The organism is Streptomyces sp. WP-1 (assembly GCF_030450125.1).
Classification (GTDB): Bacteria; Actinomycetota; Actinomycetes; order Streptomycetales; family Streptomycetaceae; genus Streptomyces; species Streptomyces incarnatus.
This window is the reverse complement of the sequence record NZ_CP123923.1, coordinates 6205172-6261005: the sequence shown is the minus strand read 5'-3', so window position 1 is coordinate 6261005 and position 55834 is coordinate 6205172. Positions and strand designations below refer to the sequence as shown.

Here is a 55834-nt window from a genome sequence, read left to right as displayed (position 1 = left end):
CTGGTCGAGCTGCACGCGGTGGACCCCGCCGAGGTGGGTCTCGGCGGCTTCGGCCGCCCGGAGGGCTATCTGGACCGGCAGCTGCGCCGCTGGGGCAAGCAGCTGGACGCCTCCCGCGACCGCGAGCTGCCCGGCATCGACGAACTCCACGCCGAACTGGGCCGCAAGCTGCCCGTCTCCCCCGCCGCCACCGTCGTGCACGGCGACTACCGGCTGGACAATGTGCTGATCGGGGCGGACGACCGGATCACGGCGGTCCTGGACTGGGAGATGTCCACGCTCGGCGACCCGCTGACCGACCTCGGCCTGCTGGTGATGTACAGCCGCCATCTGGACGTGCCGGGCTCGCCCGTCTCCACCACCGCCGAGGCGCCGGGGCATCCCGCGCCCGAGGAGCTGATCGAGCGGTACGCGGCGCGCTCCGGGCGGGACGTGACGGCCGTCTCCTGGTACGAGGCGTTCGCGTTCTTCAAGCTCGCCGTGATCCTCGAGGGCATCCACTACCGCTTCACGCTGGGCCAGACGGTCGGGCGCGGCTTCGACCGGATCGGCGAGCTGGTGCCCGTCTTCATCGACCACGGACTGACCACCCTTCAGGAAGGCTGACCGTCATGGACTTCGCGTTCGACGCGCGTACCGAGGAGATGCGGGCCAAGCTGCTCGCCTTCATGGACGAGTACGTCCACCCGGCCGAGCCGGTCGCCGAGGAGCAGCGGGCCGCGCTCGCCTCGCCCTGGGACACCCCGGCGGTGGTGGAGGAGCTGAAGGCGCAGGCGCGCCGGCAGGGGCTGTGGAACCTGTTCCTGCCCGACACGGAGTACGGCGCGGGCCTGACGAACCTCCAGTACGCGCCGCTCGCCGAGATCACCGGCCGCTCCCCGCACCTGGCGCCCATCGCGACCAACTGCGCGGCGCCCGACACCGGGAACATGGAGGTGCTGGCGCAGTTCGGCGACGAGGCGCAGAAGAAGCAGTGGCTGGAGCCGCTGCTCGCCGGTGAGATCCGGTCCGCGTTCGCGATGACCGAGCCGGAGGTGGCCTCATCGGACGCCACCAACATCACCACCCTGATCGAGCGGGACGGCGACGAGTACGTCATCACCGGCCGCAAGTGGTACATCTCCGGGGCGATGAACCCGGACTGCCGGATCTTCATCGTGATGGGCAAGACGGACCCGGACGGCGCGGACCTCCGCCGCCAGCAGTCCATGGTCCTGGTCCCGCGCGACACGCCCGGGGTGACCGTCACGCGGGCCATGCAGGTGTTCGGTTACGAGGACCACTCGCACGGCGGGCACGCCGAGGTGGTCTTCGACCGGGTGCGGGTGCCGGTGAGCAGTCTGATCGGCGAGGAGGGCGGCGGCTTCGCCATCGCGCAGGCCCGGCTCGGTCCCGGCCGCATCCACCACTGCATGCGGCTGATCGGCATGGCCGAGCGGGCGATCGAGCTGATGTGCCGGCGCGCGGTCTCCCGTACCGCGTTCGGCAAGCCGCTGGCCCAGCAGGGCGTGGTGCAGAACTGGATCGCCGACGCCCGGGTGACGGTCGAGCAGCTGCGGCTGCTGGTGCTGAAGACGGCCTGGCTGATGGACACCGTCGGCAACCGGGGCGCGCACACCGAGATCCAGGCCATCAAGATCGCCACGCCGCGCGCGGTGGTCGACATCCTGGACCGGGCGATCCAGCTGCACGGCGCGGGCGGGGTCAGCCAGGACTTCCCGCTGGCCGAGGTCTACGCCGCCGCCCGCACCCTGATGCTGGCCGACGGCCCGGACGAGGTGCACCAGCGGTCGCTGGCCCGGCGGGAGCTGAAGAAGTACCTGTAGGCGGACGCGCGTGAGGGGCGGCCCCTGAGGGAGAGCCGCCCCTTGCCGGCGTTCAGGGGCGCAGCGCGCGCAGCAGCAGGTCCGCGAGGTGGTCGGCCACCTGCTGGGGGCTCAGCGGTCCGTCCGGGCGGTACCAGGTGGACAGGTGGTGGACGGAGCCGAAGTGGTAGTCCACGACCAGGTCGGCCGGGGTGGCGGTGGAGAACACGCCGGACTTCTGGCCCTCCTCGACGAGCGCGCGGAACCTCTCGTGGTAGCGGCGCCGTTCGGCCCGTACCTGTTTGTGCTTCTCCGGGCTCAGCTGGTGCATGGAGCGGAAGAAGATCGAGGCGTCGTCCAGGTTCTCGATGGTCGACACCACGACGTCCGCCGCCGCCTCCCGCAGCCGCCGCTCCACGGGCGCGTCCATGTCGGCGAAGTGGTCGAGCCGCTCCTGCTGGACGCGGAGCATCCGCGCGTACACCTCGTGCAGCAGATCGTCCTTGGAGCCGAAGTAGTGGTACAGCGCCCCCTTGGTGACGCCCGCCGCCTCCACGATCTCCTGTACGGAGGTCCGGTCGTAGCCCTGCTCGGCGAAGAGCCGGGTGGCGGCGGCCAGAAGCCGCTGCGGAACAGGTGCTCCGTCGCCGTCCGTCGTCCTGGGCACTGCCGCCACCTGCCTTCCGTGATGTCGCTAGTTCCGGCCGCTGCCGTCGCCACGGGAACGAAGCTCCCGCCGGAGGATCTTCCCACTCGACGTCTTGGGCAACTCGGGCAGGATCTCCACCTGGCGCGGATATTTGTAGGCGGCCAGTCTCTCCTTGCAGTACACCGCGAGTTCATCCGGGTCCGCCTCGGCGCCCGGCCGCAGGCTGATGTACGCCTTGACGGTCTCCCCGCGATAGCCGTCGGGGATGCCGACGACGGCCGCCTCGCGCACCGCCGGGTGGGCGTACAGGACGTCCTCCACCTCGCGCGGCCACACCTTGAACCCGGAGGCGTTGATCATGTCCTTCTTGCGGTCCACGACGTAGAGCCAGCCCTGCGGGTCCATGAAGCCGATGTCGCCGGTGCGCAGCTCGCCCCCGGGGAAGGTCTCGGCGGTCGCCTCGGGGCGGCGCCAGTAGCCGGGGATCACCTGGGGGCCGCGCACCACGATCTCGCCCTGCTCGCCGAACGGCACGTCCGCGCCGTTCTCGTCCACGATCCGTACGAGCGTGTCGGGTCCCGGCAGGCCGACCGCGAGCGTCCCGGAGACCGGGTCGACCGGCGCCTGAAGGCCGGAGGGCACGGAGGCGCAGGGCGCGGTGCACTCGGTGAGCCCGTACCCGTTGCGGATGTACGCCCCGAACCGCGCCCGGAACCCCTCCACCAGCGCGGGCGGCAGCGGGGCGCCGCCGGAGGCGAGGTGCACGAAGGAGGAGAAGTGCTCCGGACCCGCCCCGGGGTGGGCGCCGAGCGCCATGAACGCGGTGGCGGGGCCGACCGTGAACACCGGGCGGTGCTCGGCGAACGCCTCCAGGACCACGCCCGGTTCGAAGCGGTAGGCGAGCACCAGGGTGCCGGCGCTGTTCAGACAGGCGCCGAACTGGCAGACCATGCCGGTGATGTGGAACAGCGGCGCGAGCGCGAAGTACACCGGGCCCTCGGGCAGCGGGAGCCCGGTGCGCTGGCGTTCCACGGTGTACATGATGTTGCCGTGGGTGTTGGTGGCGCCCTTGGGGGTGCCGCTGGTCCCGGAGGTGTAGCTGATCAGCGCGATGTCCCCGGGCCCCGGATCCCGCCCCTCGGGCGCCCGGCCGCCCTGCCGGGCCACGGCCACCAGGTCCTCGGCGTCGGGGGCCACGGGCAGCCGCTCGAAGGCCAGCACCCGCCGGTCGTCGCGGGTCTGGAAGTCCAGCTCGCACCCGGTGAGCACGATCCGCACCGGCGAGTCGGCGGCCGTCCGCCGCAGATACGACTCCCACGCCCGGTCGGAGCAGATCAGCGCGGCGGCCTCGGAGTCCCGCAGCACATGGCCGACCTCGGCCGACTTGTACATCGGGTTGACCGGCACCACGGTCGCGCCCGCCTTCCAGGCGCCGAGCACGGCGAGCACGAAGTGCGGGGAGTTCTGGAGGAGTACGGCCACCCGGTCGCCGCGCTCCAGTCCGCGCGCGGCGAGGTGCGCGGCGACCGAGTCGCTGAGCCGGTCCGCCTCGCGGTAGCTCAGCCGGGCGTCGAAGTAGGCGAGGAAGGTGCGCTCGGGCGCCTCGGCGACGGCGGCGCGCAGGGCGTGCACCAGCGAGTCGGCGGGTTCGACGGGGGCCCGCTGGGCCTCGTCGAGCAGGGCCAGCCAGGGCTTGGCCGCGTAGGGGGAGTCGCTCACGAGACCTCCTCCACCTTCTGCTGGAGGTGGTTCATGCCGGCCAGCCAGCGCTCGGGGTCCGCCGCGCGCACCTGGTAGCGGGCGCCGGTCTCCGGGTGCGGCAGGATCAGGAAGCGGTCCTCCTCGATGCCCTTGAACAGCGCGTCGGCCACGTCCTCCGGCTCGATCGCGGTCGGCACCAGCACCACCTCGCCCGCGGTACCGGTGGCCGCGAGCATGTCGGTGCGCACGCCCTCCGGGCAGATGGCGTGCACCTTCAGACCGCGGTGGCGGTACGTCAGGGACAGCCACTCGGCGAACGCGTATGCGCCGTGCTTGGTGACGCTGTAGGAGGGGGCGCCGACCATGGTGAGCAGCCCGGCGGCGGACACGGTGGTGACGAACCGGCCGCTGCCCCGCTCCAGCCAGTGCGGCAGCAGGGCGTGGGCCGCGCGGACGTGTGCCATCACATTGACGTCCCAGGACAGCGCCCAGGACCGCTCGTCGAGCGGCCCGGCGATGTCCCCGTCGGAGAAGCCGACCCCGGCGTTGGCGCAGTACACGTCGATGGTCCCGCCGAGCGCGTCCCGCGCCTTGTCGACGATCGCGGAGGCGTCCCCGGGCACGGCGGTCCCGCCGATCTCCTCGGCCACCGCCTTCGCCTTCGGGCCGTCCAGGTCGTTCACCACGACCCGTGCCCCGGCCCCGGCGAACCTCCGGGCCAGCGCGGCCCCGATCCCCCCACCGGCACCGGTGACGACGACTCCCGCATCCTGCATGGCTTCCACCATCGGTCTCCTTCGACACGACGCGACTCGGCTCAGCGCGGCCAGACTAACCGGTCGGTATGTGTGAAGGAAGGGCTGTCGTACCAACCTCTAGAGGCCCGCACCTGCCGCACCGACGGAGGTCCCATGCACCCGTCCCGTAGAAACCTCCTGGCCACGGCCGCCCTGACCGCCGTCCCGGCCGCGTCCCCCGTGGAGGCCATGCCCCCTCGGCACCGCGCGTCCCTCCGCACCGGCTTCGAACGGCTCGCGGCCGACGGCTACCAGCTGCTCCACGGCCAGAAGGTCGGCATCGTCACCAACCCCACCGGCATCACCCGCGACGCCCGGCACATCGTGGACGTCATGCACGCCGATCCCCAGGTCGAGCTGACGGCGGTCTTCGGCCCGGAGCACGGATTCCGGGGGACCGCGCAGGCCGGTGGCTCCGAGGGCCGCTACGACGATCCGGAGACGGGTCTGCCGGTCTACGACACGTACCTCAAGAGCGGCCGGCCGCTGGCCGACGTCTTCACCGCCTCCGGCGTCGACACGGTGGTCTTCGACATCCAGGACGTCGGGGCGCGCTTCTACACGTACATCTGGACGCTGTACGACTGCATGGAGGCCGCCCGGCTCGCGGGGAAGCGGTTCGTGGTGCTCGACCGCCCGAACCCGGTCACCGGCCGCGCCGCCCAAGGGCCGGTGCTGCACAGGGAGTTCGCCACGTTCGTCGGCCGGCAGCCGATCGCGCAGGCGCACGGGATGACCGTCGCGGAGCTGGCCCGGCTGTTCGACAGGGAGTTCCTCGGCGGGTCCGTCCCCCTGGAGACCGTGCTGATGACGGGCTGGCGGCGCGCGGACTTCTACGACGCCTCGGCCCTGCCCTGGGTGCCGCCGAGCCCCAACATGCCCACCCCGGACACGGCGTTGGTGTACTCCGGCACCTGCGTGTTCGAGGGCACGAACCTGTCCGAGGGGCGCGGCACCACCCGGCCGTTCGAACTCCTCGGCGCCGAGGGCATCGACGGCCGCTGGGCGGCGGCGGCGAACGCGCTGGGGCTGCCCGGGGTGCGGTTCCGGGAGGCGTACTTCGCGCCCACCTTCTCCAAGTTCGAGGGGAGGACGGCCGGCGGGGTGCAGATCCATGTGACGGACCGGGCGGCCTACGACCCCGTACGCACCGGGATCGCCCTGCTGGTGACCGCGCGCGAGGTCTGGGACGGCTTCGCGTGGCGCCCGGACGACTGGATCGACAAGCTCACCGGTTCGGACCGGGTGCGCACGATGATCGACGCGGGCGCGGACACCGACGAGGTGGTGGGCGCCTGGCAGCAGGAACTGGCCGCGTTCCGGCGGATCCGGAGGCGATACCTGCTGTACCCGTGACGTGCCGGGCTGGTTTCAACTCCGCTGTGTCGCGGGACAATTACACCGGGTAACGTGTCGTTCTCCGCGGGGCGAGGGAGCCTGGCATGGCGGATTCCGGGATGAGCGTGTCTCCCTATTGGGAGCTGACCTTCGACGCCGGCGGGGACGTCGACCCGCCCGAACGCGATCACCTGCTGGCCCAGGTCACCGGACAGGGCGTCCGTGACCTGGTCGTCTTCGCCCACGGCTGGAACGAGGACCGCTCGGCCGCGACCGCCCTGTACCGCCGCTTCTTCGCCCCGTTCCCGGGGCTCGCGCCCAAGGCGCACCTCGGGTACGTCGGGGTGGTGTGGCCGTCGATGCGGTTCAGCGACGAGCCGATCCCGGACTTCCCGAGGTCGGCGGTGGCCATGGCGGCGGAGACGGCGCCCGGGCCGGCGCTGGACGAGAACACCCGGCGCGGGCTGCTCATCGCCTTCCCGGACCGGGCGGGCACCGTCGACCGGCTGGCCCGGCTGCTCGACGAACGGCCTAACGGGGACGCGGGGTTGACGGAGTTCGGGCGGCTGGTGCGGCTGCTGCTGGACGGGGCGGGGAGCGCGGCGGCCGACACCGACGAGGAGGGCGAGCCGGCCGTCTTCACCGAGGAACCGGCCACCGCCTGCGCCGAGTTCGCCGACGCGCTGGCCGCCGTCGCGGCGCCGGGCGGCACCGAGCAGTTCCATCTGCCCAACCCCTGGGAGGGCGCGAAGGAGCTGCTGCGGCAGGCGGCGTACTACCAGATGAAGGGGCGGGCCGGGACCGTCGGCGAGCATGGACTCGGGCCGCTGCTGGGCCGGTTGGCGGTGAAGGCCCCGGGGGTGCGGGTGCATCTGGTGGGGCACAGCTTCGGTGCGCGCCTGGTGGCGTTCGCGCTGCGCGGGCTGCCCGGCCAGGCGCGCCCGGTGAAGTCCCTGACGCTGCTGGAAGGGGCCTTCTCGCACTACACGTTCGCGGAGCGGCTGCCCGACGATGCGCACAGGTCGGGCGCGCTGAAGGACCAGCAGCGGCGGATCGACGGCCCGCTGGTGTGCTGCCACTCGCACTTCGACGCGGCGCTCGGCACGTTCTACCCGCTGGTCTCGCGGCTCGCGGGGGACGACCGGTCCTGCCTGGGCGACGAGATCGCGGCCGTGCTGGGGCCCCGGTGGGGCGCGCTGGGCCATGACGGGGTGCAGGCGGTGCCGGGCACGGCCCGACTGGATCTGGCCGGCGCCCTGGCGGGCCGGCTGCCCGCGTCGGGGTGTGTGAACGTGGACGCGGCGGCGGTGGTCCGCCGGGGCGGTCCGCCGGCCGGGGCGCACAGCGACATCCTGCATCCCGAACTGGCCCGGGTGGTGCTGGCGGCGGGCCGGATCGCCTGACCCGCCGCCAGTCACCGCTCACCCGACGCCCAGGTCACCGGTGCGAGGTGTACTCCACGACCTGCTGGAAGGTCGGCCGGTTCTGCCAGCTGATGTTGCCGTGCTTGATGCCGCCCAGCGTGCGCTGGACGATCGAGTCGGCGCACCACTGGTCACCGGCGGAGCAGACGGAGTCGCCCGGGTAGACCTGGGCCGCGGTCATCCCGGCGGCCTGCTTGAGGGTGCTGATCAGGGTGTCCCGGCAGGCGCCCAGGTCCCCGTTGCCGCAGTACTTCGCGGCGAGCGGGCCCTGCACGTTCTGCCCGAGCACCGACCGGATGTCCTTGTCGACATAGCTCCACCAGCCGTACTGGAAGGAGCTTCCGGCGTGCGAGCCGGTCGGTCCGTGTCCGGCGGAGGGGGCCTCGTCGATGGCCAGGTTGCCGGTGAGCGCGTTGTACAGATCGCTGCCGAGGCCGGGCTGGAACTCGGCCTTGACCAGCAGCGGCCACCAGGCGTCCAGGATGCGGATGGCGTCGGCGTTCGCGTATGTCCTGGAGCCGGCCGAGGTCTCGGTGCGCTGGGCGCCCGCGCTCACCCACGTCCGGAGCTTGTTCACCGCGTCGGCGGCCGCGGAGTCGGTCACCGGCGAGGAGTCGATCACCTGGAGCAGCTCGGGCAGCACGTCCTCGGCGCGCAGGTCGGTGACGCCCGCGGACGCCATGGCCTGCACCAGCTCGGCGCGGGTCACCCCGCCGGCCGCGACCAGCTTCTTGACCCGGTCGTTCAGCAGGTTGGCGCGGTGCACGGAGCCGTCGCCCCAGGAGGCGGTGGTGTAGTCCTTGGCCTGCTTGTTGTTCCAGGAGACGTAGTAGTCCTGGTCGATGGAGTTGGGGTGGGCGGAGGGCGCGGTGTAGTCGGCCGTGTTGGTGTCCGCGTTCCAGTTCCTCCACTCGTAGGCGGGCTGTGCCCACACCGGGAACTCGGCGTCGACGCCGTCCGCGCGGACCGGGTTGTCACCGCTGTTGTAGTAGGCGGTGTGCTGGGAGTCGGCGTAGAACCAGTTGAAGGTGTAGTTGATGTGCTGCGCCGCGCTCTGGAAGTCCTGGGGGCCCTTGATGTAGCCGGGGTCGTTCAGCATCTGGAAGCCGATGATCGAGTCGACCTCGTGCAGGTACGAGGAGCGCAGGCTGGTGTAGGCGACCTTCTTGCCGCCGACGGTCGCCCGGTACTCCACCGGCCCGTACTTGGTGCGCCAGACCCGCATGGTGTACGACCCGGCGGCGGTGCCGTCGGCCAGCGTGGGCGACCAGGAGTTCTTCTGCTCGACCTTGTCCATGGCGGTGCAGGTGCCGTGGTACAGGTAGTGGTAGTCGTCCTGGCACAGCTCGACGGCGTAGGTGTCGACGATGTCCTGGCCGGAGGTGGTCGCGCTCCAGGAGTAGTCCTGGCCGCGGCCGAGTTCGACGTACATGCTCAGGCCCGCGAAGGAGGCGCCGCGGGCGCTGATGCCGGGGCCCTGGATCTCCTGGAGCATGAGCAGCTGCGGCGCGAAGTAGCCGGTCTGCGGTCCGAAGACGGCGATCGGGTGGCCGCTCGCGGTGTATTTGCCGCTCACCACCAGGGCGTTGGACATCCCCCGGTGGGCGGAGCCGAGGTCCGTCTTGGCGGCCGTGGTGGAGGCGTTCTTGGCGGCGGCGGTGGCCGCGCTGCCGGTGCGGTCGTAGACCAGCGGCTCCTGGGCCACCGAGCCGGCGTCGGGCAGCGCCTGCCCCTTGGCGGTGGCGGGCTCGGCGCCGTACGGGAAGCTCTGGCCGTCGTGGACGGTGAGGACGGCCTCGGGGTCGTTGCGCTCGCGGAAGGACTCCCAGACCTTGGTGCCCTGCTCGACGCCGTACTTGTCCTGCGCGGCCATCAGGGAGAGGGCGTTGTTCACCTCTCCCCCGCCGCCGGAGCCGAACAGGGAGCCGATGACGGAGGCCAGCGCCACCAGGTCGGTGATCTTGAAGTGGTCGATGGTGCCGGCGTTGGTGATCGCGTCCTTGTGGCCGGTCAGGTCGTACTCGCCGGGGAAGTATCGGCCGCTGTCGGAGGCGTCGATGTAGGAGTTGATGCCGTCCAGGTAGGCGTCGGCGTCGGCGAGGGCCTGCTGGCCGCGGGCGCCGTTGCCGGCCACGGCGCGGTCGATCTGCGCCTGGAGGTCGGCCTCGGTGTAGGGCGCGTTGCGGTAGAACTCCTGCTCCAGGCCCTGGTTGGCGGCGGCGCCGCCCGCGAAGGAGGTCAGCTGCCCCCGGCCGACGTGCCGGAAGACGTCCATCAGCCAGAGCCGGTCCTCGGCCGCGGCGTACCCGGCGCCGAACTCGGTGCCGTAGCGGGTGGTGCCGGTGATGTGGGGCACACCGGTCTTCTTGTCGCGCACGATCGTCACGTCGCCGCGCCCGTTCGGCTTCTCGGTCGAGGCGACCTGGTCGGACGGGACGCCGAACGAGGCGTCGTTGAAGAAGTTGTTGATGGTCGTGTCGCTCAGGCCCTTGTAGCCCGTGGCCAGGTTGGCGTAGGGGCCGAGCTGGTCCTCGGCGTGCGCGGGCTGGGTGCCGAAGGCCTGGTTGAGGAGGATCTGCGCGAGGGTGGCGTTGCCGTTCTCGCCGGGCGGCAGGATGTCCGAACACTGGCCGCCGCAGTAGTCGTTCGCGGCCGCCGCGGGGGCGGCGGAGGTGGCCGCGCCGGCGGCGCTCTGGGTAATGGGGGAGACAAGTCCGGCTATCAGAACGCATACCGAGGCCGTCTTCAGGAACCCGGGAAGTCTGCGGAACGTTCTCACTCTGTCAAGGGCGGTCCGTGGGGTGCGCCGTGGCATGGCAGCTCCTAGCGACTGGGGTGCGCGAACGTTACCGCCGGTATCCCCGAAGTTGAAGATGAACATGCGTCACGTTTTCGGAGTTTGCGGAAGGGCCGAGCAGAACAAGCGCGAGAAGAGATGGAGCCGAAGCACCGGTCGATACGTCTATCAGGCGACGTCCGTACGACGACGCCGAAGTGGCCGCGGAACAGGTGCAGGTGTGACGGAGGTGCAGGGCGATGGCCGGTTTCCGGAGTCTGGCGAGACAGGTACGCGATCCGGGCTGCGATCTGGCACTGCGGCGCTATTCGCTGCGCAAGTGCCTTGAGAAGTTCGCCCCTTACGGGCATCGGGCGACATGGGACCACTTGTGCGCGCGGGCCGGGTTCGGTCCCGAGGACCGCTCCCCCGACCCGGCGCGGCTCGTGGCCGCACTGGAGGAGCTGGAGGAGGCCCGCTCCGTCTGGCTCGGCTACGAGAACGACTTCACCGAGCGCCGCCGCCGCGAGAAGCACGACGGGCTGCGCCGACCGGGCAGCGTGGACGACTGGCACCGGCTGACCTGGGGCGGCTTCGGGGTCGCCTGGTGCGACGACCCGCGGGTGCACCCCTCCGACCCGCTGGCCGAGGTGCTGCGCAGGCTGATCGACGCGCTGGAGCGGGAGCCGGGGGCGAGCTGCCCGGTCTGCGGCGCCGACCGGCTCGTATGGAAGTACGGCCTGGACCACGAGCCGTCCTCGGGACCGGTGTGCGGCGACTGCGGGATACTCGTCCCGCGCCCGGTGCTCTCCCCGCGCGCGCTGGCGGGCGCCCGGCGGGAGCGGCTGCTGATGCCGGCCTGAGCGAGCCGGTGAGGAACACGGCCGGGGAATGTCCCGGGGGCCGCGCAGGGGATGCCGCGCCCCCATGTTCCGCCCGTTGTGCCCCGGCGATCTCGCTCCGCTGACTTCACCGGCGGGGACTGGCACCATCGAAGCATGGTGCAGGCATGTCTGAACGGAAGCCGTACCGCCGAGCACGGCGCGGCCGTCCCGATGTCACCGGGGGATCTGGCGCGCTCCGCCGCGGACGCCGTCGCGGCCGGGGCCACGGAGATCCATGTCCATCCCAAGTGCCCGTGCGGACACGACAGCCTCTCCCCGCGGGTCCTCACCCCGGTCCTGGAGGCGCTGCGCGCCGAGGTCGCGGTGCCGATCGGGGTGACCACCGGCGCCTGGGCCGAACCCGACCCCGCCGCCCGACTGGCCCGGGTGCGCTCCTGGACCCTGCTGCCCGACGTCGCCTCGGTGAACTGGCACGAACCGGGCGCGGAGGATCTGGCCGCCCTGCTGCTGGAGCGGGGCGTGGCCGTCGAGGCGGGCATCTGGTCCGGCACGGACGGCGCGGCCCGCTTCACCGGCTCCCCCCTCGGCCCCCGGGTGCTGCGCGTCCTCGCCGAGGTCACGGACCCGGATCCGGCCACGGCCGAGACCTCGGCCCACGCCCTCCTGGCCGCCCTGGGCGGGGCCCACGGCCGCCCCCTCCTCCTGCACGGCGAGGAGACCGGCACCTGGCCCGTCCTGCGCCTCGCCGCCCGCCTCGGCCTCGCGACCCGCATCGGCCTGGAGGACACCCTGCTGCTGCCGGACGGCGAACGGGCCCTGTCCAACGCCCGGTTGGTGACGGAGGCGCTGCGCCAGTACGGCTCGGCCCGGCGCTCGTCCTAGGCCGACGGGACAGTAGCAGCCGGGAATCGGGTCGCTCCACGGGTTTGGTGTCCGCGACAGTGGCGGGCGTCGAAGCCGGAAGGAACAGGGGGATCTCCATGTCCACGCTGCGGGTGACCGCCGAGGTGCTGACCGTCCATGAGCACCCGGACGCCGACGCGCTGGAGCTGGCGCAGGTGGGGCTGTACCGGGCCGTGGTGGCCAAGGGGGCGTTCCGCAGCGGGGAGGTGGCCCTGTACATCCCCGAACAGGCCGTGCTCCCGGACGAGTTGATCGAGGAGCTGGGGCTGACCGGGCGGCTCGCGGGGGCCGCGGCCGACCGGGTCAGGGCGGTGCGGCTGCGCGGCGAGCTGTCCCAGGGCATCGTGTGCCGTCCGAAGGCGCTCGACGGCGACGATCTCGCGGTCGCGGCCGTGGAGGGCACGGACTTCGCGGAGCGGCTCGGCATCACCAAATGGGTGCCGCCGATCCCGCCCACCATGAACGGCGAGGTGGAGCGGGCGCCCGAGCTGCTGCCCTGGGTCGACATCGAGAACATCCAGCGCCACCCGGACATCTTCACGCCCGGCGAGCCGGTGGTGCTCACGGAGAAGCTGCACGGTTCGGCCTGCCTGCTGACGTACGTCGCCGACGAGGGGCGGGTGTACGTCTCCTCCAAGGGCTTCGGCGCCACGTCGCTGGCGCTCAAGGAGGACCCCCGCAACCTGTACTGGCGCGCCGTGCACGCCCACGGCGTCCCCGAGGCCGCCGCCCGCCTCGCCGAACGGCTCGGGGCCCGGCGGATCGGCGTCTTCGGCGAGGTGTACGGCGCGGGCGTGCAGGACCTCACCTACGGTGCGGACGGCCGCCGCGCATCCCTCGGGTACGCGGTGTTCGACGTCTCGGCGGAGATCGAGGGCACCGTGCGCTGGCTGGACACCGCCGTACTGGACGGCGAACTGCCGGTGGTGCCGCGGCTGTACGAGGGGCCGTACGACATCGACCGGGTCCTCTCGGTCGCGAGCGGCCGGGAGACGGTCTCCGGCCGTGAGCTGCATCTGCGCGAGGGCGTGGTCATACGGCCGGCCGGCGAGCGGTACAGCGCGGTGACCGGCGGTCGCGCGATCGCGAAGGCGGTGAGTCCGGCGTACCTGACCCGCAAGGGCGGCACGGAGTACGAGTGACCGGGGGCGGGGCCGCCGAGCGCTTCGCTCAGCGGCCCTCCGCCATCAGCCGCGACCCCGCCTGCCGCTCCCCGAACACATCGTCCGGGTTGGAGAGCACACAGGTGTCCAGCGACAGGCACCCGCACCCGATGCAGTCGGTCAGATGATCGCGCAGTCGGTTGAGCTGCGTGATCCGCTCGTCCAGCTCCGAGCGCCACGCCTGCGAGAGCCGCGCCCAGTCCTCCCGCGTCGGCGTCCGCTCCTCCGGCAGCTCGGCCAGCGCGGAGCGGATCGTGGCGAGGGGGATACCGACCCGCTGCGCCGCACGGATGAACGCCACCCGGCGCAGCGTGTCCCGGCTGAACCGGCGCTGGTTGCCCCCGGTGCGGCGGCTGGAGATCAGGCCCTTGGCCTCGTAGAAGTGCAGCGCGGACACGGCGGCACCGCTGCGCGCGGCCAGCTGGCCGACGGTCAGCTCATGGATCTTCTCGGGAATCTGCGGCACCCCTCAGAGCCTAGTCACTCCGTTGACATCGACCTCGCACCGGACCATGCTAAGCAGTTGCTTAGGCATACGATCGAGAGGCCGGGAACATGGCAGAACCGAGGATCTTCACCTCCCCCGCCGAGCTGAAGGCGGCCGTGGGCGAGCAGCTGGGCCACACCGACTGGCTGGAGGTCGACCAGAAGCGGATCGATCTGTTCGCCGAGGCCACCGGGGACCACCAGTGGATCCATGTGGACCCGGAGAAGGCCGCCGCGGGGCCGTTCGGGACGACCATCGCGCACGGCTATCTCACCCTGTCCCTGCTGCCGCTCTTCGGCCCCCAGCTGATGCGGGTCGAGGGCGTGAAGATGGGTGTCAACTACGGCACCAACAAGGTCCGCTTCCCCGCCCCCGTCCCCGTCGGCTCCCGGCTGCGCGCCACCGCGACGATCACCGGCGTCGAGGACGTCACGGGCGGCGTCCAGGTCGCCGTCGCCTTCACCGTGGAGCGCGAGGGCGGCGACAAGCCGGTGTGCGTGGCGGAGTCGGTGTCCCGCTACTACCTGTAGGCACCCGGAGCCGCCCTTGGCCGGGGCTACTTCGCCCCGACCATCCGCAGCACCAGCTCGGCGTACAGCTCGCCGACCGCCTCCGGCGTACGTGGCCCGTCGATGTTGAACCAGCGGGCCACGTCGATGCACAGCGACAGCACGGCGAGCGTGGTGCCCTGGACGTCCGGCACGTCGAACTCGCCCGCGGCGACGCCGTCCTCGACGATCCCGCGCACCTCCGCGTCGACCTGCCGGCGCAGTCCGAGGATCTCGGCGCGGGCCTCGGGGCCGAGGGCGTCCAGCTCGTACTGCACGACCCGGGCGGTGGTGCGCCGCCCGGCGTGCCAGCGGACGAAGGAGCTGACCGCGTCGGCGAGCCGCTCCTTCGCGGGGCCCTCGCGGCGGGCCGCCGTGCGCAGGATGTCCAGGGCCTTGTCGTGACCGATGCGGCTGATCCGGTGGAGCAGCTCTTCCTTGGTCTTGTAGTGGATGTAGAGCGCGGCCGGGCTCATCCCGGCGCGGCCCGCGATGTCCCGGGTGGTCGTCGCGTGGTAGCCGCGCTCGGCGAAGGCCTCCACGGCGGCCACCAGCAGCCGCCGGGCCGCGTCCGGGGTGACCTCTTCCCACGGCTCCGCCTCGCCGCCGGTCGTCTCCGCCGCCGTACTCATCGCTCTTACGCCCCTCTCGGTGACAGGAGCACCACCATACCGCCGACGGTGAGCGAGCGCTTAGCCCAGCAGCCCACAGGCCGTGCGGAAGGTCAGAGCTTCTCGGCGAAGGGGTCGTGCTCGGCGAGGAGCTTGTCGAGGCGGGCCTGGTCGACGCGGCTGACGATCTGTCCGGCCTCCTGGCGGTCCCGGATCACCTTGGCGAGGGTGAAGGCGGAGGTGACGAGGTACAGGACGGCGATCGCGAGGAACGCGCGCACCCATGCGTCGGTGTCCAGCCGGAAGATGCCGATGGACGTGGCCGCCATGGCGATGGCGAAGGACGCGACGGCCTGGCCGTAGAAGGCGGCCGTGCTCTGCTGCTTGACCGATGTGTCACTCATGAGGAAGAGCATCGGGGCACACGGCCCGCGCCGCATCCGCTCGGCTACTCAGACCGTACTCAGAACGCCGAAACCCCGGTCAGGGAGCGGCCGATGACCAGCTTCTGGATCTGACTGGTGCCCTCGTAGAGGGTCATCACGCGGGCGTCGCGCAGGAGTTTGCCGACCGGGTACTCGTCGATGTAGCCGTAGCCGCCGAAGACCTGGAGCGCGTTGTTGGCGGCGCGGACCGCGGCCTCGGAGGCGAACAGCTTGGCCTTGGAGGACTCGACGGCGAACGGCTCGCCCCGGTCGATCAGATCGGCGACCCGCCAGGTCAGCAGCCGAGCCGCGTCCACGTCGACCGCGATGTCGCTGATCAGCTCCTGCACCAGCTGGTGGCGGGCGATCGGCTTGCCGAACTGCTCGCGCTCCCCCGCGTACCCGACGGCCGCGTCCAGGGCGGCCCGGGCTATCCCGACGCAGCCCGCCGCCACCGACATCCGGCCCTTGGCGAGCGCGGACATGGCGACCGAGAAGCCCTTGCCCTCCTCGCCCAGCAGCGCGCCGGCGGGCACCCGCACGTCCTGAAGGACGAGTTCGGCGGTGGCCTGGCCGCGCAGTCCGAGCTTGCCGTGGATCGGGCGGCGGCTCAGGCCGGGCGTGTCGGTGGGCACCAGGAAGGCGCTCACGCCCTTGTGGCCGGGGGCGTCGGTGGAGCGGGCGAAGAGCAGGACGACGTCCGCCCAGGTGCCGTTGGTGATGAACATCTTGCTGCCGCTGATGACGTACTCGTCGCCGTCGCGCACCGCGCGGGTGGTGAGGTTGCCCGCGTCGGAGCCGGTGCCGGGCTCGGTGAGGCCGAAGCAGCCGACGTACTCGCCCGCGGTCAGCCCCGGCAGCCAGCGCCGCTTCTGCTCCGCGCTCCCCCAGGCCGCGATCGTCTTGGCGACGAGGCCGAGGGAGACGGACACGATGCCGCGCACCGAGGAGTCCCCGCGGCCCAGCTCCTCGGTGACCAGGCAGTACGACAGATGGTCGCCGCCGGAGCCGCCGTACTCCTCCGGGATCGTCAGCCCGAGGAAGCCGATCTCGCCGAGCTTCTTCACGATGCCCCGGTCGACCTCCTCGGCGCGGTCCCAGGCGATCACGTGCGGGGCGATCTCACGGGTCACGAAGTCCCGCGCGAGCCGCCGTACGGCCGCCTGCTCCTCGCTCAGCCCCAGGTTCACCACGAGATCACCTCTCCCATTTAAATTAGCACTGCTAGTTTACGAGCGCAGCCCTACTATGTGCGCCATGGCCCGACCGCGCAAGCCCCTGCTCAGCACCGACCGGATCGTCCGGACGGCCCGCGAACTCGTGGACCGGGAGGGTCTGGCGGCCGTCTCCACCCGCCGGCTCGCCGCGGAGCTGGGGGTGAGCGGGCCCTCGCTGTACAACCACTTCCGCACGAAGGACGAGATCCTGGAGGCGGTCGCGGACTCGGTGAGCGCGCTGGTCGACCTGTCGATGTTCGAGGACGGCCGCCCGTGGCGGACCGCGCTGCACGACTGGGCCGTCTCCTACCGGGCCGCGCTGCGCGCCCACCCCAACATCGTGCCCGTGCTCGCGCGCGGCCCCGGACGCCGCCCGGCCGCGCTGCGGGTGGCGGACGCGGCGTACGGCGCGATGGTCGACGCGGGCTGGCCACCGGCGCAGGCCACGTCCGTCGGGGCGCTGATGCGGTACTTCATCATGGGCTCCGCGCTCGGCTCCTTCGCCGGCGGCTTCGTGGACGACGCGAGCGCCTACGACCCGGCCGACTATCCGCACCTCGGACAGGCCCATCTCCTCGCGGAGCAGCAGGAGAAGATCGACGAGCGGGCCTTCGAGACGGGGCTGAGCGCACTGCTGGACGGGCTGGCCCAGCAGTACGAGCGGCTACGGCAGGAGGCCTAGGCTCAGAACACCACCAGCGCCCGTCCGCCCTTGCCCGCCTTCATGTTCTCGAAGGCGCCCGGGATGTCCTCCAGGCCGATCCGCTCCGTGACCAGGGCGGACAGGTCCAGGCGGCCGGTGCGGACATGGCCGGCCAGCAGGGGGACGTCGCGCGCGGGGTCGCTGTTGCCGTAGACGCAGCCGGACAGGGTGCGGCCCCAGTGGAAGAGTTCGAGGGCGTTGAAGGTGACCTGCTGGTCCTTGCCGCCGATGCCGACGACCGTCGTACGGCCGCCCCGCCGGGTGGACTCCCAGGCCGCGCGGATGCTGACCGCGCGGCCCGCGCACTCGACGGCGACGTCCACGCCCTGCTTGCCGGTCAGGGCGCGGATCTCACGGGGCGTGGTCGCGGAGGCCAGGAGGAAGTCCGTGGCACCGGCGGCACGCGCGAGCCGCTCCTTCGCCGGGGAGACGTCGACGGCGACGATCCGGGAGGCGCCCGCGATCCGGGCCGACTGGAGCGCGGCGAGCCCGACCCCGCCCGCGCCGAACACGGCGACGCTCTCGCCGGGCCGCACCCGCGCGCTGTGGTGGATCGCGCCGTACCCGGTGAGCACGGCGCAGCCGAGGAGCGCGGCGTCGGCCAGCGGGACACCGTCCGGCAGCGGCAGCACGCAGGACGCGGACACGACGGTCTCCTCGGCGAACGCGGCGACGTTCAGACCGGGATGCAGCGGGGTGCCGTCGACGGCGTGGGCGTGGACGCGGGCCGCGCCGTCGAGGGCGTTGGCGCACAGCCAGACCTCGCCGAGCGAGCAGGCGTGGCATGTCCCGCACGCGGGCGCCCAGTTGAGGACGACGGGGGTCCCGGGCGAGACATGGGTGACGTCCGGGCCGACGGCGACGACCGTCCCGGCGCCCTCATGGCCGAGCACCGCGGGCACCGGCACGCTCATCGTGCCGTCGGACAGGGACAGATCGGAGTGGCACACCCCGGCCGCCGCGAGCCGGACCCGGACCTGTCCGGGGCCCGGGTCGGGCAGCTCGATGCTAGTTGTCTCCAGGGGTGCGCCGACGGCGGGAAGGACGGCGGCTCGTACGGCCATGGCGGGCGGACTCCCTCTAGAACTGGAAGGACTTGGTCTGGAGGTACTCGTCGAGGCCGTGGCCGCCGAGTTCCCGGCCGACCCCGGACTGCTTGTAACCGCCGAACGGCGCGCGGGGGTTGAAGCGGCCGCCGTTGATGTCGACCTGCCCGGTGTCCATGCGCCGGGCGAAGGCCACCGCCTCGTCCTCGTCCCCGGCCCAGACCGCGCCGGCCAGGCCGTACACCGTGCCGTTGGCGATGCGCAGGGCGTCGTCCTCGTCGTCGTAGGCGAGGATCGACAGGACCGGGCCGAAGATCTCCTCCTGGGCGATGGTCATGCCGGGTGTGACGTCGGCGAAGACGGTCGGGCTGACGAAGTAGCCCTTCTCGCGCGGCGCCTCGGGCCCGCCCGCGACCAGGCGGGCGCCCTCCGCGACGCCCTTCTCGATGTAACCGCGCACCCGCTCCTGCTGCTTGGCGTTGACCAGCGGTCCGATGCGGTCGCCGTACTTGGCGGCGGCGGCAGCGGCCAGCCCGACGGCCTCCTCGTACCGGTCGCGGTGGACCAGCATCCGGGTCCAGGCGCTGCACGTCTGACCGGAGTTGGACATCACGTTGGCGACGCCGACGTTGACCGCCTTGGCCAGGTCGGCGCTCGGCAGGATGACATTGGCGGACTTGCCGCCCAGTTCGAGGGCGACCCGCTTCACGGCCCCGCCCGCCAGCGCGCCGATGCGGCGGCCCACGGCGGTGGAGCCGGTGAAGGAGACGAGGTCCACGTCCGGGTGCTCGGCCAGCGCCTGCCCGGCGACCGGTCCGAGCCCGGTGACCAGGTTGAACACGCCCGCCGGTACGCCCGCCTCGTGCACCGCCTCGGCGAACAGCTGGGCGGTGAGCGGGGTGTCCTCGGCGGGCTTGAGGACGACCGTGCAGCCGGCGGCGAGCGCCGGGGCGACCTTGGCGACGATCTGGTGCAGCGGGTAGTTCCAGGGGGTGATCGCGCCGACCACGCCGATCGGCTCGTGCAGGACCGTGGAGTTGCCGACCTTCTCCTCGAAGGAGCGGCTCGCGGCGAGTTCGGCGTAGGTGCCGGCGACCGCGATGGGCAGGCCCGCGTGCACGGCCTCCGAGAAGGCGGGCGGGGAGCCGAGTTCGGCGGTGACCGTCCCGGCGATCTCGTCCTTGCGGGCCGCGAGCGCGTCCCGCAGCGCGGCCAGCCGGGCCGCGCGCTCGGCGGGCGCCGTGGCGGCCCACCCGGGCAGGGCGGCGCGGGCCGCGCGCACGGCGGCGTCCACGTCCTGCGGACCGGCGGCCGGAACCCGGGCGATGACCTGCTCGTCGGCCGGGTTCACGACCTCGATCACCTCGTCCGGACGGGCGGCGGGGCGCCAGCCGCCGTCGATGTACAGACCGTCGTGTGCCTTCATGCTGCTTCCTCCCGGCGGACGCCCGTCGTCCGCCCCACAAACTAGCGGCGATAGTTTTCCGGCGCCAGACTCCCGCCGAGCGGACTCACCTGGTCGCGGTGAGATGGGCGAAGACCACCACGTTGCTGCTGTACCCGGTGCGCCTGCTGTACAGGCCCCCACAGGTGAGCAGGCGCAGCTCAGGGCGGCGGGCGCGGCCGTACACCTCCTTGTCGGGGAAGCCGGACCGGTCGAAGACCTGCACCCGGTCCACGGTGTAGACGGCGGTGCGGCCGTCCGCGCGCCGCGCCTCGATGATCTTGCCCGGCTCGACCATCGGGAGGGCGGCGAACACCGCGGGCCCGGAGGGGGTGTCACGGTGGCCGACGGCGATCGCGGTGCCCGCCTCACCGGGGGTGGCACCGCCCTCGTACCAGCCGGCCGCCTTGGGCCGGTCGAACGGCGGGGTCTCCAACTGCCGGTCCCTGCCCAGCCGTACGCCGACGACCTGGGCGTCGAGACCGAGGGAGGGGATGCGCAGGGAGGTGGGCCGGGACCGGGGCAGCGGGCGGGGCGAGCCCGGATCCGGCCCGGCGGCGACGGTCTCCGTGTGGTCCGGCGAGCCGTCGTCCCCGCACCGGCCGACGAGCGTCACCAGGACGGCCGTGAGGGCGGCCGTCCTGGCCAGGCGGAAGGCGCGGGTCCGGTACCAGGGCCTGCGTCTGCGCCTACGCGGCGCCATGGGGGCGACGGCGGTTGCGCCGGACGTACACGGCCCCGCCGACCGCGATCAGACCCACCGCCGCGGCGGCGCCCACCGGGGAGTACGCGGCCGCGGTGTCGACGAGGCCGCCGCCACCGGCGTGCACCCCGCCCTGCGGGCCGCCGCGCTCGCCGCCCTGGCCCCAGCTGGCGTCGTTGTGCTCCTGCTGCTGGTGGTCGTCGATCTGGCCGGGCGCGCCCTGGTTGCCGTTCTCCCGGCAGTTGACCCGGAAGACCTTCTCCTTGAGGGCGCCGGCCACGGTCCAGGTGATCCGGTACTGGCCGTCCGCGAGGCCCAGCGGGTCGGTGTGCCCGGCGCCCCCGGCGAGCTGGATGGTGCCGGTGACGGTGGCGGAGGTGGGCAGCGGGGGCTGCGGCGTGATGGTGTAGGCGATGACGGGCAGGATGTCGAAGTTGACCGCGTCCAGGTAGAACCGGCAGACCGTGGGGTCGTCCTTCGAGACGCCGAAGGGCGTGCCGACCCGGTGGACTCTGATGTCGCCGTTCTCCCCCTGGGCCATGGCGGTCGGTGCCGCCACCCACGACGCACCCGCCGCGGCGAGAGCGGTCAGGACGACGGTGGCGCCGGCGCGGGTACCGGCGGTGCGCGGGAATGTCCGGGTGGGCATACGCATTTCCTCCGAGTCAGACGATTTTCATACAAATCGATCTCGTCTGGACTCTGCCCAATGCACGCGTCGGCCGACGGCATCGAGGCCCGGCGCGCCGTCAGATATCCCCCTGGCGGAGCAATATGACGATATGACTAACTCGGGAGCACCGCGCTGACCTGCACCACCGTGCGGCAGCCTGACCGCTGATCCGCCTCCCTGGGGCGCGGCTGCGGGGCGCGGCGCCGGCTGCGGGGCGCGGCGCCGGCTCCGGTGCCGTGGACGTCCTGGCCGTCGGGCAGACCCCGGCCAAGGCCGCCGGCCGGTCAGTCCAGCAGCCGTCCCAGGTAGGCCCGCAGCAGCTCCCGGGTCTCGTGGATGATCGCCTCGTCGCCCTGCGGGTCGAGCCGGAAGGCCAGTTGGACCAGGGTGTCCGCGCTCTCCACCGCGACCAGGAAGGCCCGCCGCAGCTCCTCGTCGGGGGTGCGGCCGATATAGCCGGCGAGCAGGTCGGAAAGCCGGTCGGCGACCCGGCTGTTGGGCTCCGCCTGGCGGGCGCCCACCGGGATCTGGTTGCCGAAGTCGACCAGGGAGAAGCCGGGCGCGGTGCGCTTCATCGCCAGGTACTCGTCCAGGACGGCGTCCATCGCGGCCCGCCAGTCCCCCGCCGCCGTCCGCTCCAGGCGCCCGGTGACCCGCTCGGTGTACAGCTCCAGATTGCGCTGCGCGAGGGCGTCGGCCATCTGCCGTTTGTTGCCGAAGAAGCGGTAGACCGAGCCGATGGGCACACCGGCGCGCACCGCGACGGCCCGGGTGCTCAGACCGTCGTAGCCCACCTCGTCGAGGAGTTCGGCGCAGGCGTCCAGGATCCTGGTCAGCCGTTCGGCGCTGCGCCGCTGGACGGGGGCGCGGCGGAGCGGGGTCGCGTGGGGCACGGTCTTCATGATGCCTTTCCGCCGGGGTCCGGTGAACCTGGTCCCAGGGTACGGAGCCGCGTGCGCGAACCCCTCAGCCGTCCGCCGGGCGGCCGGCGCCCGCAGGCGTGGGCCCCGGCGGCCGGGTGTCCGACACCGTTATGTCGGCGGTGCTCTGGACCGGCTTGCCGTGCACGGCCCACACCGTGCCGTCGTCGGCGTACAGGCGGGCGGTGACATGGTGGGTGCCGTGCGGGACGAGCCGGCCGGGCAACCGGTACCGGGGCGCGTACAGCCGGGCGATCCGGTGGCCGTCCACGAAGAGGCAGGCGGGCCCGCGCCCGGTGACCGCGGTGTTGCGGGCGCCGGGCGCGGAGACCCGGAAGTGACGGAAGGTCAGCCGTACGTCCCAGCCGTCGGCGGAGTCCGGGGTGACCTCGACGCCGACCTCGGGGGCGTCCTTGCCGCCGACCTCGCGCAGATGGCGGCCGCTGTCGTCGGTGTCGTCCAGGACCTTGCCGACCGGCGAGGGCGAGTCCGCGCCGGCCGCCCCCGCGCTCGCGCCCGCGCCCGCGCCGATGCCCGTGCCCCCGTGCGCGGTGCCGCAGCCGGCCGCGCCGAGGGGCAGCAGAAGGCACACCGCGAGCGCGGCCAGGCGTCCTCGGGTCTCCTTCGTCCACGACATGCCCGGGAGCGTAGAACACGGGGGCGGGCCCGGGAATCCGTCTGAAGTCGGGTTCCCGGGCCACCCCGCGGGGAGGAGGTCATGCGGGGAGGGACGCCCCGCGGGGAGGAGACGCCGCAGGGAGGACGCCGGCGGGGAGGAGGGCCGCAGGGAGGAGGCCCCGCCCTCTTGCGCCGGGCCCCGCCGATTCCTACGGTGTCCCATAGGAATGAACGGACGCAGTCGACGAGCACAGAGGAGCGTGGGGGCGACCATGAGCGGGGACGCGCGCAAGAAGGCCGAGGGGCTGTCGTATCTGACCGGGTTCGGCAATGAGCACGCCTCGGAGGCGGTGCCGGGCGCCCTGCCCGAGGGCCGCAACGCGCCGCAGCGCGCACCGCTCGGCCTGTACGCGGAGCAGCTCAGCGGCGCGGCCTTCACCGAGCCGCGGGCGCACAACCGCCGCTCGTGGCTGTACCGGATCCGTCCGTCGGCCGCGCACCCGCGGTTCACCCGGACGGCCAACGGCTCGCTCCGCACGGCGCCCTTCACCGAGACCGTGCCCGACCCGAACCGGCTGCGCTGGAACCCGCTGCCTGAGCCGGCCGCCGGCACCGACTTCCTCGCGGGACTGTGGACGCTCGGCGGCAACGGCGACGCGACCCAGCGGTCGGGCATGGCCGTGCACCTGTACCACGCCAACGCCTCGATGGAGCGCGTCTTCTCCGACGCGGACGGCGAGCTGCTGATCGTCCCGGAGCGCGGCGGGCTGCTGCTGCACACCGAGTTCGGGCGGCTGCACGTGGAGCCCGCCCATGTGGCGCTGGTGCCGCGCGGGGTGCGGTTCCGGGTGGAGCTGCTCGACACGTCGGCCCGCGGCTATGTGTGCGAGAACTACGGGGCGCCGTTCCGGCTGCCCGACCTCGGCCCGATCGGCGCCAACGGCCTCGCCAACGCACGGGACTTCCGTGCGCCGGTCGCCGCCTACGAGGACACCGAGGGCCCGGTGGAGGTGGTGAACAAGTTCTGCGGCAACCTCTGGACGGCCGTCTACGACCACTCGCCGCTCGACGTGGTCGCCTGGCACGGCAACCATGTGCCGTACGTCTACGACCTGCGCCGCTTCAATGTGATCGGCTCGATCTCCTACGACCACCCGGACCCCTCCGTCTTCACCGTCCTGACCTCCCCGTCGGACACCCCGGGGCTGGCCGGCGTCGACTTCGTCGTGTTCGCGCCGCGCTGGCTGGTGGGCGAGGACACCTTCCGGCCGCCGTACTTCCACCGGAACGTGATGAGCGAGTACATGGGCCTGATCGAGGGCGCCTACGACGCGAAGGCGGAGGGCTTCGTGCCGGGCGGCGGTTCGCTGCACAACATGATGTCGGCGCACGGCCCGGACCGGGAGACGTTCGACAGGGCGAGCGCGGCCGAGCTGAAGCCGCAGAAGATCGACGACGGCCTCGCCTTCATGTTCGAGACCCGCTGGCCGGTGACGCTCACCCCGGACGCGGCCCGCGCCGACCACCTCCAGCAGGCGTACGACGACGTGTGGCGCGGCCTGACGCGCAACTTCCGCATCTGACGCCTGTGTTGCGCCCCTTGTTCCCGACGTTCCCGACCCGGTACGGATATCAGCGTGACCTCATTCGCCCCTGACTCGATCGTCCTGAACCGCAAGCTGCCGCTCTGGTATCAGGTGTCGCAGTCGCTGCGTGCCTCGATACTGGGCCGCTCGCCCGCGGACCCGCTGCGCCTGCCCACCGAGGAGCGCCTGGCGGAGCACTACGGGGTGAGCGTGCTGACCATGCGGCAGGCGCTGAAGGAGCTGGAGGACGAGGGGCTGATCAGCCGGCACCGGCGGCGCGGCACGTTCATCGAGCCCGATGCGCGGCGCGGCGCCCCGGTGCGGCTGCTGGGCTCGGTGGACGCGATCGTGGCCCAGCAGTCCGGGATGCGCACGGAGTTGCTGGCGCACGGGCCCGCGCCGGTGCCGGGCGGGCTCACGGACTGCTTCCCGGGGCTGGCCGAGGTGGCGACGTACCACCGGCTGCGCTTCGACGAGCAGACCGGCGAGCCGACCAACCACGCCGTCAACCACGTGCGCCCCGAACTCGCCGAGCTGATCGACCTGGACGACCTGATCCGCTGGCCGATGACGAAGGTGCTGCGGGACGTCGTCAGGGCGGACATCAGCCGGATCACGGACACCGTGGAGGCCCGGCTCGCCGACCCGGAGACCGCCCGCCTCCTCCAGGTCCCGCTGCTCAGCCCGATCCTGCACTACACGGGCATCACCTACGACACCGAGGGGCGGGTGCTGGACGTCGCGGTGATCCACTACCGGGGCGACCGCTTCTCCTTCACGGTGACCCTGGACGCCACCTGACCCGCCGCGCGCCCCCGGCCCGTACGATGCCCAGCGTGCCGTACGACGACGACGCTCCGCTGCTGGCGGACCTCATGCCGTGGTCCGTCGCACCGCTGCGGCCGGGCCGCGCCTGGCCGACGGCCCCGGATCCGGGCTGTCTGAGAGCCCGCTGGGACGCCCTGCTGAAGGCGGAACTCCCGGACCGCGAGGCCCTGTTCGAGCCGAGCCGGGCCCGCACCCTGCACTCGGCCGTGGGCCAGCTGCCGGGCCGGACCGGCGGCACCGAGCGCCTGGCGCGCGCCCAGGGGCCGTGCGCGGAGCCGGTACGGGTGCTGGCGGCGCCCTTCGACGAGCAGTGGCTGATCCCGGACCACCGGCTGCTCGACGCGGCCCGCCCGGAGCTGTGGCGCGTGGCGGACGAGCGGCAGGTCTTCCTGGTGGAGACCCCCGACGAGCACCACCCGCTGCTGGCCACCGGCCTGCTGCCGGCCCTGCGCACCGGACGGATCCGTCCCCTCCACCGCCGCCCGGCCGCCGCGGACCCGAACCTGGCGCCCGGCCTCCTGGACCATCTCTCGGCCCGCCTGGGCGTCCGGGTCGCTCCCCTCGATCTGGCGGCCTGGTTCCTGGCCACGGCCCGCCCCGACCGCACGGTCCCGCTGACCGACGACGCGGAACTCTGGTCGTCCGGTGTGGCGTCGGGCCGCCGGCTGCTGTGGCTGCTGCGCCGCGACGGCGACCGCCCCAAGCTGCCCGGCGGGCGCCGCCCCTACGTCCGCGCCCCGCTGCCGCCCCGCCCGGCCACCCTGCGCTACGACCCCGAGGAGGAGGCCCTCCACCTGGACGAGGGCCGTGTCTCCCCCGTCCCCGCCGGGGCCTGGGAGTACGAGCTGAACGGGGTCCGGGTCCTGGAGTCCTGGTTCACCTCCCGCACGGCACCCGGCACACCCGGCTCTCCCGGCACCCTGGACGCGATCCGCCCCACGGCCTGGCTCCAGTCCTGGACCTCGGAGCTGCTGGAGCTGATCACGGTCCTGGCCCTCCTGACCGAAGTCCGCTCACAGAAGGCCGACTTGAGGATCCCGTCGTCCATCACGGCAACGGACCTGCGCCACGCGGCCGTCCTCCCGCCCCCACCCTCCTCCCACCTGCCCGCCTCGGTCCTGGACCACCCCGAGGAGGGCCCGGAGGGCCAGTTCGCGCTGCTGTAGAACCTTGCCGCCGCGGTCGTCCGGGGGCGTGCGCCCGCTAGAAGAGCGACGCGACCGGCGACTCGATGTCGCCGTAGCAGCCGTAAGGGGCTCCGCCGGGGGTGCCCCAGAAGCCGACCTTCACGACGACGCGAGCGGGCCGCGCCCGACGGGGGCGTGCCGTGCCGGGGCGACACCCCCGCAACGCCGGGTCGCTCGTCCGGAGTCTCGTGCCGATCGCGGTGTTCCTGCCGCTCGCGGTGCGCCGTCACAGCCGCGGCGAGTGACATACGCGGTACTGACAGACCCGCGCGAGGGGGGAGATCATCCACCCCATGGAGCACCTCGCGGATCATCCCCCGGAACACCCCTCAAAAGCCCAGCCGCTGCCGCTGGAGGGCATCACCGTCGTCGCCGTCGAACAGGCCGTGGCCGCGCCCTTCGCGACGAGGCAGCTCGCCGATCTGGGGGCCCGCGTCATCAAGGTGGAGCGGGTGGACGGGGGCGACTTCGCGCGGGGCTACGACACCGCGGCGGGCGGCCTCGCCTCGCACTTCGTGTGGTGCAACCGGGGCAAGGAGTCCCTCGCCCTGGACCTGAAGGATCCGCGCGGCCGGGAGGTCGTACGGCGGCTGGTCGCGGACGCGGACGTGTTCGTGCAGAACCTGGCGCACGGGGCCGCGGCCCGGCTCGGCCTGGACGCGGCCACGCTGTGCGCGGCGCACCCGCGGCTGATCGCCGTGGACATCTCGGGGTACGGCCCCGTCGGCCCGTACGCGGACAAGCGGGCCTACGACATGCTGGTGCAGTGCGAGGCGGGCCTGGTGTCGGTCACCGGGACGCCGGAGCGGCCGGTGAAGGCGGGGATCCCGGCGGCGGACATCGCGGCGGCCATGTACGCCTTCTCGGGGGTGCTGGCGGCGCTGGTGCGCCGGGGCGTCACCGGGCGGGGCGGGCCGGTGGAGGTGTCCCTGCTGGACTCGCTCGCGGAGTGGATGGGGCACCCCCTGCACCACACGATGCACGACGGCGAGCCCCCGGCGCGCACCGGTCTCGCGCATCCCGTCATCGCGCCCTACGACGCCTATGCGACGGCCGACGGCGGCCGGGTGCTGCTGTCGGTGCAGAACGACCGGGAGTGGCGGCGGCTCGCCGAACAGGTCATGGGGCGGCCGGAGTTGGGGACGGATCCGCTGTTCGCGACGAACGCGGCGCGGGTCGCGCACCGGGCGGAGACGGACGCGGCGGTGGCGCGGGCGCTCGGCGCGCTGGGCACCGACGAGGCGCTGGCGCGGCTGGAGCGGGCGGGCCTCGCCTGCGCCCGGCTGCGGGATCTGCGCGAGCTGGCGGAGCATCCGCAGCTGGCGGCCCGGGAGCGGTGGCGTCAGGTGGGTTCGCCGGTGGGGCCGTTGCGGGCGCTGCTGCCGCCCCTCACGCTGCCGGGCGGGGCGGAGGCGCGGATGGGCGACGTGCCCGCGCTCGGACAGCACACCGGGGCGCTGCTGCGCGCCGTGGGGATGACGGACGACGAGATCGCAGCGCTGCGCCGGGACGGTGTGGCGGCCTGAGCGCGGGCCCCGGACGGGGTCCGGAGACCGTCGGGTTCACCCGGTGAGCGCCGGACGGGCGCTCAAGGGGATCAGTGGCCGGATCGGCGGCCGGTCGAGGACCGGACCAGTGACCGGTCGCGGACCGGGCTAGTGGCCGCCGAACAGCGAACGGCGCAGTCGGCGCAGGGGCGCGAAGAGAGAGACGCGGCGGACCCGCGCGCCCCGGTCGCTGTGCGTGCGCCGGGTGTCCCGCGCCGTCAGCTCCCGCATCAGCGAGGTCGCCTCGACGGTCTTCTGCTGCGGTATCGCGGGACCGCCCAGCACCGCCAGGTGCCGGTCGAGGCGCGAGCTGGTCGCGCTGCTCCCGCAGGTGATCGCAGGGACCCTGGCCCTGCTGCGCACTGTTATCTGTTCCATGTCACTCCCCACCCGTACGAGTCCACCCGGCCCCGGGCAGAGTAACCCTATCTCCCCACCGGGGCACTCGTGTATCGCGCCTTCAGGATTCACCTTCCCCGTAAGGGGGTTGACCATCCCAAGCTGACTACTCTCCGAATCCGACCGGTTTCAGGGCGAGTTGGACAATGGGCTGGCCGACGGCTCGTGCCGGATCGCCGTTGCGGGGCGCCCGTCACCGCGCGTGACGCCCCTGCGGCGCCGGCCCCCTGGTGATCAAGGGCGTGTCGCCCCCGTGGAGCCCCAGGGTGACGACGGGCCCCGGGCGGCGGTCCGGACGCGGCCGCCGCACCGCCGTGACCGCGACCGCCCGCACCGGTCACGGCGCGGGCGGAGGAAGTCGTACGGAGGCGGCCGGGAACGTGGTCCATCTCACGCGCCCGGCCGTCCGGTCGGCGAAGGCCCCGCCGGGCGGAGCCCCCGCCGCGGTGGGCGGTCCCGCCGGGTGCGCACGGCGGGCTCACCCGGGAGGTGCCAGGTGTTACGCCGACGCCCCGGGCCGGGCCGGGAGTTCACTCTGACGGGCGGGACCGGTGGTGCGCCATGGAGTGCTCACCCGTTCGGGTCAGCCGGCCGCGTTGGTGAGGGCCGGCAGGTAGCCGCCGGACTGGCCGTCGGCGGTGGGGTGGTACGACTCGGTGAGGTCGAGCACGTTGAGGCTGTGGAGCCAGGAGCTGCTGGAGCAGATCTCGTGGCTGGAGAAGGCGCTGCGGACGTCACCGAAGACGAAGCCGTGGGCGGAGGCGCGGGACTGGATGGCGCCGTCCAGGGTGTCGGCGGCACCGTTGATGGCCGACCGCTTGGTGTCGGACAGGCCGAGGCAGGTCTGGCCGAGCAGGTAGAAGCGCGGGTAACCGATCACGACCACACGGGCGTTGGGCGCCTTGGAGTGGATGGCGTTGTAGACGGTGTCGAGCTTCCCGGGCAGCGTGTTGGTGGCGTAGGACTTCGCGGTGGCGATGGCGGACAGACAGGTGCTGTCCGAGTTCAGCACGCAGGTCTGCATGACGCTCGCGAACCCGGCGTCGTTGCCGCCGATGCTGATGGACACCAGCGAGGTGGAGGAGTTGAGCGAGCCGAGCTGGTTGGCCATCACATCGTCCGTCGTGGCGCCCGAGCAGGCGTTGAAGGCGAAGGAGGCCGGCTTGTGCGCGGCGTTCCAGAGGTAGGCCGCGGAGTTGGTGCTGCGGTCGCAGTCGCCGCTGGAGCTGATGTAGCTGCCGGCGCCGACGCCGGAGGCGTAGGAGTCGCCGAGCGCCACATAGCCGCCGCTGCTGGATGCCGCCTGCGCCGACGCCGCCTGTGTGAAGCCGAGGCCCAGAGCGAGGAGGAGTGGCGCAACGAATCCGACAAGCCGGGAACGTCTCATGGTGTGTCTCCCAGGTGAGCAGGAAGTCTGCGGCAACTTAAGTAGCAACTACGCGCGTTGAGCGGAAGTGTTCATGTCAAGAATTTTTGACTCTCAATAAGACCGTCTTCAAACATTTACTGCGTATGTATTGCGCGTACATGTCAAACCTGTTGACCACGCCTCAGACACCTGCTCCAGTGGGTTTCTCGGGGGACGGCCGCCCTTGACGCCCCCCTCGGGCCTGCGCCACATTAAAGCCCGGCATCCGGCGCTTCGGGGGGCAAAGTCACCAATGCGCACCTTACGGGTCAACAGGGAACTGTCGTCGCTGCTCGCGGGCGCCACGGCCGCCGTCCCGACGGCCGGCGCGCTGCTCGCCCTCACCGGTTCCGGCTCCGCGCTGCGCGGCCCGTGCGCGCTGCTCTTCCTGTTGCTCGCGCCGGCCGCCGCATTCGCCGCGGCCCTGCGCGGCCTCGACCCCTTCGCCCGCGCCCTGTGCGCGCTCGCGGGTGCGGTGGTCGTCGACATGCTGGTGGCCCAGGTGATGCTCGCCGCGCACCACTGGTCCGTCCGGGGCGGGGTGGCCGCCGTCGCCGTACTGAGCCTGCTCCTGCTGCTCCTCGTGCTCCTTCGGGATCGAATCCCCGGTAAAAGCACACAAGAGTGAGCAAGGTGAGCCACTGTTGCGCAACGGACCAATCATGGGAAAGGCGAAGCACCGTCCAGGTCTTGCCATTCGGGCTCAACCGTCAATACCGTCATACAGCTCGATGGCGGCGGTTCACCGGTGCGTGGTCCCTGGGGAGGGCCGGGCATGACGGTGACTCCGCCGCGCAGCGCGGTAGGGGGGTGCCGTGCTCGGTGACCGCGCGCGGTGGCCGGGCCGGGCCGCGCGACCGGCCGCCATGCCCGCCCGACGGCCCGGACAGCTTTGCCGAGCTCGTCCGCGGGTACGGAGTTCCGCTCGCCGTGCCCCGGAGGAGAGCCCCCCTTTCGAACCGGATCCCAAGCCGGGCCGCCCGGGGGCGGGCGGCCCACCGGACGAGAGGGAACCACTATGAGTTCAGCGCTGCGCCCGCCGGGCCCCGGCCGCGAACCGCTGCTCGTCACCCACTACCGGCCCATCTCCTCGCATCTGGCGATCACTCCACCGGTGAGTGTGGTGATACCCGCCATGAACGAGGCGAAGAACCTGCCCTACGTCTTCAAGAGCCTTCCCGACTGGATCCACGAGGTCGTCCTCGTGGACGGCAACTCCACCGACGGCACGGTCGAGGTGGCCCGCGCCTTGTGGCCGCGCCTCAAGGTCGTCCCGCAGCGCGGCCGGGGCAAGGGGGACGCCCTGATCACCGGGTTCGAGGCGTGCACCGGCGAGATCATCGTGATGGTCGACGCGGACGGCTCGGCGGACGGCGGCGAGATCATCACCTACGTCTCCGCGCTGGTCTCCGGCGCCGACTTCGCCAAGGGGTCCCGCTTCGCCAACGGCGGCGGCACCGACGACATGACCTTCGTCCGCAAGCTCGGCAACCGGGTGCTGTGCGCCGTCGTCAACCGCAAGTTCGGCGCCCGCTACACCGATCTGTGCTACGGCTACAACGCGTTCTGGCGGCACTGCCTCGGCGAGATCGAGCTGGACTGCACCGGCTTCGAGGTCGAGACGCTGATGAACATCAGAGTGGTCAAGGCGGGCCTGAGAGTGCAGGAGGTCCCGAGCCACGAGTACCTGCGCATCCACGGCACCAGCAATCTGCGGGCGGTGCGCGACGGGCTGCGGGTGCTGCGGGTGATCCTGCGCGAGCGCTCCAACCGGCGTGCGCTGCGCCGCCGGGTGCGGCACTCCCCGCTGCTCAAGGCCCGTCGGGGAGAGGTGTCTTGAGCGATCCCGGCATCTCCGTCGTGATCTGCGCCTACACCGAGGACCGCTGGGAGGACGTCCGCGCGGCGGTCTCCTCGGTGCGCGCGCAGTCGTACCCGGCCCTGGAGACCCTCCTGGTCGTGGACCACAACCCGGCGCTCGGCGAACGGCTGGAGCGCGCGTACCGGACGGCCGGGGACGTGCGGGTGCTGCCCAACTCCGGTCCGCGCGGCCTCTCCTCGGGCCGCAACACCGGCATCACCGCCTCGCGCGGCGAGATCATCGCTTTCCTGGACGACGACGCGGTGGCCGAACGGGACTGGCTGCGCCGGTTCGCCGAGGCGTACGCCGATCCCCGGGTGCTGGCGGTCGGCGGGCGCACCGAGCCGGTGTGGGCGTCCGGCCGGCGGCCCGCCTGGTTCCCGGAGGAGTTCGACTGGGTGGTGGGCTGCACCTACCGTGGCCTGCCGCCGGGCCGAGTGCGGGTGCGCAATGTCCTCGGCGGCAACGCCTCGTTCCGGCGTACGGCCTTCGAGGCGGCGGGCGGCTTCGCCACCGGCATCGGGCGGGACGGCGGCCGGCGGCCGCTCGGCTGCGAGGAGACGGAGCTGTGCATCCGCCTCTCCCGCGCCCGGCCCGACGGTGTGCTGCTCATCGACGACCGCGCGGTGATCCACCACCGGGTGCCCCGGGTCCGGGAGAACTTCGCCTACTTCCGCACCCGCGCCTACGCCGAGGGCCTGTCCAAGGCCCTGGTGGCCCGCAGCGTCGGCGCGAGCAAGGGCCTGGAGTCCGAACGCCGTTACACCACCCGGGTGTTGCCAGCCGGTGTCGTCCGGGGCCTGCGGGACGCGCTGCTCGGCCGGCCGGGCGGCGCGGGCCGCGCGGGCGCCATCGTCGCCGGGGTGCTCACGGCCGCAGGGGGGTTCGCGGTGGGGAGCCTGCGGGCGCGGCGCGGCGCGTACGCCTTCGCGGGGACCGGTGACCGGGCGGGGGGCCCGCATGAGTGATCCGCCCGTGCCCGTCCTGATGTACCACTCCGTCGCCACCGCGCCCAGCGCCGCCACCCGGACCCTGTCCGTCGCACCGGACGCGTTCGCCCGGCAGATGGCCCTCATCGACGAGTCGGGCCGCACCCCCGTGACCACCGCCGAGCTGGCGGCGCACTGGCGCGGCGGCCGGGCGCTGCCCGCACGCCCGGTGCTGATCACCTTCGACGACGGCTACGAGGGCGTGCACCGGTACGCGCTGCCCCTGCTCGTCCGGTACGGCTTCCCGGCCACCGTGTTCGTCGCCACCGGCTGGCTGAGGGGCGCCTACGACACCGGGGGCGGCCTCGACACCATGCTCGACTGGCACCAGGTACGGCTGCTCGCCGCCGCCGGTGTGGAGATCGGCGGCCACAGCCACACCCATCCGCAGCTGGACCAGCTGGACGACACCGCGCTGGCCGAGGAGCTGGGCCGGTGCACGGAGATCCTCACCGGTGAACTCGGCGCGCGGCCGGTGTCGTTCGCGTATCCGTACGGCTACTCCAGCCGCCGGGTGCGCCGGGCGGTGCGCGCGGCCGGGTACGCGCAGGCGTTCGCCGTCGGCAACGGGCTCGCCCGCCGCGCCCAGGGGCCGTACGCGCTGCGCCGGGTCACGGTCCGCCGCGGCACGGACGCCGAGGAGTTCGCCCGGCTGCTGCGGGGCGAGGGCATCGGCCGTACGTTCGCCCGGGACCGGGCCCTCACCCGGGGGTACGCGCTCGTGCGCCGGGCCCGGCGGATCGGTCCGGCGCTGCGGAAGGCCGGTCCGCCCCGTGACTGACACGACCACCGCGCCCGGGCCCGAGGCGGCGAAGGCGCCCGGCGCCGCCCGCGCCCCTGGCGGGGGTCCGCTGCTGCGGAACGCGTACGCGCTGATGCTCAACACCGGGATCTCCGCCGTCCTCGGCCTCGGCTTCTGGCTGGCCGCGGCGCACTACTACTCCGATGCCGCGGTCGGCCGGGGCTCGGCCGCCATCGCCGCGATGAAGCTGCTCGCCGGGCTCACCGCGGTGACCCTGACCGGCGCGCTGGCCCGGTTCATCCCGGTGTCCGGAAGGCGCACCGGTCGCTTCATCTTCCGTACGTACGCGGGCAGTTCGCTGATCGTGGCGCTGGCCGCCGGGGTGTTCCTCGGCACCCTGGACGTCTGGGGGCCGTCGTACCGCTTTCTGCACGGACCGCTTCCCGGCCTCGGCTTCGTGGCGGCCGTGGTCGCCTGGAACCTGCTCACCCTCCAGGACGGGGTGCTGACCGGGCTGCGCAGCGCGCCCTGGGTGCCGGTGGGCAACACGGTGTTCTCGGCGGTGAAGCTGGTGCTGCTCGCCGTGTTCGCCGTCGCCGTGCCGGCCACCGGGGTCTTCGTGTCCTGGGTGGCCGCGATCGGCACGTCCGTGGTGCCGCTGGGCTGGCTGGTGTTCCGGCGGCTGGTGCCCCGCCATGTCGCGGCGACCGCCGGGCGACCCGGGCCGCCGCCCGCCCGGGAGATCGGGCGGTTCCTGGCCGGGGACTACACCGGCTCCCTGTTCTCGCTCGCCGTGGTCTACCTGGTGCCGGTGATCATCGCCGCGCAGGTCAGCTCCGAGGAGAACGCGTACTTCTACATCACCACCACCATCGGCGGCACCTGCAACCTGCTCGCCGTCAACATGGGCGCGTCCCTCACCGTCGAGGGCTCGCACGCCCCGGAGCGGCTGGCGGCCGACGCCCGCGCGGCGCTGTGGCGCATGGCCAGGATCATGCTGCCGATCAGCGCCGTGCTGTTCCTCGGCGCGCCCTGGATCCTCGGCGTCTTCGGCGCGGGCTACGCGGACGCGGCGACCGGGCTGCTGCGCCTGTTCGCCGTCGGCACCCTGCTCCGGGTCGTCATGGAGACCTACTTCGCGGTGCTGCGCGCCCAGAGCCGCACCGCCGGACTCGCCTGGCTCCAGGGCCTGTTGTGCGTCCTGGTCCTCGGGCTCACCCTGCTGCTCCTGCCCCGGATGGGGCTCACGGGGGCGGGGGTCGCCGAGATCTCCAGCCTGGCCGTGATCGTCTCGATCGCCGCGCCACGGCTGTGGCGGACGGTGCGGGCGGATGCGGCGCCGGTGCCCGGGTCCACGTGGGAGGCGGGGGCCGTACCGGACGCGGTGGCGCCGGACGGGGATCTGGCGGACCTGGGGCTGTGGGAGAAGGAGCCGGTACGGCGCCGGGTGCCGGCGTGGGCACGCGAGCGGGTCGCCGGGGAGGCCGCACCCCCGACGCGTTCCGCGCCCCCCACGGAGCCGGAGCCCCCGCCGGCCCCCTCTCCCCCGGTGGAGCCGGAGCCCCCGCCGCGCCCCTCTCCCCCCGCCCGCCACCTGCGCTCGGCCCTCCTCCTGACCTCCCTCCTGATCACCGCCCTCCTCCTCTACTGGCTCCCCGCCCTGCGTCTCGGGGAGGGCGATCTGGACCGGATGGGCGGCCTGGGTCTGGTCTCGGTGCTGCCGTGGCCGACGCTCGCGGGCGCGGGCCTGCTGGTCGTGGTGTTCGCCGGGCTGCTGTGGCAACGCCGGGAGCAGAGGGGCCTGTTGCTGGTGACGCTGCTCGTCACGGTCGTGTCGCTGCACGCGCTGCCCGCCGTGATCGAGACCGAGCCCCGGTTCGCGACGGCCTGGCAGCACCTGGGCTTCCTCGACTACATCGACCGCACCGGGACCGCCGTCCCGGACCTGGACGCCCGCTGGAGCTGGCCGGGTTTCTTCGCGGTGGCCGCGTTCGTGGGCCGGGCCTGCGGGGTCACCGACTTCACCGAGGTCATCCGCTGGTGGCCGACGGCCATCCAACTCGCCTACCTGGCACCGATGCTGCTGCTGGTCCGCTCGGTGCGGGCGGACTGGCGGGCGAGGTGGACCGGCGTCTGGCTGTTCGCGCTGTGCGGCTGGGTCGGCCAGGACTACTTCTCCCCGCAGGGCTTCACCTTCCTGCTGTACCTGGTCTTCACCGCGGTCCTGCTGGTCTGGTTCCGCCCGCCCCGGGCCCTGACGGCACGGCTGCGGCCGGGCGAGACGGAGCCACCGCCCGTCGACCGCCGCCAACGGACCGTCCTGCTCCTGCTGTTGCTGGGGTTGTACGCCGCGACCGTGCCCGCGCACCAGCTGACCCCGTTCATGATGCTGGGCGTCCTCGCGGCCCTCGTCCTGCTGCGCCGCTGCGAACTGCGCGGCCTGCCCCTGCTGTGCGCGGTGCTCGTCGCCGTCTGGCTCGGCTTCATGGCGGAGCCGTACTGGTCCGGGCACTTCGACGACCTCTTCGGCGGCATCGGCGGGATCGCCGGCAATGTCTCCACCTCCGTCTCCGGCCGCATCCAGGGCGGCGATCCGACCCACAAGCTGGTCCTGTACACCCGGGTGCTGCTGGCCGGTGGCGTGCTGGCCCTCGCCTGCTGCGGCTGGTGGCGCCGCCGCCTGTGCCGGTACCGCGAACGGTCTCTGGTGGTCCTCACCTCCGTCCCGTTCCTGGGCTTCGGCATGCAGTCGTACGGCGGTGAGATGGCGCTGCGCGTCTTCATGTTCGCGGTGCCGGGCGCGGCCCTGCTCGGTGCCCTCGCGCTCTTCCCCCGCCCCACGGGGACCCGGCGGCCGGTCCTCGCCCTCGGGGCCGCGCTGCTCGCCGGGCTGCTGCTGATGGGCGGCTTCCTGGTGGCCCGGTGGGGCAACGAGCCCTTCGAGCGCACCCGGCCCGGCGAGGTCGCGGCGATGAACTGGGTGTACGCCCATGACCGGCCGACCGTACGCCTGCTGTGGCTGAGCGATGACACGGTGAACGACGTGACGCCGTCGCTGCCGTGGGGCGCGAAGGACATGGAGCGGGTGGACTACGTCCCGACGCTCGCGCCGGTCGACCCCACCCGGGTGTCCGGGCTGGTCGAGGCGCTGAAGGAGGCGGGCCCGCACTCCTGTCTGATGGTCGATGAGAGCCAGGTGACGTATCTGCGGCTGGACGCGGGCTACCCGGCGGCCTGGGGGCCCCGGCTCACCCGGAGCCTGGACGCCCGGCCGGAGCTGACGAAGGTCCTGGCCGACGCGGATGTCACGGTGTACGCCCTGCGCGCGCCGCCCCCGGGCCCGGTCCCCGAGCCGCACCCCGGGCCGGTCGGACCCCGGGTGACCTGGACGCCCTGGTCGGTGGTCGGCGCGCTGGCCGCCGTCGTCCTGATGCTGCTGCTCGCCGCGCGCGAGGTGGTGCGGGTGGCGGTGCGGCCGGGGGCGCGCCAAGTGCGTTTCCTCCACGGGAGTTTCTGGTTCTCCCTGCCGCTCCTGGCGGTGGTGCTCGCGGTGCTGGTGCAGCGGTTCCTGACACTGAAGTGAGGGCGGCGGGTGTCAGCGGTCGAGCCACTTCACCTCGTACGGCCGCAGCGTGAGCCGGCCGCCGTCCACCCGCGCGACGGTCGTACGGTCGCGGGTGTTGACGACGAGGACGGTGCGGTCGCTCCCGAGGACGCGCAGGCCGGACGTGGCGGCCGGGTCGACGGGGACCGTGCGGTAGCGGGTGCCCGGCGGGAAGGCGGCGGCGAACCGGGACAGCAGCGCGTACATGGGCAGCGGCCGGCCCCCGTCGGCGCGGTCGGTCGGGGTCCACAGGCAGCCGGGGCAGGCGGGGCCGGTGCGCTTCTCCGGGTTCCAGTAGAAGCCGGATCCGGCGCCGCCCCGGACCAGGGCGATCATGCCGGTGGCCTGGACGGCGACCCGGTGCGGATCGGACCAGCCGGCGTCGCCGTCGCCGGGTTCCACGTAGTACTCGGCCCACCACAGGGGAAGGTCATGGGTCTGCCGTCGTACCCAGGCGCTGACGGCGGTCAGCTTGTCCGTGGCGCTGAACTCGTCGGGCCGGGGGCTGCCGCCGTCGGGGTAGCTGGCGCCGTCGACGACGGTGAAGTCGGCGCCCGCCTTGTGCGCGTTCCAGTAGGAGAAGGCGTCGAGCACCCGCTGGTCCATCGCGCCCCAGTCGCCCCGCAGCCGGGGGGACGCCTCGGGGTCGGACGGGGCGACGCTGACCATCGGCAGATAGGGGCCGCCGACCAGGACGTCCTCGCCGGTCCTCTTCAGCGCGCGGTACACGAGGTTGTACAGGTCGGTGTACCCCTCGTAGTCCCAGCGGCCCGCGGCCTCGTCCCAGAAGCCCTTGAACTCGTTCCAGACGAGGAAGTGGTGGACGTCCGGATAGCGCCGGGCCACGGTGGCGGCGAGGTCGGCGAAGTCCTGGTAGTGGGCGGGGGTGGGCGCGGTCTCCAGGGCCGACCGGCTCCAATCGGTGTTGTCCGCGCCGGACTTGCCGCCCTTCATCCAGTCGGGGGCGCAGCACAGGGTGATCACCGGGGTGCCGCCGGAGGCGCGGACGAAGGCGATCCGGCGGTCCAGGGCGGCGAAGTCGTAGTGCCCCGGGGACGGTTCGGGGTTGTCCGCGCCCCAGCCCATGATCGCCTGGTCCTGCGCCGGGCCGCCGTCCGCCTTGAGGAGCCCCCGCACCCGGGCGGTGGCGGCGGGCGCGCCCTCGTCGGCGCTGAACTGGGTGTGGGTGAAGCCCCAGCCGACGTACGGCCGCGCGGTGCCGCGCGGCGCGGCCGAGGTGCCGGGCGATCCGCCGGGCAGTCCGCCGGGCGGCCCGCCGAGCAGGCCCACCAGCACGGCGAGCGCCGCCGCGATCCCCCCGAGCAGGGCGGCGAGCCGCCATCGCCGGCCGACCGGTGCCCACCCATGACGTGCCATCGAGGGCCACAGTATCGGCGCGGTACGGGGCTTGGGCAGACCCGGGGCGCCCCCGGGACACCCGGAACAAGCGGTGGAAATGCCGTGCGCGGAGGGCATCGGTGACGGATCATGGCGGCATGCCTGCGAACCCGCACGACGCTCTGCCGATCCGGCTCCACGTCGACGATTCCGACTCGCCGTCCGACGTCGTCGACGCGCTGTTCCTCGGCCGTTTCGCGACGGGCGAGCAGCCGTACTCGCACGCGGTGAACATCGACCGCGTGCGCTCCGGCGCGACCCTGCTGCCCGAGGGCGCCCAGGTGCTCCGGGTCGCCCGGGACGACGACCGCAGCGCCACCCTCGCCGAGGGCGACGGCTGGACGCTGCTGGTCTCCCGCTGGAGCCGGGGCGCGGATGTCACCGTGACCGCGACCAGCGCCGAACTGGCCCAGGAGATCCTCGACCGGGCCACGGACGGCGCTGCCGACGAGCCCGAACCCCAGCCGGAGAACGTGACGATGGGGTTCTGGTACGTGTCCCCGCGCCGCGGTCCGCACCGCACCACCCGGCAGATCTCGGCCGGCACCTGGTCGGAGGTCCGCGCCAACTACACCGCGCCGGTCGCCGAGGCGATGGACCGGCTGATGAAGACCACCCCGGAGGACATCGCGGGCCGCCTCCTGCTGCTGCACGGCCCGCCGGGCACCGGCAAGACCTCGGCGCTGCGCACCCTGGCCCGCTCCTGGCGGGACTGGTGCCAGGTGGACTGCGTCCTCGATCCCGAGCGGCTCTTCTCCGACGTCGGCTATCTGATGGACATCGCGATCGGCGAGGAGGACGGCGCGGGCAAGGGCCGCTGGCGGCTGCTGCTCCTGGAGGACTGCGACGAGCTGATCCGCGGCGAGGCCCGGCACACCGCGGGCCAGGCGCTGTCCCGGCTGCTGAACCTCACCGACGGCCTGCTCGGCCAGGGCCGCAACGTCCTGGTGGGCGTCACCACGAACGAGGACCTGGAGCGCCTGCACCCCGCCGTGGTCCGCCCCGGCCGCTGCCTGGCCCGCATCGAGGTGGGCCCGCTCACCCGCGACGAGGCGGTGCACTGGCTCGGCACGGAGGAGGGCGTCGGCCGCGAGGGCGCCACCCTGGCCGAGCTGTACGCGCTGCGCCGGGGCACCACCCCGACATCGGTGCCGGGGGCGCGCAACGGCGCGGACGCGGGGCTGTACCTGTAGTGCTTTCATGAGGAGGTGACCTTGCTGGTCGGCACCTCCGGGTGGCAGTACAAGGACTGGCGGGACCTCGTCTATCCGGCCGGGGTCCCGGCGCGGCTGTGGCTGGAGGAGTACACCCGGCTGTTCGCCACGGTGGAGATCAACAACGCGTTCTACCGGCTGCCGTCGTACGACAATTTCGCCGTCTGGCGCTCGCGGGTGCCACCGGATTTCGTGGTCGCGGTCAAGGCCAGCCGCTATCTGACCCACATCAGGCGGCTGAAGGACCCCGCCGAGCCGGTGGACCGGCTGATGACCCACGCGGCGGGCCTCCGCGACCGGCTCGGTCCGGTCCTGCTCCAGCTCCCGCCCACGCTGCGCGCCGACCCGGCCCTGCTGGACGCCTGTCTGGCCTGCTTCCCGGCCGGTACGAGGGTCGCGGTGGAGCCCCGGCACGACTCCTGGTGGACGCCCGAGGTGCGGGAGGTCCTCGTCTCCCGGGGCGCGGCCCTGTGCTGGGCCGATGTGCTGTCCCGCCCGGTCACCCCGCTGTGGCGCACCACCGGCTGGGGCTACGTCCGCTTCCACCAGGGCCGCGCCCACCCCTGGCCCCACTACGGCCACCGCGCCCTGGAGACCTGGGTGGACCGCATCGCCACGGCCTTCCCCGACGACGAGCCCGTCCACGCCTACTTCAACAACGACCCGGGCGGAGCGGCGGTGGCGGACGCGGTGACCTTCGCGAGGGCGGTGCGGCGGGCGGGCCTGACGGTGACGCGATTCCCGGAACCGGCGGGTCAGCGCTGACGCGTCCCGGCGGTGCCGAGCCCTTCTCGGCCCACCCCCGACACCCCGGCCCCGCCTCAGCTGCCCCCGTAAGCCGCCCGCAGGGCGTCCCGTACCGCCGCCAGCGCCGCCTCCTCCCCCAGCCCCAGCCTCCGCACCCGGTCGGCATACGCCTGCGCCGCCACCGACGCCTCACGTTCCGCGGCCGAGCCGGCGGCGGCCACATACGTGCCGAGGCGTCCCCGCGTCTCGATCACCCCGTCGCCCTCCAGCGCCCGGTACGCCTTGGCCACCGTGTTCACCGCGAGCCCCAGGGACTCGGCCAGCCCCCGCACGGTCGGCAGCCGGTACCCCACGGGCAGCACCCCGGACCGTGCCTGCTCGGAAATCTGCGCCCGCACCTGCTCGTAGGGGGGCGCGCTGTCATCGATGCGGATCTTCAGGCTCACAGCCCGATTCTGACGCACCCGCCGAAAAATGAGGGGCACCCCCGGGGCAACTCCCCGTACGGTCCCTCCACATGACATTGATCGTCCGCGATGTGCGCCCCGAGGTACCGGCCGACACGGAGGGCTTCGCCCGGGTGCGCCGGCTCGCCCTGCCGTACATCCTGTCCACCCCGGAATCGGTCCGGCACAGCGCGCTGCACACCCATCCCGACGCCCGCTACCGCCCGCTGGTCGCGGAGGAGGGCGGCGAGATCGTCGGCGCCGCCCAGGTCCTGCTGGCACACGACAGCGGCGAGCCGGGTCAGGGCCTGCTGAACATCCACGTCCGGCCGGACCGGGCGGGGCGCGGCGCGGGCACGCTGCTGCTGCGCACGGCCGAGGAGTATCTCGCCTCGCTGGGCGCGACCAAGGTGTTCAGCTGGGTCCTGGACGAGCCGGCCGACCGCGCCTTCGCCGAGCGGCACGGCTACCGGGCCAGCAGGTCCGCGTACTTCCTCCGGCTGGACCTGGCCGGTGGCGGGCTTCCGCCGCTGACGCCCGCCCCGCCGGGCGTCGAGCTGCGCTCGGCCGCGGAGTTCGCGGACGACCCGCGCCCGCTGTTCGAGCTGGACGCGGAGACCCTCCAGGACGAGCCGGGCGATGTCGGCTTCGAGGCGCCGGACTACGACGACTGGCTGACCAGCACCTGGCATGACCCGCTGCTGAACCGCGAGCTGACCATGGCCGCGTGTGTCGACGGCCGCCCGGTCGCCTTCACCGCCGCCTGCACCGACGGCGGCGGCCGGTACTCCACCTCGATGACCGGCACCGCCCGCGCCCACCGCGGGCGCGGCCTGGCCAAGCTCGCCAAGCTGCACTCGCTGCACCGGGCCCGCGCCGCCGGTGTCACCGACGCGTTCACGGGCAACGACGCCGGCAACGATCCGATGATCGCGGTCAACAAGTGGCTCGGCTACGAGATCTGTGCGGCGGAGGTCCGTCATGTCCGTGAACTCGGCTGAGCCGACGACCGATCTGACCGTCAGCCTGGTCAAGGGCGGCCGTACGAAGATCCGTTACCCGGCGGGGCTGCTCGGGGACGACGGCACCCGGGTCGTGGTCCGGGCGCCCTGGGCGGGCGACGGCACCCGTGACTTCGGGTTCGTGCGCTTCGAGCCGGGCGATGTGTTCACCGAGTACTACTGGCGGGACCGGTGGTACGCGGTGAAGGAGGTCCGCGCCGCGGACGGCCGCGTCAAGGGCTGGTACTGCGACATCACCCGGCCCGCGGTCCGCACCGGGGCGGAACTGGTGGTGGGGGACCTCGACCTGGACCTGTGGCGGTCGGCCGACGGCGGGGACGTGCGCCGCCTGGACGAGGACGAGTTCGCCGCGAGCGGGCTGGCCGAGCGGGATCCGGGGGCCGCGACGGCCGCCGTGGCCGCCCTCGACGAGCTGGAGCGGCTGGCCCGCGCGGACGGTTTCGGCGACCTGCTGGCCTGACCCCCGTCGGGCACGGCTCAGACGCCCGCCACCACCGCGTACCGCTCGTCCGTCACCTCCTTTCCCCACAACACGGCGTCACCGGACAGCCGCTCCACGCCCGCCCCGGCCGTCACCCGGTGCCCCTGCTCGGCGGCGAGCAGCGACAGGCCGCCGGTGCCGCAGCCGAGGTCGAGCACCTCGGCTGGGTGCCCGGGCAGCCAGGGGGCGAGGCGGGCCGACCAGGCGGTCCGTGCGGTGGGATCGCGCGGGCCGTGGGCCGGTTCGTCGTCGAATCCGGCGGCCTGCGCGTCCCAGTGCGGCGGCTGGGCAGTCGTATCCCTGTGCTCACGCTCAACGGTCATGGCCGCAAAGTGACACACGCCACTGACAGTCCCGCACGAATGAGGAACTCTCACCCCACACGTCTACCTCCGCCGCCACGCGGAACCGGGTAGGCGCCGAAGGAGGCAGCCATGCGCCGTACATCCGTGCAGAAGCCGCTGAAGAGGACGGACGTCCGCCGGGTCCGCGAGGAGGCGGAGGAGCGTCCGGCGGGGCGCCCCGAGGTGCGCAAGGACATCGCGCGCACCTGGTGGCCCGACGGCTGACCCGGCGCCCGGCCGTCAGCTGAGGGCGGAGGCGCAGGTGGTGGTGCTCGCGTGCGCCGGGTCGAGGGCGTTGGCGGCCTCGTGGAAGACGATGCGGTCGCTCAGGCCGGCCAGCACATGCTCGGAGAGGTCCAGCGGGCACAGGTCCTGGAGCAGGACGTTGTGCACGTCGGAGCCGCTGAGGTACTGGCTGCGCCAGGGGGTGGCGACCTCGTCGTACTGGGTCGCGATGACCGTGTAGTGCACCCCGGGCACGGTGTCGCCGCCCGCGTTGAGCTTGGTGAGGAAGGCGGAGCCGGGTATCTGGTCGGCGAGGCCGGGGGTGGTGGCCTTGACCAGGTCCGTGGCGCCGGGGAAGTACGGCAGCAGCTTGGTCAGGCCGCTGATGGTGGCGCCGTGGTTGTCGGGGGCGATGCCGACGAGCGCGTTGACCTTGTCCGCGCCGCCGAGGAACTTCAGGTAGTAGCGGGGCATCATGCCGCCCTGGGAGTGCCCGACCAGGTCGACCTTGGCGGCGCCGGTGGCGGAGCGCACCTGGTCCACGAAGGTGGCGAGCTGCGCGGCCGACTGGTCGATGTGGCCGAGCCCGAAGAACACGGGGACGCCGGGGAGTTGGCCGTAGTCCAGGGAGAAGACGCAGTACCCGCGGGCCTCCAGGTAGGGGGCGAGGCCGAGCCAGTTGTCGACCGAGTTGCCGAGGGTCCCGTGGACCAGCACGACGGGGCGGGGGTGGGCGGCGGACGGCTTGCAGGAGTAGTCGTTCCAGCCGGTGCGGGTGACGGTGTCGGCGTGCGCGGCCGTGGCGGGCAGGGTGACCGCGGCGGCGGACAGCAGCAGCGCGGTGAGGGGTCTGAGCACTCGCTTCCAGGGCAGCATCGGGTGATCTCCTTGCGGCTCAAGGGGGATACGGCGGACTGGCCCTGTGATCCGGATCACGAGGATGCTGTTCATTCGTCAAGTTACGGGCGGGTAGCCTCCGAGGGAAGTTACGTGTAAGTAAAACTTCCCGCCTCAGCCACCTCGTTGACGCGCCGTCACCACAGGGGCCGCACCGGCCCGTGGGGCGCGACCCTGGCCAGACTCCCCCACAGCGCCCGCACTTCCGCCTCGCCCAGCAGCTCGCGCCACTCGCCGACCACCTCGGCCGCCGCCTCCTCCGCCGCCCGGGTGCAGGCCCGGCCGCGCTCGGTCAGCACGATCAGCCGCGCCCGCGCGTCCCCCGGGTGCGGCCGCCGCTCGGCGTACCCCCGGCGCACCACCTCGTCCACCAGCTGGCTCGCCGCCTGCTTGGTCACCCCGAGGTGCGCGGCGAGCTCGGTGACGGTGGCCCCGTCCGGCGCGAGCCGCACGAAGGCGAATCCGTGCGCGGGCCGCAGGTCGGTGAAGCCGCGCGCCACGACCCCCTCATGGATGCACTGGGTGAGCCCGCCCGCCGCGGCGAGCAGGGTGGCGGACAGGGCCATGGCGTCGGAGTTCTGCACGAGGGCATTGAAACACCCTTGACGTATTGGTCAAGTAGCCTGACCATATAGTCAACCTGCTTGACCAGTTACTCGAACGGAGAACCCGGCCATGCCCATCGTCCGCTCGTCCGACGCCGTGACCCACGAGATCCACGGCGCCCGTTTCATCTCCTACGCCGCCCCGCTCACCGGCAGCGCGGAACTGTGCGCCTGGCGCGGGGAGATCCCGGCCGGCACCCGGGCCCCGGTGCACACCGTCAGCCACGAGGAGATCTTCCATCTGCTCGTCGGCGAGCTGCTGATCACGCTCGACGGGCGCACCGAGCGGGTGCGCGCGGGCGACACGGTGATCGTCAACGCCGGGTCCGCGCTGGGCGTGGAGAACCCGACCGACCACACCGCGATCTCCTGGGTCACCACCTCCGTCGGGCTCACGGCCGAACTGGCGGACGGCAGCCGGCTCACCCCGCCATGGGCCAACTGACCCCGCCGGCACGGGAGTCACGAGGAAGGCGCGCCGTCGCGGCGGGCCGTACCGCGTCCGGCCCGAAGCGCCGGCGGGCGCGGTCGGCGGCGGCCTCGGCGGCACGGGCGCGGGTGTCGCCGGGGTCGAGGGAGAGCTGGTGGAAGGCGTCGGCGGCCGGGCGGAGCCGGTCGGCGCGGAGCGTGAAGGCGCGCACCCGGGCCCGTTGCAGGCCGAGGGAGGACAGCAGACCGAGGGCCGCCGCCGCGAGGGCGGGCGAATGGTCGGTGGCCTCCGGCAGGGTGTGCGCCCGGGTGCTGGAGCTGCGGTCGGCGTAGCGCACGGTGAGGGTGACCCGGCCCGCCACCCGCCGCTCGCCGCGCAGGAGTTGGCCGATCCGGTCGGCGAGCCCGAGCACGGACCGGTGCCGCTCCGCCGGGTCGAGGCAGTCCCGCTCCAGCACGAGGTCGGCGATCAGCCGGTCCGCCGGTTCCCGGGGCACGACCGGGCGCGGGTCGTGGCCGCGGGCGCGTTCGGCCAGCAGCCGGGCGGTGCCCGCGCCGAGCAGGCGTTGCAGGGTGGCCGGGGACAGGTCGGCGAGCTGGCCGACGCTGTGCAGCCCGTACCGGCCGAGCGTCGCCGCGGTGGCGCGGCCGATCCCCGGCAGCGCGGTGACCGGCCGGGGGCGCAGCCATGCGGCGGCCCGCTCGGCGGGCACCCAGGTGGTCTCCCCCGGCGCGGACGCGTCGGCCGCCATCGCCGCGAGCATCCGGTTGCCCGCGAGTCCCGCGCTGCCGTCGATGCCGTAGAGGGCCTTCAGGCGCATCATCGTCATCTGGACCACGTCGTAGGGGGACAGCCCGAAGTACCGGAGCGCCGAGGTCAGGTCCAGCTGTACGGCGTCGGGCGGCATCTCCTGCACATGGGGCGTGATGCCGGACACCAGTTCGATTACATGGCCGTACTGCTCCTCGTTCAGCGAGCCGTGCAGATACAGATGGGCGATGTGCCGCTGACGGATGCTCATCCCGCGCTCCCCGGACTGGTGTAACCGAACTTCTTCAGGTCGGCCGAGCGGCTGCCGGCGGGCAGCAGATCGGCGTACGGGTGCAGACGGGCGCCGGTGGTGCCGTTGGCCAGGGTGCGCCCCGGCTGGGCGGGGGTCGGATGCGGGTGGCGCTCGCCGAGGAGGGCGAGCGCGGCCTCGGGACCGTGGTCGCGGCGGGCGGCGGCGATCCGGTCGAGGTCCCAGGCCATGGTGCCGACGACGGTACGGCGGGTGCCGCGCACCTGCACCGTGCCGCGCACCAGCAGCAGCCCGCTGTGGAAGACGGTGTACGCGCAGGCCGGGTGGGAGTCCTCGAAGAAGGCCAGGTCGACCAGGCCGGAGCCGTCCTCCAGGGTGACGAAGATGATCCGCTTGCCGCTCGCGATCGGCGGGGTCTGCGTCGAGGCCCGGACACCCGCGACCAGCACCTGCCGCCCGGCGCGCAGCCCGGACAGATGCGCCGCGTCGGTCGCGCCGATCTCCCGCAGCAGCCGGTGGTGGTACTCCATCAGGTGCTTGGAGACGTCGATGCCGAGGGTGTTCAACTCGGCGCCGAGCGCCTCGCGTCCGGTCAGCTCCGGCAGCCCGCTCGGCTCGGACCCGCCGACGGCCCCCGCGATCAGGGGCAGTTGGCCGGTGCCCGCGGACCGGTTGCGGGCGGCCCGGTGCAGTTCGGCGAGCTGGAGCAGCAGATCGCGCCGGGTGAGTCGGCCGTCGTGCAGGGCGCCCAACGCCCCGATCTCCGCGAGGCGTTCGGCGACCGGCCGGCTGGGCCGGGCCCGCTGCCAGAAGTCGGACAGCGATCCGTACGGCTGCCCCGCCTCGATCCGCGCGCACTCCTGCTCGCCGATGCCGTGCACGGCGGACAGCGCGAGGCGCACCCCCCACCGGTCCTCGTCGGTCTTCTCCACGGTGTGCCGGGTCGCGGACCGGTTGACGTCGACGGGCAGCACCGGCACCCCGCGCCGGCGCGCGTCGGCGACCAGCACCCGCTTGGGCCACATCCCGGGGTCGTGTTCGAGCAGCCCGGCCAGCAGGAAGGCCGGATGGTGCGCCTTGAGCCAGGCGCTCTGCAGGGCCGGTACGGCGAAGGCGACCGCGTGCGCCCGGCAGAAGCCGTACGCCCCGAAGGCCTCGATCGTCCGCCAGACCTCCTCCCGCACCGCCGCGTCGTAGCCTCGGGCGCGGGAGAGCCGGTGGAACCAGTCCCTGATCTCGGGCAGCCGCTCCTTGTCGCCGAGCGCCCGCCGGGTGATCTCCGCGAAGGCCGGGTCGCAGCCGGTCAGCACCACCAGCGTCTCGATGACCTGCTCGTGCCAGATGGTCACGCCGTAGGTGTCGGCGAGCACCGGCTCCAGGTCCGGGTGGGCGTACCGCGGTGTGCCGCCGTGGCGGGCGGCGATGTACCGCTCGGGCATGCCGCCCGCGACCGGTCCCGGGCGGAAGAGGCTGATGTCGGCGATGACGTCCTGCTGGTTGCGCGGCCGGAGCCGGGACAGCAGGTCCTGCTGGCCGGGCGATTCCAGCTGGAACAGGCCGAGGGTCTGGCTCTCCTGGATGAGCTTGAACGCGAACACGTCGTCCAGCGGCACCTGTCCGGGGTCGTCCAGGTCGACGCGGTCGCCGGTGGTCCGTTCGAGCTCCGCGACCGCGTGGGCCATCGCGGACTGCATCCGCACGCCCAGGACGTCGAGCTTGATGTTGCCGAGCGCCTCGATCTCCTCCTTCGCGGCCATGGCCATCGGGTAGTCGCCCTGCGGGGTGGGCTGCACCGGCAGCCGGTCCAGCAGGGTCGCGTCGCTGATGACCACGCCGCAGGGGTGCATGGCCATGCCGTGGACCAGCGAGTCGAGCCCCTCGGCCAGCTCCCACAGCGGCCCGAACCGGCCCGCCTCGGCCGCGAGTTGGCGCAGTTCGGGCAGTTCCGCGAGGGCGCCGGTGATGTCCGAGGCGCGCAGGTGCGGGAAGCTCTTGGCGATCCGGTCGACCTCCGCGGGCGCGATGCCGAGGGCGAGGCCGGTGTCGCGCAGGGCCCGGCGCGCCCGGTAGGTCTCGGGCATCGCGGTGACCGCGACCCGCTCCTTGCCGAACCGCTCGAAGATCGTGTCGTAGCCCTCCAGCCGGCGCGCGGACTCCACGTCGATGTCGATGTCGGGCAGCGAGACCCGGCGGTCGCTGAGGAACCGTTCGAACAGCAGGCGGTGTTCGAGCGGGTTGGCGGTGGCGATGCCCAGCGCGTGGCAGACCAGCGAGCCGGCGCCCGAGCCGCGGGCCGCGACCCGGATGCCCTTGGCGCGGATGTCGGCGACGACCTGGCCGACGGCGAGGAAGTACGAGTCGTAGCGCAGCCGGGAGATCACGGCCAGTTCCTCGTCGAGGCGGGCGAGCGCCACCGGGTCGCGGTCGAGGCCCCGGCGGGCCAGGCCCTCCGCGCAGCGCCGGCGCAGCAGCCGGGCGGCACCGGCCGCCCCGGGGTCGGCGCCGAAGAGCGCGGGCTCGGGGAAGCGGTGGGTGCCGAGGCCGAGACCGGCACGGGGGTCGAGGGCGCACCCGGCGGCCGTGGCGGCGGTGTCCGCGAGCAGCCGGCGGGCCCGCCGCTCGTCGGCTCCGGCGCACTCGGCGATCATGCGCGCGAGGACCGTCATCGCCCGCTCGTCCTTGAGCCAGCGCTGCCCGCTGTCCAGGCGGCGCCGGTCGACCGGGCGCAGCAGCCGGGCCGCGTCCAGGACGTCGGCGAGGCGGTGCTGGCCGGGGTCGGCGTAGCGGACGGCGTTGGTGAGGACGGCGGTGGTGCCGGTGCGGTCGGCCAGCGCCAGGGTGCGAGCGGCGAGGCGGAGGGATCCGGGACCCGTGCCGGAACGTTTCTGCGCGACGGTCTCCAGCCGGACCTCCCGCCCGAAGACCTCCCGCCATGGCGCCAGCAGCCGTACCGCGGCGTCCTCCCGGCCCACCGACAGCGCCCGCGCCGGCTCCGACAGGGGGCCGAGCAGGGCCAGCAGCCCGGGGCCGCCGTGCTCCCGCAGCGCCGACCACGGCACCATGGGCGGCCGGCCGCCGAGGGCGTCCGCGTGGGCGGCCGAGGTGATCCGGCACAGCCGCGCCCAGCCCTCCCGGTTCCGGGCGAGCAGGACGACGCGCAGCGGCGGCTCGACCACATGGGCACCGCCGCGCGCCGGGGTGCGGCGGCTCCGGGCGGGGGGCGGCGGGGCGAGGGCCTCCACCGCGAGATCGACGCCGAAGAGCGGCCGTACCCCTTCCTTCGCACACGCCCGTGCGAATCGAACAGCGCCGGTGACCGTGTCCCGGTCGGTCAGCGCGAGCGCCGTCATGCCCCGCTCGGCCGCGCGCCGGGCCAGCTGTTCCGGGTGGGCGGCGCCGTAGCGGGCGGAGTAACCGGACGCGACATGCAGATGGGCGAAGCCCGTCATGCCACACCTCCCTCACTCCACCCCTTTTCAGCCATACGCCCGATACGTTCATCGTACGCTCGTTCGAATACCCGCCAGCCACTCTAGCCTCATCCATGCTGGTCGGCGAGTGCTGTTCGAACACGTGAGTGATTCTTCACTGGGCTTCACCGGGGGTGACCGGCGGATGAGCGGGGAGTGCCCGATGGCCGAAAGCACGACGCCCGCCCCGGGCATTCGGGGCGGGCGTCGAGGTGGTGGTGTCCCGGCGGTCAGCCGATCGTGGTGCCCGTGGCGGAGAGGGCGGCGGTGACCGGCTGGAAGAAGGTCTCCCCGCCGGAGCCGCAGTCGCCGCTGCCGCCGGAGGTCAGGCCGATCGCCTTGTCACCGGAGAACAGCGAGCCGCCGCTGTCGCCGGGCTCGGCGCAGACGTCGGTCTGGATCAGCCCGCTGACCGAGCCCTCCTGGTAGTTCACGGTGGCGTTCAGACCGGTGACCGTGCCGTCGTGCACATGGGTGGTGGACCCGCTGCGCGTGACCTTCATGCCCACCGTGGCCTCGGCGGCGCCGGTGATCTTCTGGGTCGAGCCGTCGTAGAGGTCGACCTCGCTCGGGTGGGCGGCGTCCGAGGTGTACTTGACCAGCCCGAAGTCGGTGCCCGGGAAGTGCGACTCCGCGTTCTGCCCGATCGCGTCGCCGTCGGCGTCCGACCAGCTGGAGATGTCCGCGGTGCAGTGCCCGGCGGTCAGGAAGTACGGCTGCCCGTCCTTGACCACGTTGAAGCCGAGCGAGCAGCGGCCGCCGGAGCCGTTGATGGCGTCGCCGCCGGCGATGAAGGGCTTGTACTCGCCCTGGAACCGCTTGAGTTCGGCCGCGCCGCCGAGCCCGCCGACCACCTTGCTCAGCTTGTCCCACCGGGCGCCGGTGACGGACTTGTCGGCCGTGACGACGACCTTGTTCGACACCGGGTCGACGGACCAGGACGTGCCCGGGATGGTCGCGTCCTTCTTCAGCGTCGCACGGGCGCCGTCGAGCTGGGCGAGGGTGCGGGTGACGATTCTGGCCTTGGCACCCTTGGCCTCGACCGCCTTGGCGGCCGTCTTGTCGAGCACGTTCACGACGAGGCTCTTGGCCTTGGCGTCGTAGTAGCTGCCCGCCGTGTCCGCGCCGAGACGGGCGGTCAGGTCGGAGGCCAGCGTCGCGGCCGCCGGAGCGGACAGCGGCCGGGCCTGGACAGCGGGCTTCGCGGGCTCACTGGCGTTCGCATTCTGCAAGGTGACACCCGCTGCGGCCAGCGCGGCGACACCCGCGCCGGCCATCACGAGCCGGCGCCTGGGTATGCGTCGGTGCTTCAACTCATGTCCTCCTGTGGGGGGACGACCGCCGGATTGTGGGGATCCGACGACCGGAAGGCTGGTTGACGAGCGCTCACTCTTCCGAAACCCACAGGGAACCCACAAGGCCGAGTTCCGGACGCACCGGGGAACGGCCCTCGCACGCCCGTTCACAGGTGACCCACCGTCACCACCGAGTAAATTCCGGGGCGCAAACACTACGGGCGAGTGGCGCTCATCGGAACGTGACGACGAGGCGTGGCTTGTTTCATTCGCCGCCGTCGCCCTTCCTTCACAAGCCGGACATGAAGAAGCCCCCGCACAGGCGCATCTGTGCGGGGGCTCACAGCGACCCGGCCGAAGCCGGGGCCGCTTCAGGGGAGCGTGACGCCGTAGTAGCTCAGCGCCTCGGTCACCGGCTGGAAGAAGGTCGTACCGCCGGAGGTGCAGTCGCCGCTGCCGCCGGAGGTCAGGCCGTAGGCGACGGACCCGTTGTACAGCGGGCCGCCGCTGTCGCCGCCCTCGGCGCAGACCGTGGTCTGGATCAGGCCGGAGACGATGCCGTCGCTGCCGTAGTTGACGGTGGCGTTGAGCGCGGTGACCTTGCCGCTGTGCGTACCGGTGGTCGAGCCGCGCCGGTAGACGGTCTGGCCCACGCTCGGGGTGGCCGCGCTGGAGATGGTCTGGCTGCCGACCGCGCTCGGGTGCGCGACCGCGGAGTTGGTGTACTTGACCAGGGCGAAGTCGTTGCCCGGGAAGCTGTAGCCCACGTTGGTGCCCAGCGTGGTGGTGTGCCCGGAGTTGCTGTACCAGGTGGAGGCGGCCTGGCCGCAGTGCCCGGCGGTCAGGAAGTAGTAGGTGCTGCCGCTGTGCACGTTGAAGCCGAGCGAGCAACGGTACTGGCCGCCGTAGATGGCGTCGCCGCCGCTGATCAGCGGCTTGAACGTGCCGGCCGTGCGCTTGATGGTGAGCGCGCCCGCGTCGGTGCCGGCCTGCTCCTTGATCCTGGCGATCCCGGCCTGGGAGACCGTGTTGTCGACGGTGACGACGACATGGTTGTTCTTGGCGTCGACGGCCCAGGCGGTGCCGGGGACGTCCGCCTTCATCACCGAGTCGCTCGCCCGGGTGAGCTGGGCGGCGCTGAAGGGGTGGGCGTCGCTGGCGCTCGCCGTGGGGGCGGCGAACGCCGCTGCGGCCAGGAAGCCCGCGGCAACGGCGATCAACCGGGTCCGTCTCGCCGGGCCGCTCGGGGCGGTGGTGCGCTTGATCCTCACTTTTCGTTCCCTCCAAGGGGAGTCGGGGGCCCGCGTGGGGTCGGGGCCCGTGAGGCGCAGTCAGGGCCGTGACCGGGTTCCGGTTTCTCATGTCCCTGACAAGCGCTGAGGGGGAGTATTCGGCCGACCGACCGGTAGGCACAAGGGTGCCTTTCGGCCGTCGGACTTTATCCCTCCTTTGCCCAACGGCCGTCGCTTCGACTCCTGTTGGCGTCAGCTCAGCGCCCGCTCCCCCGCCTCCACCGCAACCTCCAGCGTGTTCCCGGGCGGCGGGAAGGGGCAGAGGAAGTGGTCGGCGAAGGCGCAGGGCGGCAGCTGGGCGCGGTTGAAGTCGACGGTCGTACGGCCCTCCGCGTCCGGTGCCTGCGGATAGAGGAAGCGGAACCGGAAACTGGTGTCGCCGCTGGTGGCGTCGGCGAACACCGCCCACAGCGGCCCCTCGCCCTGCCGGGCCACGGCCAGCGTCCGCTCCCGGCCGGCCAGGGTGAAGGCGAGTTCACCGGCGAGGGCGAACCCCCGGGTCCGGCCGTCCGCGTTGCCGAGCCGCAGCACGCGCTGCGCGTCGTACGGCGTGAAGCGGCCCGGCACCGACCAGCTCGGGTCGTACTCGGTGGCCTCGATGCCCCGGAAGGCCCGGCGCGCCGCGGCGCCGGGGTCGTAGACCCGCACCCCCCAGATGCCCTCGCGCACCAGCACGACCAGCCGTTTCTCGCCGATCGAGACCCGGGCGGCGGCCTCCGGGCCGGTGTCGGCGGTCAGCCGGACCTCCCCGGCGAAGGGGCGGCGGTCCACCTGGATGCCGTCGGCCTCGGTGGCCGTCAGGACCATGCCGTCACCATCCGCCAGCCAAGTCCCGGGAATGTCCGGAAGTCGTCCCTCCGGCCGGTCCTCGATCCAGTGGGTGCCGGTCAGCGCGAGCGGTCCGTAGGGCGCGGTGACCGACTCCTCCCGCTTCTCCCGCCACTGCTTCCATGCGTCGAACGCGTCGATTGCCATGCTGTTCCATCTCTGTGCGTGCTGGGTATGTGTTGTCTGCTTCGGCCTCGGCGCGGGGCGGGCCAGGCCCAGGTGCTCGCGCAGGGTGCCGCCCGGATAGAAGGTGCGGAACAGGCCGCGGTGCTGGAGTAACGCCACCGTGCCGTTGACCAGCCGTTCCAGGTCGCGGCGGGGTTCGACGGGGACCAGGTGGAAGCCGTCGGCGGCGCCCTCGGCGTGCCAGTCGGCGAGCAGGTCCGCGAGATCGACCGGGCCGCCCCGGTACAGCGGGCCCCGCGCGGTGGGCCGGGGGCCGCCCCCGCCGTGCCCGGGCTCGGCCGCGCACTCCCCGCCGCCGAGGTCGACCCGCAGGCTCACCAGGACCCGCGGGGCGCCGGGCTCCCGCCCCGACCTCGCCGCCCGGGCCCGCAGCTCCTCGCGCACGGCGGTGGCCTGCGCCGGGGTCACGGCGCTGACCAGGGCCACATCGGCGTACCGGGCGGCGAGGGCCCGGGCGTCCCGGGTGCTCGCGTCGACGAGGCGGAGGGGGGCGAGGCGGTACGACGGGCCGGCACCGGGACCGTGCCCCTCCCCCGGGACACCGGGGGCATCCTCCGGCTGGTCCCACAACTCACCGGCGCGGAACGGGACTTCGCCCGCGCCCGGCACCCCGTTCGCGCGGTCGGCCTCCCGCGCCCCCGCGTCGGACCCGGCACCGGGTGTCTCGGCCCACCGGCCCGCACGGCCCTGGGCGACCCGGTCCAGGAGGCCGGACATCCCCGTCCCCCTCGGCACCAGCCCGATCCGCCGGGTCGCCGACGCCATCGCCGACACCAGGGCGAGCACCTCGGGCCCCGGCCGCCCCGAGAGGTGGTCCAGGGTCACGAAGTCCAGCCGGCCCTGCTCGGCGAGCCGTACCAGTTCGGTGCGGGGGCCGGTGCCGGGGCGGTCGGAGAGGTCGAGGGCGGCGGCGAGATGGAGCATCCCGCGGTGGTACCGCCCGCCCATCCTCACAACACCTTCGCCAGGAACGCCCGGGTCCGCTCCTCGCGCGGCGCGTCCAGCACCGCGGCGGGCGGGCCCTGTTCGACGATCCGGCCGTCGGCCATGAAGACCACCCTGTCGGCGACCTCCCGCGCGAAGGCGATCTCATGGGTGACGACGATCATCGTGGTGCCCCGGGCGGCGAGATCGCGGATGACGTCGAGGACCTCGCCGACCAGTTCGGGATCGAGCGCCGAGGTCGGCTCGTCGAAGAGCAGCAGCCGGGGCTTCAGCGCCAGCGCCCGGGCGATGGCGACGCGTTGCTGCTGACCGCCGGACAACTGCCGTGGGTACGCGTCCGACTTGTCGGCGAGTCCCACCCGCGCGAGGAGCCGGCGCGCGTCCTCCTCCGCCTCCCGGCGGGGCCGTTTCAGCGCGGACACCGGCGCCTCGGTCACATTGTCCAGGACGGTGAGGTGCGGGAAGAGGTTGAAGTTCTGGAAGACGAAGCCGATCTTGGTGCGGTGGCGCAGCACCTCGCGTTCGGGCAGCTCGTGCAGCCGGTCCCCGGCGCGCCGGTAGCCGACTGGCGCGCCGTCCACCGTGATCTCGCCCCGGTCCGCCTTCTCCAGGTGGTTGATGGTGCGCAGCAGTGTGGACTTGCCGGATCCGGAGGGGCCGAGCACGACGGTGACCTCGCCGGTGCGGACCTGGAGGTCGATGCCCTTGAGGACGTCGAGCGGGCCGAAGCTCTTGTGCACCGACCGGATGTCGACCATGACGGTCATGGGGTCAATTCCTTCGGATAGAGGGGAGGTTCACGCGACGGCGCGGCCGGCTCCGGCACGCAGGAAGGCCAGCGCGGCCCGTGCGGTGGCGTCGTTCTGCCGGAAGGCGGGTCCGCCGGTGCGCGGCCGGGTGAAGGCGCCGGGGGTGCGGGCGTCGGTGTAGGGGCCGAGCGCGAAGCGGCGGGGGTGCGGGCGCCCGGCGCCGTCGAGGAGGCGGCCGTCGCGGGGGTCGACCCGCAGCAGCCCCTCGGGGGTCTCGGCGGCGCCGTCGGCGTGCAGTTCGCGCAGCAGGGGATCGCGGGCGCGGGCCACGGTGGGCTCGGGCAGCCGGGCCTCGACCAGCGCCCGGGCCGTGACCGAGTACCCGGGCACGGTGGGGCCCGCCGCCCGGAACACCCCGTCCCCGGCGGTGACGGTCATCCCGGCGCCGAGGAACCGCAGCAGCCCCGCCCGGGACAGCGCGAGCATCTGCCGCAGCCGGGGGCCGGGCGGCCCGGACGCCAGACAGCTGAAGAACCCGTGCCACCAGGGCCCGATGTCGCCGAGCCGCACCAGCTGCCCGTAGACGGAGAGCAGCCCGAGGAAGACGCCCAGGTCGGCGCTGTGGGAGGGGTCGTGGCGTCTGGAGAGGTCGGCCTCGATATAGGCGCGCAGTCCGCCCTGGAGGTCCTCGTGCGAGGCGTGGCGCACCCCGGCCAGCGGATGGTCGAGCGCGGTGAGGTCGAGCCGGTCGGCCGGGTCCGGTACGGCGGCGGCGGCGAGCGCGTCCCGTTCGGCGGGGCCGTCGGCGGCCGCGTACTTCTCCTCGAAGTCGGCCCAGGCGCTCGTGGTGCGCTCCGGGTGGGCGGTGAACAGCCGGTGGTAGTGGGCGAAGCCCAGCTCCTTCTCGACCAGCGGCCACACATCGCGCCGGAAGTCGAAGCCGCCCGGCCGGGACCGCAGTTCCGCGATCTCGGCGGGGCCGAGGAAGCGGGGCAGCGGGGGCCGGTCGCCGCTCCAGTCGTAGCCGATCTTCGAGTGGTACGGCACCCCGCGCCGCGAGCCGACGTACAGCACCGGCTCCCGTCCCGAGGGCAGATAGGTGTCGCCGTCGTACCGGCCGCCGCGGCCCTCGGTGAGCAGCACCATCAGGTCGACGAAGGCCAGTCCGAAGCCCCGCACCAGCACCGGTTCGCCGGGTTCCAGCGCGGACAGGTCGGTGTCGGCGGTGAAGTCGGGCGGCAGGTGCACCAGGTTGTGCGTCCGGGCGTACGCGGCCAACTTGACCTGCTCCG

The 55834-nt window shown here is 73.2% G+C and carries 51 protein-coding genes and 2 pseudogenes (2 of these 53 cut by a window edge); 24 read left to right on the top strand and 29 right to left on the bottom strand.

Annotated features, from left to right (window positions below):
- On the top strand, positions 1 to 606 hold the 3' portion of the coding sequence (locus tag QHG49_RS27720) for a phosphotransferase family protein (protein WP_301491674.1). The gene continues 417 nt to the left of window position 1, outside the view; 606 of the gene's 1023 nt are visible here — the last part of the coding sequence; its start codon lies off the left edge, out of view; the stop codon is at positions 604 to 606.
- 5 nt (positions 607 to 611) lie between these two features.
- Positions 612 to 1826, top strand: coding sequence for an acyl-CoA dehydrogenase family protein (locus QHG49_RS27715; protein ID WP_159699974.1), 1215 nt, complete (start codon positions 612 to 614; stop codon positions 1824 to 1826).
- A 52-nt stretch (positions 1827 to 1878) separates the two neighbouring features.
- On the opposite strand, the gene QHG49_RS27710 is transcribed toward QHG49_RS27715, so the two are convergent.
- The 3 genes from QHG49_RS27710 to QHG49_RS27700 are packed head-to-tail and all read right to left on the bottom strand — an operon-like array spanning position 1879 to position 4943.
- Positions 1879 to 2472, bottom strand: coding sequence for a TetR/AcrR family transcriptional regulator (locus QHG49_RS27710; protein WP_145483571.1), 594 nt, complete (start codon positions 2470 to 2472; stop codon positions 1879 to 1881).
- 27 nt (positions 2473 to 2499) lie between these two features.
- Positions 2500 to 4173, bottom strand: coding sequence for a class I adenylate-forming enzyme family protein (locus tag QHG49_RS27705; RefSeq protein ID WP_301491673.1), 1674 nt, complete (start codon positions 4171 to 4173; stop codon positions 2500 to 2502).
- On the bottom strand, positions 4170 to 4943 hold the full coding sequence (locus QHG49_RS27700; protein WP_159699977.1) for an SDR family oxidoreductase: 774 nt from the start codon (positions 4941 to 4943) through the stop codon (positions 4170 to 4172). The genes QHG49_RS27705 and QHG49_RS27700 overlap by 4 nt, the downstream gene beginning before the upstream one ends.
- Before the next feature lie 123 nt (positions 4944 to 5066).
- Here QHG49_RS27700 and QHG49_RS27695 point away from each other — a divergent pair, with 123 nt between their 5' ends.
- Both QHG49_RS27695 and QHG49_RS27690 read left to right on the top strand, forming a co-directional pair.
- The gene (locus QHG49_RS27695; RefSeq protein WP_301491672.1) at positions 5067 to 6308 is read left to right on the top strand and encodes a DUF1343 domain-containing protein; all 1242 of its coding nucleotides are present in this window, start codon (positions 5067 to 5069) and stop codon (positions 6306 to 6308) included.
- 86 nt (positions 6309 to 6394) lie between these two features.
- Positions 6395 to 7693 carry a serine-threonine protein kinase gene (locus QHG49_RS27690; RefSeq protein ID WP_301491671.1) on the top strand — a complete coding sequence of 433 codons (1299 nt, stop codon included), beginning with the start codon at positions 6395 to 6397 and terminating at the stop codon, positions 7691 to 7693.
- 34 nt (positions 7694 to 7727) lie between these two features.
- Here QHG49_RS27690 and QHG49_RS27685 read toward each other — a convergent pair whose 3' ends face one another.
- Positions 7728 to 10529, bottom strand: coding sequence for a penicillin acylase family protein (locus QHG49_RS27685; RefSeq protein WP_301491670.1), 2802 nt, complete (start codon positions 10527 to 10529; stop codon positions 7728 to 7730).
- Positions 10530 to 10750: 221 nt separating this feature from the next.
- Between QHG49_RS27685 and QHG49_RS27680 the strand changes: the two genes are divergently transcribed.
- From QHG49_RS27680 to QHG49_RS27670, 3 genes are all read left to right on the top strand, one after another.
- Complete coding sequence (locus tag QHG49_RS27680; protein WP_145483559.1) at positions 10751 to 11353, top strand: hypothetical protein; 603 nt, start codon at positions 10751 to 10753, stop codon at positions 11351 to 11353.
- 135 nt (positions 11354 to 11488) lie between these two features.
- Positions 11489 to 12217 (top strand): 3-keto-5-aminohexanoate cleavage protein, encoded by a 729-nt coding sequence (locus QHG49_RS27675; RefSeq protein WP_301491669.1) that lies wholly within the window; start codon positions 11489 to 11491, stop codon positions 12215 to 12217.
- Positions 12218 to 12315: 98 nt separating this feature from the next.
- Positions 12316 to 13380: an RNA ligase (ATP) gene (locus tag QHG49_RS27670; RefSeq protein WP_301491668.1), complete on the top strand. Its 1065-nt coding sequence runs from the start codon at positions 12316 to 12318 to the stop codon at positions 13378 to 13380.
- 28 nt (positions 13381 to 13408) lie between these two features.
- Here QHG49_RS27670 and soxR read toward each other — a convergent pair whose 3' ends face one another.
- Positions 13409 to 13867 (bottom strand): redox-sensitive transcriptional activator SoxR, encoded by a 459-nt coding sequence (soxR, locus tag QHG49_RS27665; RefSeq protein WP_159699995.1) that lies wholly within the window; start codon positions 13865 to 13867, stop codon positions 13409 to 13411.
- 89 nt (positions 13868 to 13956) lie between these two features.
- On the opposite strand from soxR, the gene QHG49_RS27660 reads away from it, so the two are divergent.
- The gene (locus tag QHG49_RS27660) at positions 13957 to 14418 is read left to right on the top strand and encodes a MaoC family dehydratase (RefSeq protein ID WP_145483552.1); all 462 of its coding nucleotides are present in this window, start codon (positions 13957 to 13959) and stop codon (positions 14416 to 14418) included.
- A gap of 26 nt (positions 14419 to 14444) precedes the next feature.
- On the opposite strand, the gene QHG49_RS27655 is transcribed toward QHG49_RS27660, so the two are convergent.
- From QHG49_RS27655 to QHG49_RS27645, 3 genes are all read right to left on the bottom strand, one after another.
- Positions 14445 to 15068 carry a TetR/AcrR family transcriptional regulator gene (locus QHG49_RS27655; RefSeq protein ID WP_145483549.1) on the bottom strand — a complete coding sequence of 208 codons (624 nt, stop codon included), beginning with the start codon at positions 15066 to 15068 and terminating at the stop codon, positions 14445 to 14447.
- A gap of 92 nt (positions 15069 to 15160) precedes the next feature.
- On the bottom strand, positions 15161 to 15451 hold the full coding sequence (locus tag QHG49_RS27650) for a YiaA/YiaB family inner membrane protein (protein WP_145483546.1): 291 nt from the start codon (positions 15449 to 15451) through the stop codon (positions 15161 to 15163).
- 59 nt (positions 15452 to 15510) lie between these two features.
- Positions 15511 to 16662 (bottom strand): acyl-CoA dehydrogenase family protein, encoded by a 1152-nt coding sequence (locus tag QHG49_RS27645; RefSeq protein WP_159699998.1) that lies wholly within the window; start codon positions 16660 to 16662, stop codon positions 15511 to 15513.
- A gap of 67 nt (positions 16663 to 16729) precedes the next feature.
- Between QHG49_RS27645 and QHG49_RS27640 the strand changes: the two genes are divergently transcribed.
- A complete protein-coding gene (locus tag QHG49_RS27640) occupies positions 16730 to 17371 on the top strand; it encodes a TetR/AcrR family transcriptional regulator (RefSeq protein ID WP_145483541.1) in 642 nt (213 codons plus the stop codon).
- 2 nt (positions 17372 to 17373) lie between these two features.
- Here QHG49_RS27640 and QHG49_RS27635 read toward each other — a convergent pair whose 3' ends face one another.
- The 6 genes from QHG49_RS27635 to QHG49_RS27610 all read right to left on the bottom strand — a co-directional run bounded on the left by QHG49_RS27635 (position 17374) and on the right by QHG49_RS27610 (position 22815).
- Positions 17374 to 18456, bottom strand: a complete 1083-nt coding sequence (locus tag QHG49_RS27635) for a Zn-dependent alcohol dehydrogenase (RefSeq protein WP_159700001.1) — start codon at positions 18454 to 18456, stop codon at positions 17374 to 17376.
- A 16-nt stretch (positions 18457 to 18472) separates the two neighbouring features.
- A complete protein-coding gene (locus QHG49_RS27630; RefSeq protein WP_301491667.1) occupies positions 18473 to 19864 on the bottom strand; it encodes an aldehyde dehydrogenase family protein in 1392 nt (463 codons plus the stop codon).
- An 85-nt stretch (positions 19865 to 19949) separates the two neighbouring features.
- Positions 19950 to 20585, bottom strand: a complete 636-nt coding sequence (locus QHG49_RS27625) for a class F sortase (protein WP_145483532.1) — start codon at positions 20583 to 20585, stop codon at positions 19950 to 19952.
- Positions 20572 to 21234, bottom strand: a complete 663-nt coding sequence (locus tag QHG49_RS27620) for a hypothetical protein (RefSeq protein WP_301491666.1) — start codon at positions 21232 to 21234, stop codon at positions 20572 to 20574. The genes QHG49_RS27625 and QHG49_RS27620 overlap by 14 nt, the downstream gene beginning before the upstream one ends.
- Positions 21235 to 21542: 308 nt before the next feature.
- Positions 21543 to 22160 (bottom strand): TetR/AcrR family transcriptional regulator, encoded by a 618-nt coding sequence (locus QHG49_RS27615; RefSeq protein ID WP_301491665.1) that lies wholly within the window; start codon positions 22158 to 22160, stop codon positions 21543 to 21545.
- 64 nt (positions 22161 to 22224) lie between these two features.
- Positions 22225 to 22815, bottom strand: a complete 591-nt coding sequence (locus QHG49_RS27610) for a hypothetical protein (RefSeq protein WP_301491664.1) — start codon at positions 22813 to 22815, stop codon at positions 22225 to 22227.
- Positions 22816 to 23068: 253 nt separating this feature from the next.
- Between QHG49_RS27610 and hmgA the strand changes: the two genes are divergently transcribed.
- The 4 genes from hmgA (at position 23069) to QHG49_RS27590 (ending at position 27923) form a co-directional block, all read left to right on the top strand.
- Entirely contained in the window at positions 23069 to 24379 is a 1311-nt protein-coding gene (hmgA, locus tag QHG49_RS27605; RefSeq protein ID WP_301491663.1) for a homogentisate 1,2-dioxygenase, read from the top strand.
- A gap of 54 nt (positions 24380 to 24433) precedes the next feature.
- Positions 24434 to 25183: a GntR family transcriptional regulator gene (locus tag QHG49_RS27600; RefSeq protein ID WP_301491662.1), complete on the top strand. Its 750-nt coding sequence runs from the start codon at positions 24434 to 24436 to the stop codon at positions 25181 to 25183.
- Positions 25184 to 25209: 26 nt separating this feature from the next.
- Complete coding sequence (locus tag QHG49_RS27595; protein ID WP_159700016.1) at positions 25210 to 26376, top strand: type ISP restriction/modification enzyme; 1167 nt, start codon at positions 25210 to 25212, stop codon at positions 26374 to 26376.
- 314 nt (positions 26377 to 26690) lie between these two features.
- A complete protein-coding gene (locus QHG49_RS27590; RefSeq protein WP_159700019.1) occupies positions 26691 to 27923 on the top strand; it encodes a CaiB/BaiF CoA-transferase family protein in 1233 nt (410 codons plus the stop codon).
- A gap of 129 nt (positions 27924 to 28052) precedes the next feature.
- Here QHG49_RS27590 and QHG49_RS27585 read toward each other — a convergent pair whose 3' ends face one another.
- Both QHG49_RS27585 and QHG49_RS27580 read right to left on the bottom strand, forming a co-directional pair.
- Complete coding sequence (locus tag QHG49_RS27585) at positions 28053 to 28322, bottom strand: hypothetical protein (RefSeq protein WP_037658345.1); 270 nt, start codon at positions 28320 to 28322, stop codon at positions 28053 to 28055.
- Positions 28323 to 28926: 604 nt separating this feature from the next.
- Complete coding sequence (locus QHG49_RS27580) at positions 28927 to 29730, bottom strand: SGNH/GDSL hydrolase family protein (protein ID WP_145483511.1); 804 nt, start codon at positions 29728 to 29730, stop codon at positions 28927 to 28929.
- Positions 29731 to 30004: 274 nt separating this feature from the next.
- Between QHG49_RS27580 and QHG49_RS27575 the strand changes: the two genes are divergently transcribed.
- The 5 genes from QHG49_RS27575 (at position 30005) to QHG49_RS27555 (ending at position 36926) form a co-directional block, all read left to right on the top strand.
- Positions 30005 to 30379, top strand: coding sequence for a hypothetical protein (locus QHG49_RS27575; protein WP_201300532.1), 375 nt, complete (start codon positions 30005 to 30007; stop codon positions 30377 to 30379).
- A gap of 390 nt (positions 30380 to 30769) precedes the next feature.
- Positions 30770 to 31591, top strand: coding sequence for a glycosyltransferase family 2 protein (locus QHG49_RS27570; protein WP_301491661.1), 822 nt, complete (start codon positions 30770 to 30772; stop codon positions 31589 to 31591).
- Positions 31588 to 32580: a glycosyltransferase family 2 protein gene (locus QHG49_RS27565; protein ID WP_301491660.1), complete on the top strand. Its 993-nt coding sequence runs from the start codon at positions 31588 to 31590 to the stop codon at positions 32578 to 32580. Before QHG49_RS27570 ends, QHG49_RS27565 begins: the two co-directional genes overlap by 4 nt.
- Positions 32573 to 33382: a polysaccharide deacetylase family protein gene (locus QHG49_RS27560; protein WP_301491659.1), complete on the top strand. Its 810-nt coding sequence runs from the start codon at positions 32573 to 32575 to the stop codon at positions 33380 to 33382. Before QHG49_RS27565 ends, QHG49_RS27560 begins: the two co-directional genes overlap by 8 nt.
- Positions 33375 to 36926 (top strand): lipopolysaccharide biosynthesis protein, encoded by a 3552-nt coding sequence (locus QHG49_RS27555; protein ID WP_301491658.1) that lies wholly within the window; start codon positions 33375 to 33377, stop codon positions 36924 to 36926. The genes QHG49_RS27560 and QHG49_RS27555 overlap by 8 nt, the downstream gene beginning before the upstream one ends.
- Positions 36927 to 36938: 12 nt before the next feature.
- Here the strand turns inward: QHG49_RS27555 and QHG49_RS27550 are convergent, their stop codons facing one another.
- Entirely contained in the window at positions 36939 to 38324 is a 1386-nt protein-coding gene (locus QHG49_RS27550; RefSeq protein ID WP_301491657.1) for a xylan 1,4-beta-xylosidase, read from the bottom strand.
- A 119-nt stretch (positions 38325 to 38443) separates the two neighbouring features.
- Here QHG49_RS27550 and QHG49_RS27545 point away from each other — a divergent pair, with 119 nt between their 5' ends.
- Positions 38444 to 39538: a DUF5925 domain-containing protein gene (locus QHG49_RS27545; RefSeq protein ID WP_301491656.1), complete on the top strand. Its 1095-nt coding sequence runs from the start codon at positions 38444 to 38446 to the stop codon at positions 39536 to 39538.
- A 15-nt stretch (positions 39539 to 39553) separates the two neighbouring features.
- The gene (locus QHG49_RS27540) at positions 39554 to 40324 is read left to right on the top strand and encodes a DUF72 domain-containing protein (protein WP_301491655.1); all 771 of its coding nucleotides are present in this window, start codon (positions 39554 to 39556) and stop codon (positions 40322 to 40324) included.
- Between the two features lie 56 nt (positions 40325 to 40380).
- Here the strand turns inward: QHG49_RS27540 and QHG49_RS27535 are convergent, their stop codons facing one another.
- Positions 40381 to 40752 (bottom strand): GntR family transcriptional regulator, encoded by a 372-nt coding sequence (locus QHG49_RS27535; protein WP_167532145.1) that lies wholly within the window; start codon positions 40750 to 40752, stop codon positions 40381 to 40383.
- Between the two features lie 71 nt (positions 40753 to 40823).
- Between QHG49_RS27535 and QHG49_RS27530 the strand changes: the two genes are divergently transcribed.
- Together QHG49_RS27530 and QHG49_RS27525 are read left to right on the top strand one after the other, a co-directional pair.
- Positions 40824 to 41753, top strand: a complete 930-nt coding sequence (locus QHG49_RS27530; protein WP_301491654.1) for a GNAT family N-acetyltransferase — start codon at positions 40824 to 40826, stop codon at positions 41751 to 41753.
- A complete protein-coding gene (locus tag QHG49_RS27525; RefSeq protein ID WP_301491653.1) occupies positions 41734 to 42234 on the top strand; it encodes a DUF402 domain-containing protein in 501 nt (166 codons plus the stop codon). The genes QHG49_RS27530 and QHG49_RS27525 overlap by 20 nt, the downstream gene beginning before the upstream one ends.
- 89 nt (positions 42235 to 42323) lie before the next feature.
- Here QHG49_RS27525 and QHG49_RS27520 read toward each other — a convergent pair.
- Positions 42324 to 42578, bottom strand: a pseudogene (locus QHG49_RS27520) (class I SAM-dependent methyltransferase); the annotation flags it as partial.
- A 111-nt stretch (positions 42579 to 42689) separates the two neighbouring features.
- Between QHG49_RS27520 and QHG49_RS27515 the strand changes: the two are divergent.
- Positions 42690 to 42824, top strand: coding sequence for a hypothetical protein (locus QHG49_RS27515; RefSeq protein ID WP_145483480.1), 135 nt, complete (start codon positions 42690 to 42692; stop codon positions 42822 to 42824).
- Between the two features lie 15 nt (positions 42825 to 42839).
- Here QHG49_RS27515 and QHG49_RS27510 read toward each other — a convergent pair whose 3' ends face one another.
- Both QHG49_RS27510 and QHG49_RS27505 read right to left on the bottom strand, forming a co-directional pair.
- Complete coding sequence (locus QHG49_RS27510) at positions 42840 to 43700, bottom strand: triacylglycerol lipase (protein WP_145483477.1); 861 nt, start codon at positions 43698 to 43700, stop codon at positions 42840 to 42842.
- Between the two features lie 158 nt (positions 43701 to 43858).
- Positions 43859 to 44305 carry a MarR family winged helix-turn-helix transcriptional regulator gene (locus tag QHG49_RS27505; RefSeq protein WP_301491652.1) on the bottom strand — a complete coding sequence of 149 codons (447 nt, stop codon included), beginning with the start codon at positions 44303 to 44305 and terminating at the stop codon, positions 43859 to 43861.
- Positions 44306 to 44396: 91 nt separating this feature from the next.
- On the opposite strand from QHG49_RS27505, the gene QHG49_RS27500 reads away from it, so the two are divergent.
- A complete protein-coding gene (locus QHG49_RS27500) occupies positions 44397 to 44771 on the top strand; it encodes a cupin domain-containing protein (RefSeq protein WP_301491651.1) in 375 nt (124 codons plus the stop codon).
- On the opposite strand, the gene QHG49_RS27495 is transcribed toward QHG49_RS27500, so the two are convergent.
- From QHG49_RS27495 to QHG49_RS27460, 8 genes and pseudogenes are all read right to left on the bottom strand, one after another.
- The gene (locus QHG49_RS27495) at positions 44749 to 45777 is read right to left on the bottom strand and encodes an ImpB/MucB/SamB family protein (RefSeq protein ID WP_301491650.1); all 1029 of its coding nucleotides are present in this window, start codon (positions 45775 to 45777) and stop codon (positions 44749 to 44751) included. The genes QHG49_RS27500 and QHG49_RS27495 overlap by 23 nt on opposite strands.
- Entirely contained in the window at positions 45774 to 49226 is a 3453-nt protein-coding gene (locus QHG49_RS27490) for a DNA polymerase III subunit alpha (protein WP_301491649.1), read from the bottom strand. Before QHG49_RS27490 ends, QHG49_RS27495 begins: the two co-directional genes overlap by 4 nt.
- Positions 49227 to 49477: 251 nt before the next feature.
- Positions 49478 to 50560 carry a S1 family peptidase gene (locus tag QHG49_RS27485; RefSeq protein WP_301491648.1) on the bottom strand — a complete coding sequence of 361 codons (1083 nt, stop codon included), beginning with the start codon at positions 50558 to 50560 and terminating at the stop codon, positions 49478 to 49480.
- 353 nt (positions 50561 to 50913) lie between these two features.
- Positions 50914 to 51813: a S1 family peptidase gene (locus QHG49_RS27480; protein ID WP_145483462.1), complete on the bottom strand. Its 900-nt coding sequence runs from the start codon at positions 51811 to 51813 to the stop codon at positions 50914 to 50916.
- A gap of 213 nt (positions 51814 to 52026) precedes the next feature.
- Positions 52027 to 52809 carry a DUF1684 domain-containing protein gene (locus QHG49_RS27475; protein WP_301492943.1) on the bottom strand — a complete coding sequence of 261 codons (783 nt, stop codon included), beginning with the start codon at positions 52807 to 52809 and terminating at the stop codon, positions 52027 to 52029.
- 354 nt (positions 52810 to 53163) lie between these two features.
- Positions 53164 to 53565 (bottom strand): annotated as a pseudogene (locus QHG49_RS34180) (LLM class flavin-dependent oxidoreductase); the annotation flags it as partial.
- A gap of 233 nt (positions 53566 to 53798) precedes the next feature.
- Positions 53799 to 54560, bottom strand: a complete 762-nt coding sequence (locus QHG49_RS27465; RefSeq protein WP_145483460.1) for an amino acid ABC transporter ATP-binding protein — start codon at positions 54558 to 54560, stop codon at positions 53799 to 53801.
- A gap of 30 nt (positions 54561 to 54590) precedes the next feature.
- Positions 54591 to 55834 carry the 3' portion of an FAD/NAD(P)-binding domain-containing protein gene (locus QHG49_RS27460; RefSeq protein ID WP_301491647.1) on the bottom strand. The gene runs 514 nt beyond the window's last position, so 1244 of the gene's 1758 nt are visible here — the last part of the coding sequence; its start codon lies beyond the right edge, outside the window; its stop codon occupies positions 54591 to 54593.

Excerpts from the sequence above, each read along its gene's own strand:
- QHG49_RS27715 (WP_159699974.1), top strand. The coding sequence starts at position 612 with ATGGACTTCGCGTTCGACGCGCGTACCGAGGAGATGCGGGCCAAGCTG.
- QHG49_RS27700 (WP_159699977.1), bottom strand. The coding sequence starts at position 4,943 with ATGGTGGAAGCCATGCAGGATGCGGGAGTCGTCGTCACCGGTGCCGGT.
- QHG49_RS27695 (WP_301491672.1), top strand. The coding sequence starts at position 5,067 with ATGCACCCGTCCCGTAGAAACCTCCTGGCCACGGCCGCCCTGACCGCC.
- QHG49_RS27690 (WP_301491671.1), top strand. The coding sequence starts at position 6,395 with ATGGCGGATTCCGGGATGAGCGTGTCTCCCTATTGGGAGCTGACCTTC.
- QHG49_RS27685 (WP_301491670.1), bottom strand. The coding sequence starts at position 10,529 with ATGCCACGGCGCACCCCACGGACCGCCCTTGACAGAGTGAGAACGTTC.
- QHG49_RS27680 (WP_145483559.1), top strand. The coding sequence starts at position 10,751 with ATGGCCGGTTTCCGGAGTCTGGCGAGACAGGTACGCGATCCGGGCTGC.
- QHG49_RS27675 (WP_301491669.1), top strand. The coding sequence starts at position 11,489 with ATGGTGCAGGCATGTCTGAACGGAAGCCGTACCGCCGAGCACGGCGCG.
- QHG49_RS27670 (WP_301491668.1), top strand. The coding sequence starts at position 12,316 with ATGTCCACGCTGCGGGTGACCGCCGAGGTGCTGACCGTCCATGAGCAC.
- QHG49_RS27660 (WP_145483552.1), top strand. The coding sequence starts at position 13,957 with ATGGCAGAACCGAGGATCTTCACCTCCCCCGCCGAGCTGAAGGCGGCC.
- QHG49_RS27655 (WP_145483549.1), bottom strand. The coding sequence starts at position 15,068 with ATGAGTACGGCGGCGGAGACGACCGGCGGCGAGGCGGAGCCGTGGGAA.
- QHG49_RS27650 (WP_145483546.1), bottom strand. The coding sequence starts at position 15,451 with ATGAGTGACACATCGGTCAAGCAGCAGAGCACGGCCGCCTTCTACGGC.
- QHG49_RS27640 (WP_145483541.1), top strand. The coding sequence starts at position 16,730 with ATGGCCCGACCGCGCAAGCCCCTGCTCAGCACCGACCGGATCGTCCGG.
- QHG49_RS27635 (WP_159700001.1), bottom strand. The coding sequence starts at position 18,456 with ATGGCCGTACGAGCCGCCGTCCTTCCCGCCGTCGGCGCACCCCTGGAG.
- QHG49_RS27630 (WP_301491667.1), bottom strand. The coding sequence starts at position 19,864 with ATGAAGGCACACGACGGTCTGTACATCGACGGCGGCTGGCGCCCCGCC.
- QHG49_RS27625 (WP_145483532.1), bottom strand. The coding sequence starts at position 20,585 with ATGGCGCCGCGTAGGCGCAGACGCAGGCCCTGGTACCGGACCCGCGCC.
- QHG49_RS27620 (WP_301491666.1), bottom strand. The coding sequence starts at position 21,234 with ATGCCCACCCGGACATTCCCGCGCACCGCCGGTACCCGCGCCGGCGCC.
- QHG49_RS27615 (WP_301491665.1), bottom strand. The coding sequence starts at position 22,160 with ATGAAGACCGTGCCCCACGCGACCCCGCTCCGCCGCGCCCCCGTCCAG.
- QHG49_RS27610 (WP_301491664.1), bottom strand. The coding sequence starts at position 22,815 with ATGTCGTGGACGAAGGAGACCCGAGGACGCCTGGCCGCGCTCGCGGTG.
- hmgA (WP_301491663.1), top strand. The coding sequence starts at position 23,069 with ATGAGCGGGGACGCGCGCAAGAAGGCCGAGGGGCTGTCGTATCTGACC.
- QHG49_RS27595 (WP_159700016.1), top strand. The coding sequence starts at position 25,210 with ATGCCCAGCGTGCCGTACGACGACGACGCTCCGCTGCTGGCGGACCTC.
- QHG49_RS27590 (WP_159700019.1), top strand. The coding sequence starts at position 26,691 with ATGGAGCACCTCGCGGATCATCCCCCGGAACACCCCTCAAAAGCCCAG.
- QHG49_RS27585 (WP_037658345.1), bottom strand. The coding sequence starts at position 28,322 with ATGGAACAGATAACAGTGCGCAGCAGGGCCAGGGTCCCTGCGATCACC.
- QHG49_RS27580 (WP_145483511.1), bottom strand. The coding sequence starts at position 29,730 with ATGAGACGTTCCCGGCTTGTCGGATTCGTTGCGCCACTCCTCCTCGCT.
- QHG49_RS27575 (WP_201300532.1), top strand. The coding sequence starts at position 30,005 with ATGCGCACCTTACGGGTCAACAGGGAACTGTCGTCGCTGCTCGCGGGC.
- QHG49_RS27570 (WP_301491661.1), top strand. The coding sequence starts at position 30,770 with ATGAGTTCAGCGCTGCGCCCGCCGGGCCCCGGCCGCGAACCGCTGCTC.
- QHG49_RS27560 (WP_301491659.1), top strand. The coding sequence starts at position 32,573 with ATGAGTGATCCGCCCGTGCCCGTCCTGATGTACCACTCCGTCGCCACC.
- QHG49_RS27550 (WP_301491657.1), bottom strand. The coding sequence starts at position 38,324 with ATGGCACGTCATGGGTGGGCACCGGTCGGCCGGCGATGGCGGCTCGCC.
- QHG49_RS27545 (WP_301491656.1), top strand. The coding sequence starts at position 38,444 with ATGCCTGCGAACCCGCACGACGCTCTGCCGATCCGGCTCCACGTCGAC.
- QHG49_RS27530 (WP_301491654.1), top strand. The coding sequence starts at position 40,824 with ATGACATTGATCGTCCGCGATGTGCGCCCCGAGGTACCGGCCGACACG.
- QHG49_RS27525 (WP_301491653.1), top strand. The coding sequence starts at position 41,734 with ATGTCCGTGAACTCGGCTGAGCCGACGACCGATCTGACCGTCAGCCTG.
- QHG49_RS27515 (WP_145483480.1), top strand. The coding sequence starts at position 42,690 with ATGCGCCGTACATCCGTGCAGAAGCCGCTGAAGAGGACGGACGTCCGC.
- QHG49_RS27510 (WP_145483477.1), bottom strand. The coding sequence starts at position 43,700 with ATGCTGCCCTGGAAGCGAGTGCTCAGACCCCTCACCGCGCTGCTGCTG.
- QHG49_RS27500 (WP_301491651.1), top strand. The coding sequence starts at position 44,397 with ATGCCCATCGTCCGCTCGTCCGACGCCGTGACCCACGAGATCCACGGC.
- QHG49_RS27495 (WP_301491650.1), bottom strand. The coding sequence starts at position 45,777 with ATGAGCATCCGTCAGCGGCACATCGCCCATCTGTATCTGCACGGCTCG.
- QHG49_RS27490 (WP_301491649.1), bottom strand. The coding sequence starts at position 49,226 with ATGACGGGCTTCGCCCATCTGCATGTCGCGTCCGGTTACTCCGCCCGC.
- QHG49_RS27475 (WP_301492943.1), bottom strand. The coding sequence starts at position 52,809 with ATGGCAATCGACGCGTTCGACGCATGGAAGCAGTGGCGGGAGAAGCGG.
- QHG49_RS27465 (WP_145483460.1), bottom strand. The coding sequence starts at position 54,560 with ATGACCGTCATGGTCGACATCCGGTCGGTGCACAAGAGCTTCGGCCCG.